The sequence below is a fragment of the Micromonospora parva genome, from assembly GCF_040649675.1.
In the GTDB taxonomy this organism is placed as follows: Bacteria; Actinomycetota; Actinomycetes; order Mycobacteriales; family Micromonosporaceae; genus Micromonospora; species Micromonospora parva.
Window position 1 is genome coordinate 339,011 of record NZ_JBEZFX010000008.1, and the last position, 57,671, is coordinate 396,681.

Annotated in this window: 50 protein-coding genes and 1 riboswitch (2 of these 51 running past the window's edge); of the genes, 29 read left to right on the top strand and 21 right to left on the bottom strand. The window is 72.2% G+C overall.

The genetic code is table 11. The features are described from left to right. A protein-coding gene (locus tag AB0C03_RS21975; RefSeq protein WP_030335783.1) for an inositol-3-phosphate synthase crosses the window boundary here: on the bottom strand, nt 1-166 show its beginning. Its footprint begins 779 nt before the window's first position; 166 of the gene's 945 nt are visible here — the first part of the coding sequence; the start codon lies at nt 164-166; its stop codon lies off the left edge, out of view. Between the two features lie 227 nt (nt 167-393). On the opposite strand from AB0C03_RS21975, the gene AB0C03_RS21980 reads away from it, so the two are divergent. From AB0C03_RS21980 to AB0C03_RS22000, 5 genes are all read left to right on the top strand, one after another. Then, on the top strand, nt 394-2,688 hold the full coding sequence (locus AB0C03_RS21980) for an alpha-1,4-glucan--maltose-1-phosphate maltosyltransferase (RefSeq protein ID WP_030335786.1): 2,295 nt from the start codon (nt 394-396) through the stop codon (nt 2,686-2,688). Then, complete coding sequence (gene glgB, locus AB0C03_RS21985; protein WP_030335788.1) at nt 2,676-4,778, top strand: 1,4-alpha-glucan branching protein GlgB; 2,103 nt, start codon at nt 2,676-2,678, stop codon at nt 4,776-4,778. The genes AB0C03_RS21980 and glgB overlap by 13 nt, the downstream gene beginning before the upstream one ends. Before the next feature lie 70 nt (nt 4,779-4,848). After that, on the top strand, nt 4,849-5,241 hold the full coding sequence (locus tag AB0C03_RS21990; RefSeq protein WP_357638624.1) for a hypothetical protein: 393 nt from the start codon (nt 4,849-4,851) through the stop codon (nt 5,239-5,241). Further along, nucleotides 5,238-5,597: a hypothetical protein gene (locus AB0C03_RS21995; RefSeq protein ID WP_357638626.1), complete on the top strand. Its 360-nt coding sequence runs from the start codon at nt 5,238-5,240 to the stop codon at nt 5,595-5,597. The genes AB0C03_RS21990 and AB0C03_RS21995 overlap by 4 nt, the downstream gene beginning before the upstream one ends. Beyond that, the gene (locus AB0C03_RS22000) at nt 5,594-5,767 is read left to right on the top strand and encodes a hypothetical protein (protein WP_357638628.1); all 174 of its coding nucleotides are present in this window, start codon (nt 5,594-5,596) and stop codon (nt 5,765-5,767) included. Before AB0C03_RS21995 ends, AB0C03_RS22000 begins: the two co-directional genes overlap by 4 nt. A 17-nt stretch (nt 5,768-5,784) precedes the next feature. Here AB0C03_RS22000 and AB0C03_RS22005 read toward each other — a convergent pair whose 3' ends face one another. Next, the gene (locus AB0C03_RS22005; protein ID WP_036412232.1) at nt 5,785-6,825 is read right to left on the bottom strand and encodes an App1 family protein phosphatidate phosphatase; all 1,041 of its coding nucleotides are present in this window, start codon (nt 6,823-6,825) and stop codon (nt 5,785-5,787) included. Between the two features lie 172 nt (nt 6,826-6,997). Here AB0C03_RS22005 and AB0C03_RS22010 point away from each other — a divergent pair, with 172 nt between their 5' ends. The 4 genes from AB0C03_RS22010 (at nt 6,998) to AB0C03_RS22025 (ending at nt 11,415) form a co-directional block, all read left to right on the top strand. Further along, complete coding sequence (locus AB0C03_RS22010) at nt 6,998-8,683, top strand: ArnT family glycosyltransferase (protein ID WP_357638630.1); 1,686 nt, start codon at nt 6,998-7,000, stop codon at nt 8,681-8,683. Nucleotides 8,684-8,747: 64 nt separating this feature from the next. Then, nucleotides 8,748-9,545, top strand: coding sequence for a peroxide stress protein YaaA (yaaA, locus tag AB0C03_RS22015; protein ID WP_030335794.1), 798 nt, complete (start codon nt 8,748-8,750; stop codon nt 9,543-9,545). Nucleotides 9,546-9,652: 107 nt separating this feature from the next. After that, nucleotides 9,653-10,396 carry a hypothetical protein gene (locus tag AB0C03_RS22020; protein WP_357638632.1) on the top strand — a complete coding sequence of 248 codons (744 nt, stop codon included), beginning with the start codon at nt 9,653-9,655 and terminating at the stop codon, nt 10,394-10,396. A 71-nt stretch (nt 10,397-10,467) separates the two neighbouring features. Further along, complete coding sequence (locus AB0C03_RS22025) at nt 10,468-11,415, top strand: TAXI family TRAP transporter solute-binding subunit (protein WP_425339855.1); 948 nt, start codon at nt 10,468-10,470, stop codon at nt 11,413-11,415. Nucleotides 11,416-11,424: 9 nt separating this feature from the next. On the opposite strand, the gene AB0C03_RS22030 is transcribed toward AB0C03_RS22025, so the two are convergent. The 3 genes from AB0C03_RS22030 to AB0C03_RS22040 form a co-directional block, all read right to left on the bottom strand. Beyond that, the gene (locus AB0C03_RS22030) at nt 11,425-12,870 is read right to left on the bottom strand and encodes a sensor histidine kinase (protein ID WP_357638635.1); all 1,446 of its coding nucleotides are present in this window, start codon (nt 12,868-12,870) and stop codon (nt 11,425-11,427) included. Nucleotides 12,871-12,879: 9 nt separating this feature from the next. Continuing rightward, entirely contained in the window at nt 12,880-13,536 is a 657-nt protein-coding gene (locus tag AB0C03_RS22035; RefSeq protein ID WP_030335802.1) for a response regulator transcription factor, read from the bottom strand. Between the two features lie 98 nt (nt 13,537-13,634). Then, on the bottom strand, nt 13,635-13,946 hold the full coding sequence (locus AB0C03_RS22040; protein ID WP_030335804.1) for a hypothetical protein: 312 nt from the start codon (nt 13,944-13,946) through the stop codon (nt 13,635-13,637). 113 nt (nt 13,947-14,059) lie between these two features. Between AB0C03_RS22040 and AB0C03_RS22045 the strand changes: the two genes are divergently transcribed. Beyond that, nucleotides 14,060-14,398: a DUF952 domain-containing protein gene (locus tag AB0C03_RS22045; RefSeq protein ID WP_210857974.1), complete on the top strand. Its 339-nt coding sequence runs from the start codon at nt 14,060-14,062 to the stop codon at nt 14,396-14,398. Between the two features lie 122 nt (nt 14,399-14,520). Here the strand turns inward: AB0C03_RS22045 and AB0C03_RS22050 are convergent, their stop codons facing one another. The 3 genes from AB0C03_RS22050 to AB0C03_RS22060 form a co-directional block, all read right to left on the bottom strand. Further along, complete coding sequence (locus tag AB0C03_RS22050; RefSeq protein WP_357638637.1) at nt 14,521-16,278, bottom strand: CDP-glycerol glycerophosphotransferase family protein; 1,758 nt, start codon at nt 16,276-16,278, stop codon at nt 14,521-14,523. Nucleotides 16,279-16,506: 228 nt separating this feature from the next. Beyond that, the gene (locus AB0C03_RS22055; RefSeq protein ID WP_357638639.1) at nt 16,507-18,621 is read right to left on the bottom strand and encodes a DUF6077 domain-containing protein; all 2,115 of its coding nucleotides are present in this window, start codon (nt 18,619-18,621) and stop codon (nt 16,507-16,509) included. A 125-nt stretch (nt 18,622-18,746) separates the two neighbouring features. Further along, complete coding sequence (locus AB0C03_RS22060) at nt 18,747-19,385, bottom strand: TetR/AcrR family transcriptional regulator (RefSeq protein ID WP_357638641.1); 639 nt, start codon at nt 19,383-19,385, stop codon at nt 18,747-18,749. Between the two features lie 180 nt (nt 19,386-19,565). Between AB0C03_RS22060 and AB0C03_RS22065 the strand changes: the two genes are divergently transcribed. The 4 genes from AB0C03_RS22065 (at nt 19,566) to AB0C03_RS22080 (ending at nt 24,639) form a co-directional block, all read left to right on the top strand. Next, nucleotides 19,566-20,459, top strand: coding sequence for an ABC transporter permease (locus tag AB0C03_RS22065; protein ID WP_210857972.1), 894 nt, complete (start codon nt 19,566-19,568; stop codon nt 20,457-20,459). 34 nt (nt 20,460-20,493) lie between these two features. Beyond that, nucleotides 20,494-21,270 carry an ABC transporter ATP-binding protein gene (locus AB0C03_RS22070; RefSeq protein WP_036412239.1) on the top strand — a complete coding sequence of 259 codons (777 nt, stop codon included), beginning with the start codon at nt 20,494-20,496 and terminating at the stop codon, nt 21,268-21,270. Nucleotides 21,271-21,417: 147 nt separating this feature from the next. Beyond that, nucleotides 21,418-22,935 (top strand): bifunctional cytidylyltransferase/SDR family oxidoreductase, encoded by a 1,518-nt coding sequence (locus tag AB0C03_RS22075; protein ID WP_030335818.1) that lies wholly within the window; start codon nt 21,418-21,420, stop codon nt 22,933-22,935. A 33-nt stretch (nt 22,936-22,968) separates the two neighbouring features. Then, complete coding sequence (locus AB0C03_RS22080) at nt 22,969-24,639, top strand: CDP-glycerol glycerophosphotransferase family protein (protein ID WP_357638644.1); 1,671 nt, start codon at nt 22,969-22,971, stop codon at nt 24,637-24,639. 4 nt (nt 24,640-24,643) lie between these two features. Here the strand turns inward: AB0C03_RS22080 and AB0C03_RS22085 are convergent, their stop codons facing one another. Then, entirely contained in the window at nt 24,644-25,390 is a 747-nt protein-coding gene (locus AB0C03_RS22085) for an alpha/beta fold hydrolase (RefSeq protein ID WP_030335822.1), read from the bottom strand. A gap of 136 nt (nt 25,391-25,526) precedes the next feature. On the opposite strand from AB0C03_RS22085, the gene AB0C03_RS22090 reads away from it, so the two are divergent. Beyond that, nucleotides 25,527-26,564, top strand: coding sequence for a hypothetical protein (locus tag AB0C03_RS22090; RefSeq protein WP_210857969.1), 1,038 nt, complete (start codon nt 25,527-25,529; stop codon nt 26,562-26,564). Nucleotides 26,565-26,637: 73 nt separating this feature from the next. Here AB0C03_RS22090 and AB0C03_RS22095 read toward each other — a convergent pair whose 3' ends face one another. The 4 genes from AB0C03_RS22095 to AB0C03_RS22110 form a co-directional block, all read right to left on the bottom strand. Next, the gene (locus tag AB0C03_RS22095; RefSeq protein ID WP_357638647.1) at nt 26,638-27,486 is read right to left on the bottom strand and encodes a C39 family peptidase; all 849 of its coding nucleotides are present in this window, start codon (nt 27,484-27,486) and stop codon (nt 26,638-26,640) included. A gap of 233 nt (nt 27,487-27,719) precedes the next feature. Continuing rightward, nucleotides 27,720-27,861: riboswitch (cyclic di-AMP (ydaO/yuaA leader) on the bottom strand. 284 nt (nt 27,862-28,145) lie between these two features. Then, on the bottom strand, nt 28,146-28,916 hold the full coding sequence (locus tag AB0C03_RS22100) for a hypothetical protein (protein ID WP_357638649.1): 771 nt from the start codon (nt 28,914-28,916) through the stop codon (nt 28,146-28,148). Between the two features lie 129 nt (nt 28,917-29,045). Continuing rightward, the gene (locus AB0C03_RS22105) at nt 29,046-29,468 is read right to left on the bottom strand and encodes a hypothetical protein (RefSeq protein WP_357638651.1); all 423 of its coding nucleotides are present in this window, start codon (nt 29,466-29,468) and stop codon (nt 29,046-29,048) included. Nucleotides 29,469-29,560: 92 nt separating this feature from the next. Beyond that, nucleotides 29,561-30,790: an acyltransferase family protein gene (locus tag AB0C03_RS22110; RefSeq protein WP_030335834.1), complete on the bottom strand. Its 1,230-nt coding sequence runs from the start codon at nt 30,788-30,790 to the stop codon at nt 29,561-29,563. A gap of 287 nt (nt 30,791-31,077) precedes the next feature. On the opposite strand from AB0C03_RS22110, the gene AB0C03_RS22115 reads away from it, so the two are divergent. Next, nucleotides 31,078-32,238: a glycosyltransferase family 2 protein gene (locus AB0C03_RS22115; protein ID WP_357638653.1), complete on the top strand. Its 1,161-nt coding sequence runs from the start codon at nt 31,078-31,080 to the stop codon at nt 32,236-32,238. A 121-nt stretch (nt 32,239-32,359) separates the two neighbouring features. After that, nucleotides 32,360-33,412 carry a pseudaminic acid synthase gene (pseI, locus tag AB0C03_RS22120; RefSeq protein WP_030335838.1) on the top strand — a complete coding sequence of 351 codons (1,053 nt, stop codon included), beginning with the start codon at nt 32,360-32,362 and terminating at the stop codon, nt 33,410-33,412. 68 nt (nt 33,413-33,480) lie between these two features. On the opposite strand, the gene AB0C03_RS22125 is transcribed toward pseI, so the two are convergent. From AB0C03_RS22125 to AB0C03_RS22140, 4 genes are read right to left on the bottom strand one after another with little or no spacing between them, the layout of a single operon-like run. Continuing rightward, entirely contained in the window at nt 33,481-33,957 is a 477-nt protein-coding gene (locus AB0C03_RS22125; protein WP_245233725.1) for a hypothetical protein, read from the bottom strand. Next, nucleotides 33,941-34,696 (bottom strand): SDR family NAD(P)-dependent oxidoreductase, encoded by a 756-nt coding sequence (locus tag AB0C03_RS22130; RefSeq protein WP_210865489.1) that lies wholly within the window; start codon nt 34,694-34,696, stop codon nt 33,941-33,943. The genes AB0C03_RS22125 and AB0C03_RS22130 overlap by 17 nt, the downstream gene beginning before the upstream one ends. Next, a complete protein-coding gene (locus AB0C03_RS22135; protein WP_210865488.1) occupies nt 34,689-35,954 on the bottom strand; it encodes an AMP-binding protein in 1,266 nt (421 codons plus the stop codon). The genes AB0C03_RS22130 and AB0C03_RS22135 overlap by 8 nt, the downstream gene beginning before the upstream one ends. Next, complete coding sequence (locus tag AB0C03_RS22140; protein ID WP_030335845.1) at nt 35,951-36,202, bottom strand: acyl carrier protein; 252 nt, start codon at nt 36,200-36,202, stop codon at nt 35,951-35,953. The genes AB0C03_RS22135 and AB0C03_RS22140 overlap by 4 nt, the downstream gene beginning before the upstream one ends. A 100-nt stretch (nt 36,203-36,302) precedes the next feature. Here AB0C03_RS22140 and AB0C03_RS22145 point away from each other — a divergent pair, with 100 nt between their 5' ends. Beyond that, a complete protein-coding gene (locus AB0C03_RS22145; protein ID WP_030335847.1) occupies nt 36,303-36,812 on the top strand; it encodes a peptide chain release factor 2 in 510 nt (169 codons plus the stop codon). Nucleotides 36,813-36,914: 102 nt separating this feature from the next. Here AB0C03_RS22145 and AB0C03_RS22150 read toward each other — a convergent pair whose 3' ends face one another. Beyond that, a complete protein-coding gene (locus AB0C03_RS22150; protein ID WP_357638656.1) occupies nt 36,915-38,651 on the bottom strand; it encodes a hypothetical protein in 1,737 nt (578 codons plus the stop codon). A 365-nt stretch (nt 38,652-39,016) separates the two neighbouring features. On the opposite strand from AB0C03_RS22150, the gene pseB reads away from it, so the two are divergent. Genes pseB through AB0C03_RS22185 form a run of 7 tightly spaced genes read left to right on the top strand, consistent with a single transcriptional unit; the run spans nt 39,017 to nt 46,333 of the window. Then, on the top strand, nt 39,017-39,997 hold the full coding sequence (gene pseB / locus AB0C03_RS22155; protein WP_030335851.1) for a UDP-N-acetylglucosamine 4,6-dehydratase (inverting): 981 nt from the start codon (nt 39,017-39,019) through the stop codon (nt 39,995-39,997). Further along, the gene (locus AB0C03_RS22160) at nt 39,997-41,154 is read left to right on the top strand and encodes a DegT/DnrJ/EryC1/StrS family aminotransferase (protein ID WP_030335853.1); all 1,158 of its coding nucleotides are present in this window, start codon (nt 39,997-39,999) and stop codon (nt 41,152-41,154) included. Before pseB ends, AB0C03_RS22160 begins: the two co-directional genes overlap by 1 nt. Nucleotides 41,155-41,164: 10 nt before the next feature. Next, entirely contained in the window at nt 41,165-42,013 is an 849-nt protein-coding gene (locus AB0C03_RS22165) for a hypothetical protein (RefSeq protein WP_357638658.1), read from the top strand. Continuing rightward, on the top strand, nt 42,003-43,829 hold the full coding sequence (locus AB0C03_RS22170) for a class I SAM-dependent methyltransferase (protein ID WP_357638660.1): 1,827 nt from the start codon (nt 42,003-42,005) through the stop codon (nt 43,827-43,829). The genes AB0C03_RS22165 and AB0C03_RS22170 overlap by 11 nt, the downstream gene beginning before the upstream one ends. Then, nucleotides 43,826-44,590: a cytidylyltransferase domain-containing protein gene (locus AB0C03_RS22175; protein WP_280940613.1), complete on the top strand. Its 765-nt coding sequence runs from the start codon at nt 43,826-43,828 to the stop codon at nt 44,588-44,590. The genes AB0C03_RS22170 and AB0C03_RS22175 overlap by 4 nt, the downstream gene beginning before the upstream one ends. Beyond that, nucleotides 44,587-45,642, top strand: a complete 1,056-nt coding sequence (locus AB0C03_RS22180; RefSeq protein ID WP_210865556.1) for a PseG/SpsG family protein — start codon at nt 44,587-44,589, stop codon at nt 45,640-45,642. Before AB0C03_RS22175 ends, AB0C03_RS22180 begins: the two co-directional genes overlap by 4 nt. A 55-nt stretch (nt 45,643-45,697) precedes the next feature. Next, nucleotides 45,698-46,333: an alpha-ketoglutarate-dependent dioxygenase AlkB gene (locus tag AB0C03_RS22185; RefSeq protein WP_357638662.1), complete on the top strand. Its 636-nt coding sequence runs from the start codon at nt 45,698-45,700 to the stop codon at nt 46,331-46,333. 146 nt (nt 46,334-46,479) lie between these two features. Here AB0C03_RS22185 and AB0C03_RS22190 read toward each other — a convergent pair whose 3' ends face one another. Then, the gene (locus AB0C03_RS22190; RefSeq protein ID WP_245233726.1) at nt 46,480-46,818 is read right to left on the bottom strand and encodes a peptidoglycan-binding domain-containing protein; all 339 of its coding nucleotides are present in this window, start codon (nt 46,816-46,818) and stop codon (nt 46,480-46,482) included. 349 nt (nt 46,819-47,167) lie between these two features. On the opposite strand from AB0C03_RS22190, the gene AB0C03_RS22195 reads away from it, so the two are divergent. Further along, nucleotides 47,168-49,981 carry an AfsR/SARP family transcriptional regulator gene (locus AB0C03_RS22195; RefSeq protein WP_357638664.1) on the top strand — a complete coding sequence of 938 codons (2,814 nt, stop codon included), beginning with the start codon at nt 47,168-47,170 and terminating at the stop codon, nt 49,979-49,981. 260 nt (nt 49,982-50,241) lie between these two features. Here the strand turns inward: AB0C03_RS22195 and AB0C03_RS22200 are convergent, their stop codons facing one another. Both AB0C03_RS22200 and AB0C03_RS22205 read right to left on the bottom strand, forming a co-directional pair. After that, the gene (locus tag AB0C03_RS22200; protein WP_210859807.1) at nt 50,242-52,725 is read right to left on the bottom strand and encodes a DNA gyrase/topoisomerase IV subunit A; all 2,484 of its coding nucleotides are present in this window, start codon (nt 52,723-52,725) and stop codon (nt 50,242-50,244) included. 32 nt (nt 52,726-52,757) lie between these two features. After that, nucleotides 52,758-54,815, bottom strand: coding sequence for a DNA gyrase/topoisomerase IV subunit B (locus AB0C03_RS22205; protein ID WP_030335863.1), 2,058 nt, complete (start codon nt 54,813-54,815; stop codon nt 52,758-52,760). Nucleotides 54,816-55,093: 278 nt separating this feature from the next. On the opposite strand from AB0C03_RS22205, the gene AB0C03_RS22210 reads away from it, so the two are divergent. The 3 genes from AB0C03_RS22210 to AB0C03_RS22220 all read left to right on the top strand — a co-directional run. Continuing rightward, on the top strand, nt 55,094-55,780 hold the full coding sequence (locus tag AB0C03_RS22210; RefSeq protein ID WP_357638667.1) for a hypothetical protein: 687 nt from the start codon (nt 55,094-55,096) through the stop codon (nt 55,778-55,780). Between the two features lie 175 nt (nt 55,781-55,955). Beyond that, on the top strand, nt 55,956-57,212 hold the full coding sequence (locus tag AB0C03_RS22215; RefSeq protein WP_357638669.1) for an SGNH/GDSL hydrolase family protein: 1,257 nt from the start codon (nt 55,956-55,958) through the stop codon (nt 57,210-57,212). A 126-nt stretch (nt 57,213-57,338) separates the two neighbouring features. Then, nucleotides 57,339-57,671: the 5' portion of an alpha/beta hydrolase family protein gene (locus tag AB0C03_RS22220; RefSeq protein WP_357638671.1), read on the top strand. The gene runs 531 nt beyond the window's last position; only the first 333 of its 864 coding nucleotides appear in the window; the start codon lies at nt 57,339-57,341; its stop codon lies beyond the right edge, outside the window.

A 57,671-nucleotide genomic window follows, 5' to 3' on the forward strand; every position in this document is an offset into this window, starting at 1 on the left:
TGGCGAAGGCCGCGACGAACTCGATGTCGCCCACCGCGATCCCGTCGACGACCGGCCGGCGGACACCCACCAGGCTGCCGTTGTGGCGGTGCAGCGCGATCCCCTGCACCAGCGCTGACGTGTTGTTGCCGACACCGACGACCGCGACCCTCACCCGTTTGATCATGACCGGAGGCTACGGCACCTCCGGCTCGGTGATCCCGTTCCGCCGCCGTCAAGATCACGCTGGAACCACGATCTGGTGGCATCGCCGAGGCTCCGACACCACTAGAACCAGGATTTTGCGCGATCTTGCGTCCTTCGGATCGTCGCGACACCTTCCGTGCACCGGGTGTGGGACAGAGCGGCACGCTTGGCCGCGCGCGAACGGATCTCGCGCAGTAGGTTGGCGGGGTGACTGGACGGTTCCCGATCGAAGACGTCTCCCCCGTCGTCTCCTGCGGGCGGTACCCGGCAAAGGCGGTCGTCGACGAACCGGTCCCGGTGTCGGCGCGCGCCTACCGGGAGGGGCACGACGCGCTGGGCTGCAACGTGGTGTGGGCCGGCCCCGACGGCGAGCCGCGGCCGTTCACCCGGATGCGCCCCGGCGAGCCGGGTCAGGACCGCTGGCACGCCACCATCTGCCCCGACGCCGTCGGCTCGTGGACCTTCTCCGTCGAGGCGTTCCAGGACCCGTACCTGACCTGGCAGAACGCGGTGACCAAGAAGGTCGCCGCCGGGCAGGGGCCGGAGGACCTGGCCAACGACCTGGCCGAAGGCGCTCGGGTACTCGCCGCCGCCCGCAGCCTCGTCCCGGCCGCCGACCGGCCCCGGGTCGCCGACGCGCTCACGGCGCTGGTCGACACCGACCTGCCGCTGGCGCAGCGGGTCGGGCCGGCTCTGGCCCTGGCCGACCTGCTCTGGGAGCACCCGGTGCGAGAGCTGGTCACCGCCGGTGACGCGTACTCGATCTGGGTTGACCGCAAGCGGGCGCTCTACTCGGCCTGGTACGAGTTCTTCCCCCGCTCCGAAGGGGCGGTGGGTGGCCGGTCCGGCACCTTCGCGACCGCCACCGAACGGCTGCCGGGTGTCGCCGCGATGGGCTTCGACGTGCTCTACCTGCCGCCGATCCACCCGATCGGCCGCATCAACCGCAAGGGCCGCAACAACGCGCTCACCGCCGGTCCGACCGACGTGGGCTCGCCGTGGGCGATCGGCGCCGCCGAGGGCGGCCACGACACGATCCACCCCGACCTGGGTACGCCGGCGGACTTCCGAGCCTTCATCCAGGCGGCTGCCGCACAGGGCCTGGAGGTCGCGATGGACCTGGCGTTGCAGTGCGCGCCCGACCACCCGTGGGTCACCGAGCACCCGGAGTGGTTCACCACCCGGGCCGACGGCAGCATCGCGTACGCGGAGAACCCGCCGAAGAAGTACCAGGACATCTACCCGGTCAACTTCGACAACGACCCCGAGGGCATCCGGGCCGAGGTGCTGCGGGTGGTGCTGCACTGGGTCGGTGAGGGCATCCGGATCTTCCGGGTGGACAACCCGCACACCAAGCCGTTCGACTTCTGGCACTGGCTGATCGCCGAGGTGAAGACTGTCGACCCGGACGTGCTGTTCCTGGCCGAGGCGTTCACCCGGCCGGCGATCATGCACGGCCTCGGCAAGATCGGCTTCACCCAGTCGTACACCTATTTCACCTGGCGCACGACGGCCGCGCAGATGCGGGAGTACTGCGAGGAGCTGATCGAGGCGGCCGACTACATGCGGCCGAACTTCTGGCCGAACACCCCCGACATCCTGCACGAGTCGTTGCAGCACGGCGGCCCGCCGATGTTCAAGATCCGGGCGGTGCTGGCCGCGCTGCTCTCCCCCTCCTGGGGCCTCTACGCCGGTTACGAGCTGTTCGAGCACGTGGCCCGGCCGGGCGCCGAGGAGTACCTGGACAACGAGAAGTACGAGCTGCGCCCCCGCGACTGGGCCGCCGCCGAGGCGCAGGGCCGCTCGCTGGCGCCGTTCCTGACCACCCTCAACCGGGTACGCCGGGACAACCCCGCCCTGCACCAGCTGCGCAACCTGCGGTTCCACGAGATCGACAACCCGGCGCTGCTGTGCTGGTCGAAGCACGACCCGGAGACCGGCAACACGGTCATCGTGATCTGCTCGTTCGACCCGCGCGAGGTGCAGTGGGGCAACACCACCCTCGACATGCCGGCGCTCGGCTTCGACTGGCACGAGCGCTTCACGGTGTACGACGAGCTGACCGGCACCAGCTACGACTGGGGTCAACGCAACGCGGTACGCCTCGACCCGTACCTGCAACCCGCGCACGTGTTGACGGTGCGTCGCCCGACCCCGCCGGTCGCGCCGCCGCTGGCGGGCGCCGAACCGGCGGACCTCACCGTCGCCGACGTGCCGGACGACCTGTCCGGCGGCACCGCCCCGGTGGCCCCGGCCACCGCGCCGTCGCCCCCCGCCACCGCGCCGTCGGCCCCCGCCACCGCCCCGGTGGCCCCGGCCACCGAACCGTCTCCCCCCGCCACCGCGCCATCGGCCCCAACCGCCGCTCCGGGGCCCCCGGCCAGCGTGGCGGCGACGCCGGCCACCCTGGCGTCCCGGGCGGCGGCCCGTGCGGCCGCCACCCGCCCGTCCCGTTCCGCGCCGACCGCTCCCGCCCCGAAGGACGACCGATGGACCAGCTGATCTCCGGCGCGACGCACGACCCGCACGCGTTGCTCGGCGCGCACCCCGCCGACTCGTCGACGACGATCCGCACCATGCGCCGGGGCGCCGGGGACGTGATGCTGCTCGTCGGCGACGAGCGGCACCCGATGAAGCGGGTCCACGACGTGGGCGTCTTCGAGGCGCAGGTCGACGGCGTCGTGCTCGACTACCGGGTGGAGGTCGACGGCACCGCGCACGACGACCCGTACCGCTACCCGCCGACCCTCGGCGACCTGGACCTGCACCTGATCCGCGAGGGCCGGCACGAGCGACTGTGGGAGGCGCTCGGCGCCCGGGTGTTCGACGAGGGCGTGGCGTTCAGCGTCTGGGCGCCCAACGCCCAGGGCGTGCGGGTGGTCGGCGACTTCACCGGCTGGGGGCCGGACGACGGCTGGCCGATGCGCTCGCTCGGCTCCAGCGGGGTGTGGGAGCTGTTCGTCCCCAACGCGCGGGTCGGGGCCCGTTACAAGTACCGGGTGCTCGGCGCCGACGGGCAGTGGCGGGACAAGGCCGACCCCCTCGCCGCGTACGCCGAGGTGCCGCCGGCCACCGCCTCGGTGGTGCACCACTCGACGTACCGGTGGAACGACGCGGACTGGTTGGCCCGGCGGGCCGAACGGCAGCCGCACCAGGAGCCGATGAGCGTCTACGAGGTGCACCTCGGCTCGTGGCGGCCCGGCCTGGGCTACCGCGAGCTGGCCGAGCAGCTCACCGCGTACGTCACCGAGCTGGGCTTCACCCACGTGGAGTTCCTGCCGGTGATGGAGCACCCGTTCGGCGGTTCCTGGGGTTACCAGGTGACCGGCTACTACGCGCCGACCTCCCGGTTCGGCGACCCGGACGACTTCCGGTACCTGGTGGACCAACTGCACGCCGCCGGCATCGGCGTCCTGCTGGACTGGGTGCCCGCGCACTTCCCCAAGGACGAGTGGGCCCTCGCCCGGTTCGACGGCACCCCGCTCTACGAGCACCCCGACCCGCGGCGCGGCGAGCACCCCGACTGGGGCACGTACGTCTTCGACTTCGGCCGCAACGAGGTCCGCAACTTCCTGGTCGCCAACGCGCTCTACTGGTGCGACCAGTTCCACGTCGACGGGCTGCGGGTCGACGCGGTCGCCTCGATGCTCTACCTGGACTACTCCCGCAACCACGGCGAGTGGGCCCCCAACCAGTACGGCGGCCGGGAGAACCTGGAGGCCATCGCCTTCCTTCAGGAGGTCAACGCCACCGTCTACAAGCACCACGCCGGCGTCGTCATGATCGCCGAGGAGTCCACCGCCTGGCCGGGGGTCACCCGACCCACCGCCGAGGGCGGGCTCGGCTTCGGGTTCAAGTGGAACATGGGCTGGATGCACGACACCCTGCTCTACACCTCGAAGGACCCGATCTACCGCCAGCACCACCACCACCAGCTCACCTTCTCCCTGGCGTACGCCTGGAGCGAGAACTACGTGCTGCCGATCAGCCACGACGAGGTGGTGCACGGCAAAGGCTCACTGGCCGGCAAGATGCCCGGCGACACCTGGCAGCGGCTGGCGAACGTGCGGGCGCTGCTGGCGTACATGTGGGCGCACCCCGGCAAGCAACTGCTCTTCATGGGCTCCGAGCTGGCAGACGACCGGGAGTGGAGCGAGGAACGCGGCCTCGACTGGTACCTGCTGCACGACCCGGCCCGCGCCGGCGTGCAACGCCTCGTCGGCGACCTCAACCGGGTCTACCGGGACACCCCGGCGCTCTGGGCCCAGGACACCGAGCCGGCCGGCTTCCGCTGGATCGCCGGTGACGACGTCGCCAACAACACCGTGTCGTTCATCCGGATCGCCCCGGACGGCTCGACGCTGGTCTGCGTGGCGAACTTCTCCGCCCAGCCGCTGCACGACTACCGGATCGGATTGCCGGCCGGTGGCACCTGGACCGAGGTGCTCAACACCGACGCCCACCACTACGGCGGGTCCGGGGTGGGCAACCTGGGTGAGGTGCGGGCCGAGGACGTGCCGTGGCACGGGATGGTCGCGTCAGCGGCCCTCCAGGTGCCGCCGTTGGGTGCGATCTGGCTCCGCCAAAGCTGACAGCCGCCGCTGACGGTAGAAGGGCAGGGCTTACGGCAGGTCGGCGCAGACCTGTACTAGCGTTGACGCTGTGAGCAATCGTCCTGCGATGTACGAGCCGATGACGATGGCACGCTTGGGCGTCCTGCTCGCCGGGGTCGACGACCCCAGGCGGTGGCGTCTGGTGGCGGAGTTCCTGGAGGAGTACAGCTGGGAAGCGTCCGAGCGTCGCGCTGACTTGCTGATCCAGGAGCCAGCTCCGACAGGTGACGATCATTGGGACGTCTTCCTCGCGGCGCTGACGGAGTACCTCGCCGCCCGCGACGGGCGCGGCGCTCCCTCGTGGGTCGAGACGCGGTCGCTACGGCAGTTCTGGTTCCCCTTCAACACTCGCGCCGCCCGCGTCGACGCCGTGGTGCACTCGCCTGCGGCGTTCCGGCGCCGTGGGGTGTTCATCTCCCCACAGGAGTTGAAGGTCGCGTGAGCGCCGACGACCCGCTGCTGGACCGTACTGCCATCGAGGACGCCTTCCGCAGGCTCGGTGACCGGCTGGCAAAGCGAGGTGTGATCGCCGACCTGTACATCTTCGGTGGAGCTGCAATGGCGTTGGCCTACGACGCCCGTCGGGCGACCCGGGACATCGACGCTGTGTTTCAGCCGCACGGCATCGTGCTCGACGAAGCGCGGGCTGTCGCTGATGAGCTCGGGCTGCCGCGGTGGTGGCTGAACGAACAGGCGAGCGTGTACGTCGCCGCTGGCGGAGCCCGGAGGCACCACGAGTCTTCGATCACCCTGGCCTGCGGGTCTCGGCGGCGTCCCCGGAACACCTGCTTGCCATGAAGGTACTCGCGGCACGGCGCCGAGATGCCGAGGACATCCGCTTCCTGGTGGAGCAACTCGGGCTGAACAACCCCGACGAGGTCCTCGGCCTCTGCACCGAGATCTTCCCGGACGAAGAGGTCCCCGGCCGGGCGAGACTTGTCCTCGAAGACGTGTTCGACGGCCGATAGCTCGGCGGGGCTGACGGTCAGACCAGGCCGGCGTCGCGCAGCAGCTGCCACAGGCCGGCGCCGTCCGGGGCGGAGAGCCACTTCTGCCCCACCGGCCCCGACGAGGGGCGGCCGGCCGGGGCGGGCAGGCTACCGGCCAGCACCGACTGGGTCGGGGAGAGTCGGCGGATCGCCACCCCGGCGACGTTCTCCGGGTGGGCGGCGGCGAACTCGCGGTAGATCTCCTGATCGTGCTGGCCGTCGTCGCCGACGAGCAGCCAGCGCACGTCGGGGAACTCCTTGGCCAGCCGGGCCAGGGTGCTGCGCTTGTGTTCCATGCCGCTGCGGAACCAGCGGTCGGCGGTCGGCCCCCAGTCGGTGAGCAGCAGCGGCCCGGCCGGGTAGAGGTGCCGGGACAGGAAGCGGGTCAACGTGGGCGCCACGTTCCACGCGCCGGTGGAGAGGTAGAAGACCGGGGCGCCGGGATGCGCGGTGACCAGCCGTTCGTAGAGCACCGCCATGCCGGGCACGGCGTTGCGCGCGTGCTCGTCGAGCACGAACGTGTTCCAGGCGGCGAGCAGCGGTCGGGGCAGCGCGGTCACCATCACCGTGTCGTCGATGTCGGAGAGGATGCCGAACTTGACGTCCGGGTCGAGGATGCGCACCGGCGCGTCGACCGGTTCGGCGTCCGGGACGCTGAGCCGGACCGTGCCCCAACCGGGCGGCAGGTCGGCCTCGACAAGCGTGTCGACGAAGCCGCTGCGGTCGGCCCGCGTCTCGTGGCACACCCCGCCGGCCTCGATGGTCACCGTGACGTGCTTGGCGGGCAGTGTGGTGAAGCTGCGCCAGCCGCGGACCTTGTCCAGCCGACCCCGCTGGCGGGTGTCCGGACGGCCCAGCAGGACCCGACACATCACCCGCACCCACCCCGGCGCGCCGTAACCGGTGTACGCGACGATGTTGATCCGCCAGCCGGTGCGCCGCAGCCGACGCTCGACGAGCTGGTGCACGGCGTCCTCGATCCGCGCGGCCCGGTGCAGGTTCGGTACGGCCAGCTGGCCGGCGGGAGTGGGTGGCACGCGCCAACCCTGCCACACGTCGGCAGCCACGGCCACGCGAGCCGTCCCCGGCCGCACCGGCCCAGCCAGCCCCGGCCGTACCGGCCCCGCCAACCCTGGCTGCGCCGATCCACCTCGGCGGCCCGGCCGGACGTGAAACACTCCGGTCGGGACGACGACGGGGGCGTTGGTCGTGTCGCATCCAGAGCAGCACCGCGGGCGATGGCGTCCGCGACTCGACCGGCCGGCGCTCGTCGCGCTGCTGTTCGGGGTCGCCGGTGTCGTCTACCGGCTGATTCTGACGCTCTTCACCGTGCCGGTGTCGAACAGCGACGAGGCGACCTTCGGTCTCGCCGCGCTGCACATCGCCCAGGGCCGGGAACGCCCGATCTTTCTCTACGGCCAGCACTACATGGGGGTGTTGGAGTCGTACCTGGCCGCTCCCCTGATGGCGGTGGCCGGGCCGAGCTGGCCGGTGCTGCGGCTGCCGATGCTCGTGCTGTACGCGGTCTTCCTCTATCTGATCCACCGGTTGACCCGCCGGCTCTGCACACCGTGGTTCGCCGCCTTCGTGGTGGGTCTGCTCGCGCTCGGGCCGGAACGGGTGGTGCGCGACCAGCTCACCGTCGTCGGTGGGCGGCCGGAGGTGAAGCCGGCGGTGCTGCTGATGCTGCTGATCACCGTGGGGCTGGCCGTCGGCACGGTTCACCGCCGACGCCTCGCGATCGGGCTGTTCGGGCTGCTCGTCGGGCTGTCGGTCTGGTCGGACTGGCTGATCCTGCCGTACCTCGCGGTGGCCGGGCTGGCCCTGCTCTGGGCGGTACGGCGGGAGCTGCTCGGTTGGTGCGGTCTGCTGCTGGTGGCGGGGGCGGTCGTCGGGGTGGCCCCGATGATCGTCGACAACCTGCGGGCCGGGCCCGGTGAGGACTCGTTGTCGGTGTTCCGGGAGGTCAGCACCAAGACCGGGCCGCAGCCACCGTGGTCCGACCGGATCCGGGGTGGCCTGCTGGAGGGGGTGCCGCTGGCGCACGGGCTCTGCCCGGTGGACGGCTGCGGACGCTGGCAACAGTGGTTCGGCGTGCTGTACCCGGTGCTGCTGGTGGCCGGCACGGCACTCGCGGTGCTCGCGTACCGTCGCGCGGCCGCAACTCCGGGTAGGGAGCGGGTCGAACGCGCCGGTGTCGCGTCCGCGGGTGCAGAGCAAAGGCCCGGAGGGTTGCGTGCAGAGCGGGTCGGGCCGGTCGTGCAGCTCGCGCTGATCGCCGGAGCGGCGTTGACACTGCTGTCGTACGTGCGCAGCCCGCTCGCCGCGACCAGCCCACTGGACAACGCCCGCTACCTGTCGGTGCTGCAACTGTCGCTGCCGGCGGTGCTCTGGCCGCTCTGGGTGGCGGCGCTGACCGCCTGGCGGGGCACCAGCAGCGTGCTGGGCCGGATCGCCGGCGCGCTGTCCGCCGCCGTGTTGGCCGCGCTGACAGTGACCACGCTGGTGATCACCGTGCTCTTCGCGGCCACCGGCACCGCGGCGTCGCGGACCGAGGAGCGCCAGGCCCGGGAGTTGGCCGCCGCGCTGCGCGCCGACGGGCCCCACGAGGTGTACGGGGACTACTGGACCTGCAACCGGTTGATCTTCAACACGGACGAGTCGGTGGTCTGCGGGGTGCTCGACGCCGACCTGTCCCCCGGGCAGAACCGCTACCGGCCGTACTGGCGGCAGGTGGGGCGAGCCGAGCGGCCGGGCTACGTGGTGGAGGCCGGCTCGCCGATGGACCGGCGGCTGCGGAGGCTGCTCGCCGACCGGGGTGACGCCACGCCGGTGCGGGAGGTCGGCGGCTATCGCGTGTACCACCCCGACACCCCGGTGCGGCCCTGGCGGTAGGGGCTGGTCGTACGCTGGCCGGGCCGGCGCGTGGGGCGCCGCGTTTCGCCCGTCGAGGAGACCCATGCTCATCCTGCTGCCGCCCTCGGAGGGGAAGGCCGACGCCGGCACCGGACGGCGCTGGACCCCGGACCGGCTGTCGCTGCCCGAGCTGAACCCGGCCCGCGAGCGGGTGCTGGACGCCCTGGTGGCGCTGAGCGCCGGGCCGGACGAGCAGGCGGCGCGGTCGGCACTCGGCCTCAGCGAGGGTCAACGCGGCGAACTGCGGCGCAACGCCCGACTGCGGGAGGCGGCCACCGCCCCGGTCGAGCGGCTCTACACCGGGGTGCTCTACGAGGCGCTGGACCTGGCCTCCCTGCCGGCCGCGGCGCAACGGGCGGCCCGCCGGTCGATCCTGATCAGCTCCGGCCTGTGGGGCGCGGTACGGCTGGCCGACCGGATCCCGCCGTACCGCTGCCCGATCGGCGCCCGACTGCCCGAGGTCGGCGCGCTGTCGGCGTACTGGCGCAGGGAGCTGACGCCGGCGGTGGACGGGGCTGCCGGGCGGGGCCCGGTGCTGGACCTGCGCTCCGGTGCGTACGCGGCCACCTGGACGCCGCGCGGAGAGCTGGCCGAGCGCACCGTCACCGTGCGGGTTCTGCACGAGCGGGAGGTCGACGGGGTGCCGGTCCGCTCGGTGGTCAGCCACTTCAACAAGGCCACCAAGGGGCGGCTGGTCCGCGACCTCCTCGTCGCCGGCGCCCGGCCGCGTACCGCGGCGGAGCTGGTGGGCACCCTGCGGGAGTTGAAGCACACGGTGTTGGAGCAGGGCACCGCCGCGGGCCGGGTACGGCAGGTGGATGTGGTCGTCACCGACCTGTAGCGGGCACGGCAGCCGCAAGATTTGCTCAAGGCTCGGCCGGAGCGGTTCCGTAACGGCGTGACAGGGGCCACGGTAAGGCGACCCAGACTCCGACAAGGGAGCCTCCGTTGACCCGCGAACCCGCCCTGCTCGACCGGCCCCACCCCTCGACGTCCCCGGCCCCGCTGGGTTGGTTGACACTGGGCGACGCGTTCGAGGCCGCCTGCCTGCAACGGTGCACACCGCCGCCGACCGCCGCCCGACCGAGCGCGGTACGGGCCGAGCACACCCCCGGGGTGGAGTTCAATCGGGAGGACGCCGCGCAGCGCATGCGGCAACTGCTCGCCCGGCTGGACATCCCGGTCACCCACGAGGTTGCCGTCGGCGGCCTGCGCCGCCGCTACGAGTTGCACCGGCTGTGGGTGCCCCGGGAGCACCAGGGCGCGTACACCCGGATGTTGGACGCGGGCTGGTGGCAGGGGCGGCGCGAGCTGCTCGGCGGGCCGCTGCCCGGCGCCTCGCCGGCCCGTCGGCGGTTGGTGACCCGGCTGGCGGAGGCGGCCTGGCGCTCGGCGCTGCTGGCCGCCGGGCGGCACGTCCGCCGGCACATCCTCGGTGTCCGGCTCACCGACCGGGAGTTGGCAGCGGTGCTCATCCGGGGCGCGGCCGTGCTCGACGTGCCGGCCCGGCTCCGCCCCGGCACCGGTTGCTTCCTGGTCAGCGTGGCCGACGGCCCGGACCGGCAGCGGATCCTGCGCAGCGCGGCGTTGGAGCCGGCGCGCGCACCGATGGCGGCACCCGTGACGGCGACAGCACGCGGGATGAACCCGGCGCGTGCTGTCGGTGCGCCGGCGGGTCGCGCCGCCTGCTGATCGGTGCCGGCGTCCGGACGTCGCCCGACCCGGGCTTGCGCGCACCGGCACGACGGCGCACAGTGCACCGCGTGAGTCGTACCTCGTCCAGCCGCACCGGCCTGGCCGCCCTGTGGACGGTGCTGCTGATCGCGAACCTCGCGGTCGCCAGCTGCCGGGACGCCCCGACCCCGCCGACGTCGATCCGGATCGCCACCGGCAGCCCCACCGCTGTCTACTACGCGTTCGGGCAGTCCCTGGCGGCCATCCTCAACCGGGAACTGCCCGACGTCCGGGCGAGCGTGGTGGTCACCGCCGCCTCGGCGGAAAACGTCCAGCTCGTCGGCTCCGGCGGGGCCGAGCTGGGCTTCACCCAGGCCGACGTGCTGCCCACCAGCACGACGGGAAGCCCCGCGGTCGCCGCCGTCGCCCGGGTGTACGACGACCAACTGCACCTGGTCACCACGAGCGGTGGCCCGGTCCGCACTGTCGCCGACCTGCGCGGCCGGCGCGTCTCCGTCGGCGCGCCCGGCTCGGGCACCGAGATCACCGCGACCCGGCTGTTGGAGGTGGCCCGCCTCGGTGGCGGCGAGGTGCGCCGCGAGCGGCTCGGTCTGGACGACTCGGTGAAGGCGCTGCGTTCCGGGCGGATCGACGCGTTCTTCTTCTCCGGAGGCCTGCCGGTGCGGGGCATTGAGGAGTTGGCCGACGCCAGCGCCATCCGGATCGTGGACCTCAGCGAGTGGACCGAGCCGCTGCGCTCGCGCTACGGCCAGGTCTACGTCTCCCGGGACATCCCCCGCTCGGTGTACGGGGTGGACGCGGTGACCACTGTCGCCAACCCGAACTACCTGATCGTCCGGGCCGGGCTGCCGGAACCGTTGGTCCGTGAGGTGACCCGGCTGCTGATGGACCGCCGCGCCGAGCTGGCCGCCGCGCATCCGGCGGCGGGACGGATGAGCCCCCGCTCGGCGATCGTCACCGCGCCGCTGCCGCTGCACCCGGGCGCCGCCGCGTGGTACCGCGCCACCAAACCGTGACGGCCGGGCTCAGCGCGCCGGGCTGGGCCGCAGGTCGGTGGCCGGTTCCTCCTGCGCCGGCTCCTCCTCCGCCGGCTCCACGCTGAGGACCGGCGCCGGGAACCACAGGGCGGCGACCAGCCCCCGCGACTCCCCCGGGCGCATGGTGAGCCGCCCGTCGGACGCGTCGACCAGCACTGCCGCGATGGTCAGGCCCAGCCCTGCGCCGTCCACGTTCTGCGCGTCCGGGGCCCGCCAGAACCGCTCGGTCGCCTGGCCGAGCTGACTCTCGGTCATGCCGGGGCCGGAGTCGCGAACCTCCAGCGCCACCCCGCCGTCGCGGCGGGCCACCGTCACCGTCACCGCCCCACCCGCCCCGCTGAACTTCACCGCGTTGTCGATGAGCGCGTCCAACGCCTGGTCGACGGCGGTCGGCACGGTCTGGGCGTACGCCGGGGCGTCGGTGGTGGCCAGCCGCAACGCGACCGACCGGTGCCGGGCCAGCGGCGCCCACGCGGCCACCCGGGAGGCGGCCACCGCGGCGGCGTCCACGGTGACGCGCTCGTTCTCCTCCCGTTCGGCCCTGGCGAGGGTGAGCAGCGCGTCGAGCACCAACGCGAGCCGGTCGGTCTCCTCCAGGGCCAGCCGGTGCTCGGACCGACCGTCCTCGTCGGTGAGGCTGGGCCCCAGCTCCTCCACCCGTAGCCGCAGCGCGGTGAGCGGGTTGCGCAGTTGGTGGCTGGCGTGCGCGACGAAGGCGCGCTGCCGGTCCATCACGTCGGAGACCACGTCGGCCATGTGGTTGAAGCTGGCCGCGAGGCGGCGCAGCTCCGGCGGCCCCAGCCGGTGCTGCACCCGGGCGCCCCGGTCGCCTTCGGCGATCTCGTGCGTGACCGCGTCCAGTTCGGTGACCGGACGCAGCACCCAACCGGCCAGCCCGAACGCGGTGAGCACACAGGCCAGCACGGCGAGCAGACCGGCCAGCGCGAGCAGCAGCCACCACGCGACGACAGCTCGGCGGATCGGGTCGGCCGGGGTCACGATCACCACCGCGCCGAGCACCTCACCGCCGTCGTTGATCGGTACCGCCACCACCACCGAGTCGGTCGTCCAGGGCCAGACCGACTCGGGGGCGCTGGTCTGCTGCCCGGACAGCGCGACGTCCAGGACCGTGGCGGTGCCCGGGGTGGGCTGCCACCGGGGCGACGAGACCGGGGTGTTCCGGTCCCGGTCGACGATCGCCGCGCTGATCGAGTACAGGTCGTCGTAGCTGGTCAGCTCCGACTCGATCGGGCCGGGCCCGCCGTCGCGCAACGCCGGCCCCGCCAGCGAGGCGAACCGGGTGGCGTCGGCGAGCCGGTCGGCACGGACCCGTTCGGTCTCCCGGCTGGCCATGGTGGCGGCCAACGGGGTCTCCAACGCGATGAGGACGAGGACCATCAGCAGCAGATAGCTGATCACCAGGCGGCGACGCACGTCAGCTCCTCACGCGTCGCGCAGCCGGTAACCGACGCCGCGCACGGTCTCCACCAGGCGGGCGTCGCCGAGCTTGCCGCGCAGCGACCCGACGTGCACCTCGACGGTGTGCCGGTCGGCCCAGGTGGTGCCCCAGGCGTCGAGCAGGATCCGGTCGCGGGGCACCGCCACCCCGGGTTGGCGGGCCAGCGAGAGCAGCACGTCGAACTCCTTGCGGGTCAACGTGACGACCCGCCCGTCGACGGTGACCGTCCGCGCGGCCACGTCGATGCGTACCGGACCGGCCTCGATGAGGTGCCGCTCGGGGGCGGCGTTCGCGGCGCGGCGCAGCACCGCCTCGATCCGGGCCTGCAACTCCACCATCGAGAACGGCTTGACCACGTAGTCGTCCGCGCCGAGGCGCAGACCCAGCACCCGGTCCCGTTCCTCACCCCGGGCGGTCACCGCGATGATGCCGAGTTGACTGCTGCGCCGACGCAGCTCCCGGCACAGGTCGGTGCCGTCCCCGTCGGGCAGGGTCAGGTCGAGCAGCACCAGGTCGCACGGGGCGGCGGAGAGTGCGGCGGCGACGGTGGCCGCGTGCTCGACCTCGTACCCCCGGCGGGTGAGGGCGGAGGACAGCGCAGCGGCCACCCGGCGGTCGTCCTCCACCAGCAGGATTCGCACCCGTGCCCCCGTCCGTCGCAGCGCTTGTTCTGCGAATGGTGGCAGAAGCGCGCGCGGACCGGGAGGCCGCCCGCCCGCGCCGGGCGGCGACCCACGCCCTAAAGGCCGAAGACGTCCTCGGCGGTGGCGTCCCTGACGCCGTCGGTGAATCCGCGGAAACCGGGGTCCTCGTGGCTGGCCGGCACGCTGGTGACGGTGACCCCGCTGGCCTGGGTGACAGCGTCGACCAGCGGCGGGTAGTCGATCTCGGCATCGTCGAAGGCGTCGTCGTCCGCCTCGGCCAGGTTGATCACGTGCTGTACGTCGTCGGACGGAGTGTCCGGGTCCTCGGCCCACTCGCCGCCGGCCCGGTAGCACTCGTCGTACAGTGCCCGCTGGCTGTCGGTCCAGTCATCGTCGTAGCTCTGCATCGCCCATCCCTCCGCGGCCTCTGACCTGAGCATGCCCGGCGGGAGGCGGCGGGCGCGGCGGTACCGGCGAAAACCGGGCGAGCGCGCCGACGGTCGCCCCGTACGCTGCTGTGGTGATCTACAAACTGCTGTCGAGCGCGGAGTGGGACGACGCGCTCGCCGTCGGCGCCTTCGCCGGCTCCGCCGTGGACCGGCAGGACGGTTTCATCCACCTCTCCTCCGGCGACCAGGTGGTGGAGACGGCACGGCGACACTTCGCCGGTGCCACCGGGTTGACCCTGCTCAGCGTCGAGGAGGAGCGACTGGGCGACGCGCTGCGGTGGGAGCCGTCGCGCGGCGGTCAGCTGTTCCCGCACGTGTACGGCTCGCTGCCGGTCACCGCGGTGGTGGCGGCGCGGGCGCTGCCGGTGGACCTTCCGGTCCCCGACGCGGTGGCCGCCCTGCTGGGCTGACCCGAACGTGGGCTAACCCGCACCCACGCCGACCCGCACCCACGCCGACCCGAACCCACGCTGACGCGAACGCGCCCGGTCCGACGGTGTCGGGCCGGGCGCGCTGCCGTACTGGCAACAGCTCAGTGACAGAGCCGGTCGATCTCCTGCTGGAAACGGTCCATCGGGTTCGCCTCGGCGGGGCCGAGCAGGTAGGTCTTCAGCTCCCGGCGGGCCTCGGTCATCGGGTCGTCGCCGGCCCGGGTGACCGTCACGATCTTCTCCAGCTCACCGCAGTCCTTGGAGAGCAGGTACGCGGCCCGAGCCGTCGGGTACTCGCGGCGGAAGTCGTCCTCCGAGAGGCCGGCCGGGTTGGCCACCACGTACGGCCGCTGGCTCTGCACGAAGTCGGACACCACACTGGACACGTCGCTGATCAGCAGGTCGGTCTGGTTGAAGCAGTCGAACAGCGCCGGCGTGCGGCCGGTGACCACCAGGTGCGCGGTGCCGTCCAACGAGGACGCGTCGGCGTCGCCCCCGGCAGTGCGGATCGCGGCGACGATCCGCTCGTGCACCGCCCTCGCCGCCTTGGACCGCGACCCGGTGAGCGGGTGCGGCTTGTAGATCAGGCGCAGCCGTGGGTTCGTGGCCAGCAGCCCCTTGACGATCCGCTCACCCATCAGCACCAGCGAGGTGTGGTACGGGTCGTCGTCGAGCCAACCCTCCCAGGTGGGCGCGTAGAGCACCGTGAACGGCCGGTCCACCGACTCGGCGCCGAAGGTGTGCACACCGGCGAGCTGCGGCCGGCCGATCTCGACGATGTCCGAGTCGAGGACCCCCACACCGGCTCGCGCGTAACGCTCCCGACCGGCGAGGCCGGCGACCCAGACCTCGTCGTACACCTTGCTGTAGGGGTTGACGCTGGCCTGCTTGTCGCTGTCGCCGTGCCCGACGAAGACGTGCTTCGTACCCGGCTCGCGGAGCATGTGGATGTTCGCGCCGACGTTGGCGGCGTAGAGCGCCGCGCGGACGCCGCCGAGGTCGAGGTTCATGAAGTCGACACCGGCCGGTACGCAGATCACCGGCAGCCGGGTGTCGGCCAGCTCCAGGAACGCCTCCCGGCTGCGCATCAGCACCACCGCGCGCTGCTGGAGCGCCTCGGTCGGGGCGAGCCACATGTTGGCCTGGTAGACGTCCTTGGCCGGGCCGGCGAAGTAGAGCGCCACCTCCGGCCGGTAGTTGTCCAGCCACCGCTGGACCGCCGGCAGCAGCGGACCCTGTCCCGCGCCCCGACCCCGCAGCCAGGTCAGCGCGATGATGGCGCCCACCAGACCGGTCGCCACGACCGCCACCGCACCGGCCACGAAGAACGGCGTCGGGTCGTGTTGCACCGCAGCGGCCACACCGGCCGGCACCAGCAGCAGGTTGAGCAGGGGCATCCGGTCACCGGCGACCGCCGCCGCCCAGGCGGGCGGCGTGGGCGCGCTGGACAGTGGACCCAGCTCGATGTTGCGCACCATGGCGGAGATCGGGTTACGACGCTCGATCATGGTGGAGAACGCGCCGGCGAAGACCGACACGACCCACACCGCGGCCGGCAGTACGAGCAGCAGGGTCAGTTCGCCGCCGCTGAGCCGCACCTCGGCGGCGACCAGCAGCACGGCGGCGAGGTCCCGCGTCAACTGCCGGTACGACCAGTGCAGGCCCACCTTCTCCAACAGCAGCTGCGACGGCGGTGACCAGCGGGCGACGGCGAACTCGCCGATGATGGCGGCCAACCCGGCGACGGCGAACAGGCCGACCCAACCGAATACGCCAGCGACGAGCATGACCAGGTAGGCCAGTACCAGTAGCGCACTCTGGGCGGCCACTCCGAGGCGTCCTGTCAACGTGCCGAACAAGCGAGTTCGCTCCCTACGAGATTTCGTTGCGGGCGGTGCCCGTGATGGACCGACGTCACTCCCCCGTCGCGCAGTGGCTCAGTCGCGGCCCGCTGCGTGTGACTGCGACCTTAACGCGAGCGGACAGCTCGGTGTCGCTCGGGTATCCGGCACCATTTCGGGCAAAATTCCGGCCCGGGACGCGCCCGACCCCCGCACGGGGTCGGGCGCGTGGGGTGGGCGCAGCGGTCAGCCGGCCCGCCGGAAGCAGGTCATCCCGCCGGGGCTCGGGCGCTTGGCGAACTCCTGGTAGCCCAGCTTCGGCGCGGTGTCGCGGGCGTACCGGTTGCCGTTGTAGACGCAGATGGTGCCCACGTCCAGGCGGTCCAGGGCCGGCGTCAGCTCCGCCGGCGTCGGGCTGGCGGTGCCGTCGGCGAACTCGGACAGCAACAGTCGGTCCTTGGCGAACTGGGAGTTGAGGTCGTATTCGACGAGGTAGAAGTCACGGGGCAGGACGACCCGGACCTCGCTGGTGACGATCGGCGTCGTCCGCATGATCGTCTTCGGGGCGAGCAGCAGACCCTCCGGGCGGTCCAGACCCTTGATCCAGAACGCGATCGCCTGACGCTGCTGCGGGAGTTTCCAGGTGGGGCGGGGGTGCACCTCGACCCAGCTCTTCGACGACCACATCGGGGTGGCGAACAGCGCGAACGACGCGACCAGCAGCACCGCGATCGCACCGGACGCGGCCCGGCGCAGCGCCCGGCTCGGTGCCGGCACACGCACGGTGCAGAGCAGACCGATCAGCGTCGGCAGGGCGAGCAGCCACGGCACCCGCCACAACACCACCGAGATGCCGCTCAACGCGCTGAGCACCTCCAGCACGCCGGGCACGAACAACACGCTCAACGCCAGGGCGGCGCCGGCGGCGAGCAGCGCGGGCGTGCGGCGGCGGGCGAGCAACGCGCCGCACCACAGCGCGAGACCGCTGATGACCCCGACCACGCCGAACAGCAGGGTCCGCCGGTAGGTGTACGCCGCGTCGAAGAAGGCGTCGTCCGCGCCGGTCGCGGTCATCCCGCCGAGCACCAGGCGGGAGACCACCAGCGAGCCGATCGGGTACGCGAGGGCGGCGACCGCCGCCACGACGGCCGCCTTCCACCGGCCGACCAGCAGCATGGCGAAGCCGGCGGCGCCGACGAGCATCGGCAGGATGATCGCCGCGGTGTTGGTGAGCCCGATCGCGGTGATCGAGAGCGCCACGATGAGCACCAGGCTGCGCCGCGACCGGGTGTCGAACCACTCGGTCAGGTAGAGCCACATCAGCGGGATGACCGCCGAGACGAACATGCCCTTGCCCTCGTGCAGCCGGAGCAGGTGGAACGTGCCCAGTGCGGCATCGTCGCCGGCGACGAGGTACAGGTACGCGATCGCCACGGTGAAGGCGAGCAACACACGGCGCGGGGCCCACCGGTGCGTCAACCGCCACAGCGCCAGCGCGGCGAGCATCGCCATGATCGGCAACAGCACGTACCAGAGGGCCGAACTGGCGTGGATGCCGACGACGTTGGCGAACGCGCCGTCGAAGACCTCGATCGACGGGATGGGCGGCTGCGAGCCCATGGCCGGCAGCACGTTCTCGGAGAAGAGGAAATCGTTGAGCGGGATCAGGTCACGCTCGGCGATCCACACCGACTTGCCGACGTAGTAGACGTCGTCGGGGGTGTTGCGGGCCATGAAGAACGAGGAGATGCCGACCAGTACCGAGACGACCAACGCGTACGCCGACTGCGCCGCGGTGGGCGCCGGGGCGGCCGGGGCGGGCACCGGGCCGCGCAGCCACGCCTGGCGTACCAGCAGGAGCCCGCCGACGGCCGCGAGCAGGCCGGCGACGGCCGGAATCCACCAGGTGAGGTCGATGCTGGTACCGGCCGCACCGGCGGAGACGGAGGCCACCACGGCGGCGACCAGAACGCCGATCAGCAGGCGACGGTCGGTGGCGGGCCGCGCACCGTCGGGCTCCTCCGGAACCGCCGGGGCGCTGTCGGTCGGGGCGCTGTCGGTCCGGGTGCCGGCGCGGCGGCGGGCGCGCAGCACGGCCACCACCGCGAGCACCACACAGGCCACCAGCCAGATCCGGAAGGTCACCGACGGACGCAGGTCCCCCAGGAAGGCCAGGTGGTAGAGCACTGTGAAGAGGGCGAACGCGATCACGGCGCCATCGGTGAGCACCGCCGGGGCGTGGGCCACCAGCGCGCCTACCCGGGACAGCCCCCGAGCGCGGGACGGTCGGGGTGCCTGCCCGCTCCGGGGCGTCGGATCCGGTTCGGCGGGCGCTACGGCGATGCTGTCGACGTTGGCCACGGGCGTCCTTACTCGTCAGACGGATGAGGGGCCTCGGCACGGTGATGGCCGGGTGTCAAGGGGGCAGCGTAGCGGAATCGGGCAGAGCGACCGCTGCTGCCGGCGACCGAGTGTCGGGGTGCTGGTCAGTCAGATCTCGGGGCCGCCCGGGGGCGGGGCAGAACGTTGTCGGCGCCGAGCCCGGCCGCCACGGACTCGACGAGGCTGTCGAGGTAGCCGTCGGTGAGCGGGAGCCGGGCGATGGCGAGCCGCCAGTAGAGCGGCCCCACGATGAGGTCGACGGCGGCGTCCAGGTCGGTGTCGGCGGGCAGCTCACCACGCTGTACGGCCCGGGTGACCAGGCGACCGCCGATCTCCTGCTGCCGGGTGTGCAGCACCTGACGCAGGGTCGCGTCGATGGTGGGGTTGCGGGCGGCCTCGGCCAGCAGGTCCGGGATGATCTGCGACGCCAGCGGGTGCCGCAGCGCGTGCGCCACCACCTGGAACAGCAGCGCGAGGTCACCGCGCAGCGTGCCGGTGTCCAGCGCGGGGAGCTTGCCGTGGGCCGCGGCGGCGACGATCTCCAGCACCAGGTCGAGCTTCGAGCTCCACCGTCGGTAGATCGCCGTCTTGCTGACGCCGGCCCGGCGGGCCACCGCCTCGATGGAGAGCCGGCCGTAGCCGACAGCGGCGAGCTCCTGCATCAGCGCGCGGCGGATCGCCGTGGTGATCTCGTCGCGCAGCACCGCCGCGCCGGCCGGTGCCCGCCTCTTCTCGGTGGTCATCGAGGGCTCTTATCGCAGGTCACGCCGCACAGCGTAGCGCAACGACGGTACGGTTGCGTCCCGACGTGTTTCGGACTACTGTCCTGGCAGCGACGAGGCGGCGCCCCGCGCAAATTTCCCACTAGGATGCGATCGTCGCGAGCAACCCCCGTCTGCACGAAAGATCGGAGCGCCATTTCCATGGCCACCACCGCGCTGGTCGACCCCGCCACGGGCCTGACCCAGGCGCAGCTGGCCGCTCGGCACGGGCTCCGGGTCGCCGGTGAGCGCCCCAGCCTCGTCGAGTACAGCCGCCGACTATGGGCCTACCGGCACTTCATCGCCGCGTACGCCAACGCCAAGCTCGTCGCCTCGTACAGCAACGCCAAGCTGGGTCAGCTCTGGCAGGTGCTCACCCCGCTGACCAACGCGGCGGTCTACTACCTGATCTTCGGGGTGGTGCTGGCGCAGAACGAGATCCCGAACTTCATCGCCTACCTGACCACCGGGCTGTTCATCTTCAACTTCACCCAGAGCGCGGTCCTGGCCGGCACGCAGTCGATCAGCAGCAACCTGGGGCTGATTCGAGCGCTGCACTTCCCCCGCGCCAGCCTGCCGCTGTCCACCACGATCACGCAGTTCCAGCAACTGCTGGCCTCGATGGTGGTGCTCGTCGGCATCGTGCTGGTCACCGGCGAACCGCTCACCTGGGAGTGGCTGCTGCTGGTGCCGGCCCTGCTGCTGCAGGCGGTGTTCAACGCCGGCGTGGTGCTGCTGGTGGCCCGGCTGGGCTCCAAGTCGAGCGACCTGAAGCAGGTCATGCCGTTCATCATGCGGACCTGGATGTACGGCTCCGGTGTGCTCTACAGCGTCAGCCTCTTCGAACGGCTGCCCGGCTGGGCGACGACCCTCGTGCAGTTCAACCCGCTCCTGGTCTACATCGAGCTGGCACGGTACGCGCTGCTTGAGGAGGCACCGCTGCTCAACGAGTCGCTGACCCAGCTCTGGCTGGTCGGCGCCGGTTGGGCGCTGGTGGCCGGCATCGGCGGTTTCTTCTACTTCTGGCGCGGCGAACAGGAGTACGGCCGTGGTTGAGCACTTCAACGCCCACACCGAGGCGAACGCGACGATGACCCGGACGCAGGAACGCATCCCGACAGTGGTCGTGGACGACGCGCACATCATCTACCGGGTGCACCAGGGCGCCGCCGGTGGCACCACGCCGGTGGCCGCGCTGCGCCGGCTGGTCAAGCGCACCCACGCGCCGAACGTCCGGGAGGTGCACGCGGTCAAGGGCATCTCCTTCACCGCGTACCGGGGCGAGGCGATCGGGCTGATCGGCAGCAACGGCTCCGGCAAGTCCACCATCCTGCGGGCCATCGCCGGCCTGCTGCCGGTCAACCGGGGCGCCATCCACACCCAGGGGCAGCCGTCGCTGCTGGGCGTCAACGCCGCCCTGCTCAACGACCTCTCCGGGGAGCGCAACGTCGTTCTCGGATGCCTGGCCATGGGCATGCATCCCGATGACGTGGCCAAGCAGGCCGCGGGGATCATCGACTTCTCCGGGATCAACGAGCGGGGTGACTTCGCCAGCCTGCCGATGCGGACGTACTCGTCCGGCATGGCGGCCCGGCTGCGGTTCTCCATCGCCGCCGCCAAGAAGCACGACGTGCTGCTCATCGACGAGGCGCTCGCCACCGGCGACAAGGGCTTCCGCAAGCGCAGCGAGCAGCGGGTGCGGGAGCTGCGCGAGGGCGCGGGAACGGTGTTCCTGGTCAGCCACCAGCTCTCCTCCGTACGGGACACCTGCGAACGGACGATCTGGCTGGAATCGGGCGTCATCCGGATGGACGGCCCCACCGACGAGGTCATCCGGGCATACGAGGCGTACGCGAACAGCAAGTAGAGTTCCGCGAACGTCCGGCATCGACATGGCACCCCCGAGGACCGCGTCGCCCGCGTTGGGGCGGCGCGGTCCGCGCGTTAAGGTTCATTCCGTCGCCGCTCGGGCGGAACCTTCCGTTAACGCATCCCTGAGAGTGAGGATCCGGCAATGACGCAGGACCAGACCACTGGCCCGGACGCCGAAGCGGAGAACCCGACGCCGTGGCGCCCCTCACGGACAGTGGCGGTGGTTCTCGCCGGAGGCACCGGGACCCGGCTGGGCCTCGGCATCCCGAAGCAGCTGCTGAAGATCGCCGGTAAGCCGATCATCGAGCACACCCTTGCGGTCTTCGAGGCGGCACCGGAGATCGACGAGATCATCGTGCTGATGGCCAGCGGCCACGTCGAGGACGCCCGGCAGATCGTCGAGAAGGCCGGCCTGCGCAAGGTCACCAAGGTGATCGAGGGTGGCGACACCCGCAACGCCACCACCCGGATCGCGCTGGACGCGGTCGGCCCGGCGGACTGCAACATCCTCTTCCACGACGCGGTACGTCCGCTGCTCAGCGGCCGGATCGTGCGCGAGTGCGTCAACGCGCTCTGGAGCTACGCCGCCGTGGACGTGGCCATCCCCTCCGCGGACACGATCATCCAGGTCGACGACAACGACTGCATCACCGACATCCCGACGCGTTCCCGCCTGCGCCGTGGCCAGACCCCGCAGGCGTTCCGTTCCCCCACCATCCGCGAGGCGTACCGGATCGCCGAGGGTGACCCGGCCTTCGCCGCCACCGACGACTGTGGCGTGGTGCTGCGCTACCTGCCCGGCACTCCGATCAAGGTGATCGACGGTTCCGACGAGAACATCAAGGTCACCCACCCGGTCGACGTGCACCTGGCGGACAAGCTCTTCCAGCTCGCCGCCGCGCAGGCACCACGGCTCACCGACCACCGCAGCTACGCCGAGGAGCTGACCGGCCGCACCATCGTGGTGTTCGGCGGCAGCTACGGCATCGGTCACGAGCTGGCCGAGCTGGCCCGCCGCTACGGCGCGCAGGTCTTCCCGTTCAGCCGCTCCACCACCGGCACCCACGTCGAGCGCGCCGAGGACGTCGAGGCCGCGCTGACGACCGCCTTCGAGGCCACCGGCCGGATCGACCACGTGGTGGTCACCGCCGGGATCCTGGAGCGGGGCGCCCTCGCCGAGATGGACGAGGAGACGATGGACCGGGTGCTCCAGGTCAACTTCGTCGGCCCGGTGACCATCGCCCGGCAGTCCCTGCCGTACCTCCAGCAGACCAAGGGTCAGCTGCTGCTCTACACCTCCAGCTCCTACACCCGGGGCCGGGCCCGCTACGCGCTCTACTCGGCCACCAAGGCCGCCCTGGTCAACCTCACCCAGGCGCTCGCCGACGAGTGGGCCGACGTGGGCGTCCGGGTCAACTGCATCAACCCGGAGCGCACCGCCACCCCGATGCGGACCCGGGCCTTCGGCGAGGAGCCGGAGCACACCCTGCTCGCCGCCGAGGCCGTCGCCCAGTCGTCGCTGGACGTGCTGATCTCCGACCTGACCGGTCAGGTCATCGACGTACGCCGGGCGCCCGGTGACGGGCCCACGCCGACCGTGCCGGCCCAGGCCGGGTCGGGTCCTCTCGAGGCACCGGCCGGCGCGACGTCGGCGAACTGACGCCGGCGGCGGCGGAACCACGAACGGAGCGACATGCGCGGCGACCTGGTCCGAAAGCTGGCCGCCCGGTGCCTGACCATCGGGTTGGCCGTGCTGGCCTTTGTCGTGCTGGCACTCACGGGTGCCACCGGCTGGGGGCTGGCACTGGCCGTCGCCGCGCTGGCCGCCACGGCCGCCGAGCAGCGGATCCGGCCCGGCGCCGACCTGGTGGCGGAGACCACGTTGATCGCCGCGGCGATCCTGGTCGGCTACGCCCGGCGGCTGGACGACGGGCTCAACGTCGCACTGGTCGTCACCGGGCTGGTCCTGCTGGGGCTGGTGCTGCTGGTGGGTCCGCTGCGCACCGCCGGCAGTCTGGAGATCCGGGCGGCCAACCTGCCGGTCCGCGCCTGGACGCCGCTGGTCGCCAGCCAGCTCGGCACGGCGCTGCTCGGGCTGCTCGCCGCCCTGGCGCTCGCCGCCGCGCTCGCCCTGCCGGCCGGGGTGGCGCTGGCCGCCAGCCTGCTGGTCGGGGCGGGCGCCGGTGCTGTCGCACTGGACCTGGCCCGGCGACGGTTCCGGCCGCGGGCCGGCGGTGGGCCGGTGGCCGCCGCGCTGCGCCGGCACCGCCCGGAGTTCCTGCTCTACTTCTCCGCACCCCCCGGGTCGGAATACCAGGTCACCATGTGGCTGCCGTACCTGGAACGGATCGGCCGACCGTTCCTGGTCGTGGTGCGCGAACCAGAGTTCCTGGCCCCGATCGCGGCGGCAACCGACGCGCCGGTCGTCTACTGCCCCACCCTGGGGGCGATGGACGAGGCGTTGGTGCCGAGCCTGCGGGTGGCGTTCTACGTCAACCACGGGGCGAAGAACAGCCACTGTGTCCGCTTCACCCAGCTCACCCACGTCCAGCTGCACCACGGCGACAGCGACAAGGCGCCGAGCGCCAACCCGGTGTCGGGGATCTTCGACCGGATCTTCGTGGCCGGGCAGGCGGCGATCGACAGGTACGCCCGCGCCGGGGTGCAGATCCCGGCGGACAAGTTCGTGGTGGTGGGTCGCCCACAGGTCGAGTCGATCGAGGTACGCGCGGAGCCGGCGCGCGGGTTGGCACACCCCACGGTGCTGTACACCCCGACCTGGACCGGGCACCACGCCGACGCCGACTACTGCTCGCTGCCGGTGGCGGAGAGGCTGCTGCAGCGGCTGCTGGAGCGCGGCGCGACGGTGATCCTGCGGGCCCACCCGTACACCGCGCAGAACCCGGCGTCGGCACGTCAGCTGGGCCGCCTCACCGAACTGCTCGTCGTCGACCGGGCGCGCACCGGCCGCCAGCACGTGGTCGGCGCGGCGGCTCGGGAGCTGAGCCTCACCGAGTGCGTCAACTCCTCCGACGCGCTGGTCTCCGACGTGTCCGGCGTGATCTCCGACTTCCTCTACTCCGGGAAGCCGTACGCGGTCACCGACATGGGTGGCGAGGGCGAGCGGTTCGTGGAGCGCTTCCCGTTGGCCGGGTCCGGTTACGTGCTGCGCCGGGACATGTCCAACGTGGACGACGTGCTCACCGCACTGCTGGACACCGACCCGTTGGCCGAGGCCCGCTGGGCCACCCGCCGCCGCTACCTGGGTGACTTCCCCGCCGAGTCGTACGCCGAGGCGTTCCTGGCAGCCGCCCGGCGCGAGCTGGCACCGGCCGAGACGCTCACCGCGTCCACCCCGGCATAGCCGCTCAGCGGTACGGGTCGAGCAGCGCCAGCACGGCCGCCGGGTCCTCCACGTGCGCGTTGTGGCCGAGGCCGGGCAGGGTGGCCACCGGCACGCCGTACTCCTTGAGCTGTTCGTCGGTGACCATCGGATCGTGCTCCCCGCGCGCCAGCACGACCGGCGCGTCGGTCGCCGCCAGCAGCGCGGCCAGGTCGGGCTCGCCGACGGCGAACGCGGTCGGGTCCATGGCGAGGCGCCACCGGCCGTCGACCTGGCGCAGCCCGGCGTCCACCACCGGGTCGTCCGGCGGCACCAGGCCGGCCAGCCCGGAGACCCGCAGGTAGCGGCGCGCCGCCTCGGCGCGGGTCGCGAACCAACTGATCGGGCGGGCGGCGAGGTCGGCGGCGCGGGTCAGCTCGTCGGGTGACCAGACGGCCTTGATGCCCAACCCGACCACGGCGTCCACCGGCGTACCGGCGGCGCGGGCGGCCAGCGCGAGGCCGACCACCCCGCCCAGCGAATGTCCGAGCACGACGAGCCGGTCGCCGGGCGCCAGGCCGCGCGCTATCCGGTCGGCGAACCCCGCGAACGTGTACGACTGAAGCGGTGCCGCCCAGCCGTGGCCGGCGAGGTCCGGTGCCAGCCACCGCCCCGCCCAGCGCTGCTCCAGCAGCGGCGCCCACGGCAACCAGACGTCCCCGGTCGTGCCCATCCCGTGCAGGAGCAGCAGGACCCGCCCGCGACCGGCTTGACCACCCGATTCATCCACCACGGCCGCAGTCTCCCACGGTTCACGGCCTGGTACGAGAGCCGTCATCCACGCCGCCCCCACCAAAGAATGATCCACTGTAGAGTTCCGGGCCGGACGGACAGAGCCACCTGTCGATTCCGTCCCGAGGGGAGCCACTGTGTACAGGATGTACGGGTCGGCGCTGGTCGCGGCACTGGCAGCCGTCACGCTCGGCGTACCGCACCGGGCGTCCGCGACGCCATCGGACGTGGCCGCACCGAACGGCGCAGCGGTCACGGCGGCCGACCGGGTGCTGCGGGTCTACAACAACAACATCGAGAACCTGGTGGTGAACAACTCCGACGGGAGCTGCACCCGGATCTCCGGACCGGACCACCTGACCTCGATCCTGGTCGACGACGCCGGTCGCACGGGCACCAGCGGCGTGGTGGCGCCCGACATCCTGATCGTGCAGCAGGTGCGCGGCACCGGCCAGGCCGAGGCGTACGCCGACCAGCTGTCGGCGAAGTTCGGCTACCCGGCGGGCAGCTACGGGGCGATCGTGGCGTGGGACGACCCGGAGCCGTGGGGCAGCACGCACAAGTGCAGCTCGCAGTCGCTCGGCGACCTGAAGAAGAAGCAGACCAACGCCATCATCTGGAACAAGCGCACGCTCAACCTCGCCAGTGGCGACATCTCGAAGTACTGGAGCGCGGGCTGGCTCAAGCCGGGCACGGCGTACGCGAACGGCGCCGGGTGCACGCTGTACAAGCCGCCGAACAGTGACCCGGACAGCACCGACTACTACAAGTGGAAGCGGACCAGCGCGATCGCGGCGCGCTTCACCATCAAGGCGACCGGCACCAGCGTGTTCGCCGCGACGATGCACCTGCCGCAGGAGAACCGGCAGAACGCCTGCGCCGGTGACGGCGACCGGGGCATCGCCAACAGCGGCATCCACCTCGGTGCGGACGCGACCACGCTGCTGAACGCGTCGACGATCCGCGTGGTGGGCATCGACGCGAACCGCACCGGCATCGCCCCCGGCACGCTCAGCGGCTACGGCATGACCGGGTACGGGTCGGCGGCCACCAACGGTTCCAGCAAGATCGACTACTTGTTCGTCAGGGGCAGTGTGCAGTCGTCCGCCGTCGACCACACCGTGGTCGGGACGAAGTCGAACCACAAGGCGTTGTACGGCTTCATCACCTACTGACCGCACCGCCGAAGACGCCGCGGGCGCCGGCCCCTTGTGGGGGACGACGCCCGCGGTCCTCGGCGTGCCCGGGTCAGGCGGAGTAGCCCCGGCTGGTGATCCAGTTGGCCAGGTCGATGGTGGTGATCCAGTACGACGGGTCGGCCGGGTTCGCCGAGTCGGCGATCCGCACGGTGCGACCGTTGTCCTTGTAGCCCACGACGGCGATGTAGTGCCCGCCGCCGTAGGAGTGCCAGCCGCCGTCGGTGTCGGTGGCGTCCCCGACGACGTTGGCCACCACGCCCCGGCCGTCGGTGATGGCCTTCACCACGTCGGCCTGGAGGCGGTCCATCTGCGCCGGGCTGGGCGCGCTGGGGAACATCCGGGTCCGGTACGGGGAGCCCTTCACCTCGGCGTTGAGCACCCGGGTGGTGTCCTCGGCCGAGTTGGTGCCCATCTCGGTGGTGCCCAGCTCGGCGCCGAGCTCCTCCTGGGTGCGGTCGATGCCGGCGGCGCTGAGCGCGTTGCGGGTGGCCGCCGGGCCGCAGTTGTAGTAGGTGTTCTGCGCCTCGTAGTCGTAGTCGAGCACCTTGGTCGCGGGCGGCTTCGGCGGCGTCGGCTTACGGGTGAGGTCGGGGTTGCTCTTGGCCTTCGCGGCGGGGGACGCGGCGCTGGTGGCCGGCGCGGCGGTGGTCGGCGCGGCGCTGGCCGAGGGGGACGCGTCCCGAACGTCGCCACGGGAGGCGGCGACGTCGCTGCGCATCTCGGCGACGGTGGTCGCGGTGCGCTGGTCGGCCGGGGCGTCGTCGGCGGTGGTGAGCAGGGCACCGCCGGTGGTGGCGATGGCGAGAGCCGCGGCGGAGGCGACAACGATCTGGTACGGGCGCTCGGTGGCGAGGCGGCGGAGCTGACGCTGCAGGGTGTGCTTCACGGGGTCCTCCACGGATCGGGGGGAGAGCGGCACACCGGGGCCGGACCGGTATCCGGGCAGGCGCCAGCGCGCGGACCGTGGTCCGCGGATGGTGAACCGCTCAGGGGAACGCCCGGCGTGGCCGGGCGGGGAAGGCGATGACCCGGGGGGTCAGCTCACCGTCACTGGACGAATGAGCGGGTGCATCGCCGCGCCGTGGAGGCGAGGGAACAACCGAGGGGTGGAAAGGTGCTGCACGAGGATGGGACTCCTTCCGACACCGCCTACCGGGTTAGCTGACGGATTCGGGCGGGAAGATCGCCCTACCGCGGGCCGTGGCTCGCGGATTCACCCCGGACTTACTGATGGGTCCCCGGTTCGTTGATCACGATTAAGCGGGTCGATGCGGCGTCGCGTCTTGCGATCGGTTACCGCATCGGACAGGACGACAGTACTGGCGGCTCCGCGCCCTGCCAAGCCGGGCTCACCTGCGTAAACCTCAATCGGCGAGGCAATTTCTGCGCGTATTGCCGATGATGTGACTCGATGGGACAACCGGTTACGGGCGCGCCTACGGGCGACAACCGGACAGGCGACGAAGAACGCGACCATAATCGCGGGAACAATGGCGCGGCTCGTGCCGGACGTCCGATTTCACAATTGCGTGACCGGCCTCACATCACAGATCGGGCTCAACCCGCCCGGGCCGGTCGCCACCGTGCCACGACGGCCGGGCGCAACGCCCCCGCCACCGTCCGGCGGGCGGCCACCGGGTGTGGGCGCAGCCGGGCCGCCGCCGCGTACGCCTCCTCGGCGAGGGTACGAGCCGACTCGGCGGCCAGCTCCGCGTCACGCCAGGCGGCCCGCTCACGGTCGGCGGCCGCCTGGTAGTCGGCCAGCCGCGCATCCCGGACCACCCGGCTGATCAACACCTCCTGCTCGACGGGGTGGCGTCGGGGATCCCAGCCGTGCCGGTGCCCGAACACGTCACCGAGCTGCACCATGCTCAGGTCACCCCGCCAGTACGCCGCCATCGCCGCCCGGTGCAGATAGCGCTCCCGGGCCGCGTACTCGGCGGGGGTGTGCGGGGTCCGTGGGGTGGGCAGCGCCCCGGCGCCCGCGAAGCGACGCGCGGCGGTGTCCGCCGCGTCGTACCCGGTCCAGGCCCGCTCCATCTGCTCCTGGGCGCTCAGCCAGGCGGCACGTCTCCGCCTGGCTGTCGTCGCCGCGCCGGCCGCGGCGACGGCCACCTCCTCGGCGTAGCGGCGCAGGTCGGCAGCCTCGGCGGCGGCCACCTCCCGGGCGGTGGGCGCTGCCGGGAGCGGGTCGTCGGCGGGCCGGTCCCGTTCGGGGCGGGCGGCCAGCACGGTGAGCAGGCCCAGGGTCAGCAGGACCAGGGTCGACCAGATGGCGGCGGCTCGCGGCACCTCGGTCACGAACTGGTAGAAGACGGCGGTCTCCATGGTCGGCACCTCGGGGAGAGAGCAGTGCGATGGGGCCACACCGGCCGGCGGGCCACGGCGGGCCACCGGTCGGCGGGTGGGAAGCGGGTGGGGCGACAGGCGCGGCGGCGGGACGATCGTCCCGGTGGCTCAGCGCCGGGGTGGGGCCCGGCAGGCCCGACCGCTCGCACTGTCGACGAGGGGCAGCCGGTCGGACTCCGCCGCGCGGACCGGAAGCACGCCGGTCGCGGTGACGCAGTGCTCCTCGGGGAGCGCCCCGGGCGAGTCGACGGCCCAGGCGGGAACGGCCTCCTCGACGGCGTCCGGTGGGATCGCCGCTGCCGGGCGCGCCGCAGCGTGCGCCCCGACGTGCCGACCGGAGGCCGCCAGCGGCCCGGCGGCGACGGAGGCCGACACCACGCTCGACGGTGGCACCGGGCTGGGCGTCGACGCGGCGGCCGTGGCCGGGCCTGCGCCGAGCGCCAGGGCCGCGACGACGGCGAGGCTGGTCAGCACCCGCGTCGCCCAGCGCGCCACCCACCACAGCGGACAGGTGAACGCGACCGGAAGCACGTCCCCACGCTACCGTCACGCCGAGGCGGGCGCACCGACCACGGGCGTGTCGGATCGCGCCGCGCCGACCCGTTTGACCAGGGTGGACGCTGTCAGCGCCGGTCGGCGTACGGTGATCGGCCGTTGGCCAAACCGACCTCGTCGGCGGCCCCCGCGGCCCCGCCCTCGGCGTCGCCGTCACCGGCGGTCGGGGCACCGGCCGCGCGTTGCCGGGGGACGGGCGCCGGCCGGGCCGGACGGCGCGGTGCGAGCCGGCGCATCATCGGGGTCTCGACGAAGCGGTGCAGCAGCCCGGCGAGGATCAGGTTCGCCACCAGGAAGCCGAGCACCACGGCGGGCCCACGCCAGCCCGCGAAGCCGGTCCCCCAGTCCCCGCTCCAGCGCAGCACGCTCGTCATCACCAGCACGTGCACCAGATAGAAGGCGAACGAGACCTCACCGAGCCAGATCAACGGCCGGGAACGCCACGGCGAGCGCCGACCCCGCACGTCCGCGTCAGCGGCAGCGGTGATCACCAACAGGTACGCGACGGCGAGCAACGTGGTCCACAGCTCGGCGCGGATCCACTGCGCGGCCGCCACCCAGGTGACCACGAAGATCGCGCTGGCCACGGCCAGACCCGGCCCGCGCCAGAGCCCTCGGCGCATCAGCTCGGCGGCCACCGCGCCCAACCAGAACTCCAGCGACCGGACCGGCGGGAAGATCTGGGTGAACCACCACCGACTCACCTCCGGCACCAACTCCTGCGCCGGCCACAGCGCGAGGATCAGCAGCGGCAGCGCGACGATCAGCGCCCAGAGCAGCTTCGGCCGGGCCCGGCGCAGCAACGGCAGGGCGAGCGGCAGGCAGAGATAGAAGAAGAACTCGCAGGAGAGCGACCAGCTGACCGTGTTGATGCTGTAGAACCAGCCCGGCCGGGGGTCCCAGGCCTGCAGCAGCAGCAGGTTCTCCAGCGCGGCCGCCGGCAGGACCGGGTCGGCGAACCACCAGGCGACCACCAGCGTCGCCGCCCACAGCACCAGGTGGTTCGGGTAGATCTTGGCGACCCGCCGCCGCCAGAAGGTCCGCCGGGAGTCACCCGGCCGGGCCGACCAGACCAGCACGAAACCACTGAGGATGAAGAAGAACTGCACCCCCGAGAGGCCCAGGGTGAACAGGGCGTCGACCACGGCCTTGTAGTCCGGCTCGGCGATGATCCGCATGGTGCCCGCGTGGAAGCCGAAGACCAGCAGGGCGGCGATCCAGCGCAGCCCGGTCAGCGACGGCAGCCGGGGCAGGGCGGGTGCGGGTGGGGCGGCCGACGTCGCGGCGACGCTCGTCATGCCGGGATCCCGGCGCTCGGCGGGGTCACCAGCACTGTCGTAGCCTCCTCGGCGCGGCGTCGGACGGCGCGACGGCGACGCCCGCGACGGCCCGGCAGGGCCGCACCGAGGCACCCTACCGGGTCACTCCTGGGTGAACCGGACGCGTCCCACCCGCCGTTTTCCGCGCCACGGCACCGCCCGCCAGTCGGCGTTAACCTTCCGCTGCCCGGGAGTTCAGAGACTCCACCATCGGCGGCAACGTCAGGTTCCGGGGCCGGCCACCCGGGTCGTCGAAGGTGGCGGGCGTGGTCAATGAGCCGACGCACGCACCGCTGCTGAGCATCGTCGTGCCCGTGTACGGCGTCGAGGCGTACCTGTACCAGTGCCTTGAGTCGATCCGGGCCGACATCCCGGCGGGCGAGTCGGACGCGGTCGAGCTGATCGCCGTCGACGACGCCTCCCCGGACGGCTGCGGCGACATGCTCCGCGCGTACGCGGCCGGTCGCGACGGCGTCCGCGTCGTGCATCTGAGCAGCAACGTGGGCCTAGGGCTGGCCCGCAACGCGGGGCTCGACGTGGCCAGCGGCCGGTACGTCTGGTTCGTCGACAGCGACGACTGGTTGCCGCCGGGCACCATCGCGGCGGTGCTGGACCGGCTGCGCCAGCACCAGCCCGACGTGCTGATGCTCGACCACCTGCGGGTGCACGAGGACGGCCGGCGGGAGGTCGACGCGAGCAGCCCGCTGCTGCGCGGGATCACCGGCGTCACCCGGCTGGCCGACCAGCCGCGCCTGCTGCGGGTGCAGCACACCGCCTGGAACAAGGTGGTCCGGCGGGGCTTCATGGACGAGTTGGAGCTGCGCTTCTTCCCCGGCTGGTACGAGGACATCCCGTTCAGCCACCCGCTGCTGATCGGGGCCGAGAAGATCTCCGTGCTGGACCGGGTCTGCTACCTCTACCGGCAGGGCCGCCAGGGCGCGATCACCTCCACCCGCAGCGGCCGGCACTTCGACGCCTTCGACCAGTACGAGCGGCTGATGGACTGGGTGGCCCGGAAACACCCGGACGAGCGGTTGCAGGCCGAACTCTTCGAGCTGATGATCAGCCACTACCTGGTGGTGGTGGGCAACGACGGCCGGCTGCACCCGCACCTGCGGCGCGACTTCTTCCACCGGGCCGCCGCGCACTACCGCCGGTACCTGCCCACCGGCGGCTACCCGCTGCCCCCCGGCGCGACGGGACTCAAGCACCGCCTCGTCGGGCGGGGTGACTGGTTGGCGTACTCGGCGCTGCGCCAGGCCCACCGGGTCGCCGGTCGGCTGCGTCGGCCGGGCCCGGTGGCTGCCGACGGCGGTTCGCCAGCCGTCGACGAGGAACCGGGCCGACGGGCGGACAACGCGCCGACACGCAGTGGTGCGCCCACCCCGGAGCGCCGTGACGCGCTGGCCGGCGGCCGGCTGACGTGATCGACCCCACCGCACCCCGAGGCGGCACCCGGCACCGTGGTTTTCCAGGTCGTCCGCCCGCCGGGTGGACGACGACAGCACCACCGCACTCCGGTGCGGGCGTACCTGAGCAGAGGTCGGAATGACGGCGACAATCAAGATCGGACCGCACGCGGTCGGTGCCGGTGAGCGACCGTTCGTGGTCGCCGAGATGTCCGGCAACCACAACGGCGATCTGAATCGGGCGCTGGCCATCGTCGACGCGGTGGCCGACAGCGGGGCGCACGCACTGAAGCTCCAGACGTACCGGCCGGACACCATCACCATCGACGTCGACACGCCGGCGTTCCGGATCTCCAGTGGGCACGAGCTGTGGGGCGGGGAGAACCTGTACCGCCTCTACGAGCGCGCGCACACCCCGTACGAGTGGCACGCCCCGATCTTCGAACGGGCCCGCGAGCGTGGCCTGACCGTCTTCTCGTCACCGTTCGACGCGACCGCTGTGCAGTTGCTGGAGTCGCTGGACGCGCCCGCGTACAAGATCGCCTCGTCGGAGCTGGTCGACCTGCCGCTGATCCGACTGGTGGCCAGCACCGGCAAGCCCATGGTGATCTCGACAGGAATGGCGACGGTCGCCGAGATCGACGCCGCCGTGCGCGCCGCCCGCGCCGGTGGCGCGGCGGGCATCATCCTGCTGGCCTGCACCGCGTCCTATCCGGCGCCGGCGGCCGACAGCAACCTGCGCCGGCTGCCGGTGCTGGCCGGTGCGTTCGACGTGCCGGTGGGGCTCTCCGACCACACGCCCGGCATCGGGGTCGCGGTCGCCTCGGTGGCGCTCGGCGCCTGCTTCATCGAGAAGCACGTGACGCTGGACCGGGCCGACGGTGGCGTGGACTCGGACTTCTCCCTGAACCCAGCGGAGCTTTCGGCCCTGGTCGCCGAGTCCGGCCGCGCGTACGCGGCCCTGGGCGGCACCGCGATCGGCCCGACCCCCGCCGAGCGGGAGGGGCTGCGGTTCCGCCGGTCGCTCTTCGTGGTCGAGGACGTCCGGGCCGGTGACCCGGTGACCGCGCACAACGTCCGCTCGATCCGCCCAGCCGGCGGCCTGCCCCCGGTGGAGATCGACCGGGTCCTCGGCCGCACCTTCACCACCGACGTCCCCCGAGGGACCCCCCTCACCTGGAACCTCATCTAACCCCGCCCCCACCCCCGCGATCTTGCAGTTACTGTCCCGACGAAAGGCGCATCAGCCGCGATTCGGCGTCAGAAAGTGCAAGATCGCGAGGGCGGGAGGGTGGGGGCGAAGCCGACGGTGATGACCAGGTTCTGCGGGCGGAGGGTTCGCCAGAGGGCGGCGCCGTCGGACGGGATGGTCAGGCCGTGTCGGCGCCACCAGAGCGTTATCGGCACGTCGGCCAGCTTGCAGCAGCACTCGGCCCGGGTCCAGCGGGCCCAGAAGTCACCGGTGCCGAAGCGGCGGGCCAGCGCCGGGGGCACCGGGGCGTCCGCCCGCTCCGCGTCGATGGCCACCCGCCAGCCGGGCACCGGTGGGCCGTACCAGCCGACGCACCGTCCATCGTCGACGTGACTACGGGTCACCGCGTCGGCCATCGTGGCCGGTGACCCGATCCGCAGATGCTGCTCGGCGGCGGCGAGCAGCCCCGGCACCGGACGCGGCACGGCGACGTCGCCGTGCCGCGCCGGCCCCAGAACCGGTCGCAGGTCAGACGGAGGCGGCACCGTCCACCACGATGACCTGGCCGTTGATGTTCGTGTGTTCCCGCAGCAGCATCCGCACCACCGGGGTGACCTCCGCCGGTTCGGTCAGGTGACCGGTCGGGGTACGGCGCACGATCTGGTCGAGTTGGGTCGGACCGAGCACCGCGGACATCTCCGAGGCGAAGAAGCCGGGCGCGACGGAGTTGACCAGCATCCGGCCGCCCAGTTCCCGGGCCAGCGAGCGGGTGGCCGCGTCCATGCCGCCCTTGGTGGCCGAGTAGGCGACGAGGCCGGGGAAACCGCGCTGCCCGCAGATCGAGGTGATGTTGACGATCCGCCCGCGCAGCCCCTTGGCGAGCATCCGGCGGATCACCAGCCGGGTCAGCTGCAGCGGGGCCGTCAGGTTGGTCTCGATGATCCGGGCGATGTCGTCGGTGGCGGTGTGCGCGTGCAGGGAGTCCTGCCCCATCGCGGCGTTGTTGACGATGCCGTCGATCGGGCCGAGGTGCTGCTCCACCTCGCGGATGAAGCTCTGCGCGGCCCGCAGGTCGGTGACGTCCACCGCGCCGACGTGCACCCGGTCGGGGTGCTCGGCGGCGAGCTTCTCCAGCTCCGGGGTGAGGGTGCGGGCGAACGCGGCCACCCGTACGCCCGCGTCGAGCAGGTCGGTGACGATGGCCAGGCCCAGGCCACGGGACCCGCCGGAGACGAGAACCACGGAGCTGGGTGGGACGAGCTGGGTGTCGGCGGGCTCAGACATCGCTCTTCAGGGTCTCCTTGACGGGAATGTCGGTCAGGACGCGGATGCGGCGCGGCACCGCGTGCTCGGGAAGCCGGTCGGCGCACCAGCGGACCAGCGCGGCCTCGTCCGGCACACCGCTGGCGGCGGGGGCGAGGACCACCTCGGCGACCACCATCCGCCCGAGCACCGGGGCCCGGCGGCCGGTCACCCGGGCCCAGGCCACCGCCGGATGACCGGCGAGCACGCCGCGGACCATGCCGGCGGAGACCTTGCTGCCACCGACGTTGATCTCGTCGGAGTCCAGTCGGCCGGTGATCAGCACCCGGCCGTCGAGCACCTGCACACGGTCGCCGGTGCGGACCGGGCCGGCGAGACCGGCACCGTGGTACGGGGAGGTGACCACCAGCTCGTCGTCGACGACGGAGAGCGTCGGTCGGCCCGGGGTGTCCCGGTCCAGCCAGTCGACCGGGAACCCGGCCCGCCCGTCGTGCACCACAATGGACGCCCCCACCTCCGAGGACGCGTAGATCCAGGACACCCGGGCCGCCGGGAAGACCTCCCGCAGCTGGTCCAGGATCGCCTGGTCCACCGGCTCACCGCCGAGGGTGATCTGGCGCAGCGGCACCCGGGCCAGCGCCTCGGCGTCGCGGTAGAGGGTGCGCCGCCAGAAGGTCGGGGTGCCCGAGGCCGCGTCGACCCCGTGCGCGGCGGCGACACCGGGCCAGTCGTCCAACTCGTCGGGCTCGACCACCACGAGGTGCTGGCCCGGCTGGGTCAACGACAGGGTGACCACCTGCCACCAGGCGTACGTGCCGGGGGCGTACGGGCACAGCCAGGTCCGGCCGGGCTGGTCGACCCGCACGGTGGTCAGCGTGTCGAGCGTGTGCCCGACCCGCTTCGGACGCCCGGTGGAGCCCGAGGTCAGCAGCCAGAGCCGGCCCGGCTCGGCGGCTCGCGGCCGGGCCGGTGCGCCCGGGTGCACGCCGTCGTCGTCGAGGACGCCGACGGTGAACCCGGCTTCCAGCAGCTCCGTACGCAGCGCCGCGTCGACCCGGCTCGCGGTGCTGAGCAGAAGCTCGGTGCCGTGCACGGCGTGCTGCCGCGCCGCGGTGAGCGCGTGCACCGCCGAGTGGGCGAGCACCGCCGCCGGGTCGGGCAGTGTGGGGGTCGGCAGCGACCGCCAGGTCAGCGCGGCGCCACCGACGACGAGCCGGTTGTCCACACCGGCCGGCTCCGCGGGCGCGGGGGCGCTGTGGCGCGACGTCGCGACGGTCACTGGTGTTGCAACTCGACGAGGAAGTCGAGGACGTCCCCGACGGTGGCGATGCGACGCAGCCCGGGGGCGTCGAAGTTGAGCTCCTCCCCCGTCTCGTCCTCCACCCGCAGCGCCAGCTCGGAGAAGTCGAGCGACCGGAAGCCGATCTCCCGCAACTGGGCGGCGTCGTCGCCCGGCAGCTCCTTGTCCTGGTTTTTCAGCACCTGAGCCATGAGGTCGCGGATCTGCGCGCGACTCAATTCGTTCATGCGCCGCAGTCTACAACCCAATGAATGCGTATCCCATTTCCCGGTAGGCCCGGGTAAGGTGCCGGCACCCGACGTGAACGGCTAGGAAAGCGAGACGCACGTGCTGCGCGAAGCGACGACGGACGACGTTCATCTGATGTTGTCCTGGCGTAATCAGGAAACCAATCGACAGGTCAGCAAGACCAGTCACGAGATCACCGCCGAGGAGCACGCCCGGTGGTGGTCGGCGGTCCGCGAAGACCCGTCCCGACGGGTGCTGGTGTACGTGCGCGACGACCGCCCCTGCGGCGTGGTCACCTTCTTCGACCTGCGGCTGGACGGCCCGCGTACCGGGGCGTGGGGGTTCTATCTCGACGCCGAGGGGCTGGCCGGGCGGGATGAGACGCTGCCCGCCTGGCTGGGGGTCATGCGGGAGGCCGTCGAGTACGCCTTCGACGGCCTGCACCTGGACCGGCTCGACGGCGAGGTGCTCGGCCACAATACCGTCGTACGACAGATGAACCGGCGTTTCCGATTCGTCGAGGGCACCCCGAAACAGGAGCTGACCGACGGCCGGGAAATCACCGTCATCCCGATTTCCCTGGCGCGGGAGGATCGCCGCCAGCGCTGATTGTCGGACACTTTCGCGTAATGGACCGGAATCATTAACCGACAGTGCTTCCGGTGGACATCCGCCGTTCACGGACAGCGGTGTCCACCGGGGCGTGGCGGATCAGACCCGCCGCCACGCCGCCCAGTGCTGCTGCGGGTTGCCGCCGAGCCGGACGAAGCCGTACGCCGTGCCGTCCCAGTCGTCGGCCTGCCCGGGCGCCCAGCGGGCGAAGACCACCTGCGCCACGGCCGGCGGTCGCCCGTCGTCGAACCACCGCACGTCGGTCCAGGTCACCTGGTGGCTGAGGTTGAACCGGAGGATGTACTGCACACCGGTCGAGGCCCACACCCGCTCACCGGGGCGTACGCCGACGTCGGCCACCCGGGGCGTCGGCTGGGTGCGTTCGGCGGTCGGCCGCACGATCCGCTGGTCGATCACCTGCATCGTGACGAGGTTGGCCGCCACGAGGACGCCGAGGATCGGCAGCCGCAGGCGGGGCACCCGGACCGTGGCGACCAGCAGCACGCAGCCGGCGATGCCGACCAGCGAACCGACCACCGGTCGCAGCTCCCGCCAGCCCCCGGTCAACGCCATCAGGTCCGGCGCGCTGAAACCGCCGTACCGCAACCGGTGGCCCTGGCTGGCCACATAGGCGAGTCGAGCGGCGACCAGCGCACCGCCACCGACCAGCAGCGCCACCGCGACGGCCGCCCGGCGCTGCACCACCCGCCACCCGGCGGTGAACAGCACCCCGAGGCCGACCAGCAGCCAGAACGGCGCCAGCATCTGCACGTAGCGGCCGTAGATGGCGTCCAACGGCTTGCCGGTGACTCCGGACAGGATGACCGACGCGCCACCGGCCACCCCGATGGTCACCACCAGCGCCACCCCCATCGTCCAACGGCCCGCGTCGCCGTGCCGGGGGCGCCACAGCTCGCGCACGGCACCGGCCCAGGCCACCCCGGCCATCCCGAACGTGATCACCACGAGGTACCAGAGCTGGGTGGTGACCGCCGCGCTCGTGCGGACCAGCCCCTGGGCGGAGGCGAGCGCCTCGAAGGTGCTGCCGTCGGGGGTGCTGCCGAGCAGGTAGACCCTGCCGCCGAGGTGGCGGATGGCGGCCTCGTTGACGAGCGCCATGGCGAGGACCGGCAGCAGCGCCGCGAGCACCACGGGTGGGCTGATCCGGCGGCGGACGAACAGCAGCAGCACCAGTCCGGCGTGCACGGCCACGATCACCAGGCCACGGGAGTGCAGCAGATGGAACCCACCGACCAGCAGGCCGACGGTGGCGGCGGCGACCGGGCCGGGCCGGGCGACCCAGCGGTGCACGGCGAGCAGCCAGGCCACCACGAGCGGCGCCAGCACCGCGTCGATCATGGCGACGCCCGCGTAGAAGGCGGTTGCGGGCAGGGTCGCCGCCGCGACCGCGCCGAGCAGCGCGTACGACCTGCGCAGCTGGAACAGTCGGCGACCGAACAGGTACGCCAACGGCAGCAGCGTCGAGTTCACCATCGCGTTGATCAGCTGGACGATCCGGTAGCTGTCGGTGAAATCCCGGTCCCCCAGGAACGCCGGCGAGATCAGCATGGGGTAGCCGACCCGACGCAGCAGATCGTTCTCGCTGCTGAAGCCGCCCGGTCCGCCGGCCAGCGCGCGGGCGGTGTTCAGGTAGCTGTCCTCGTCGGTGTGGGCGATCGGCAGCACGATGTGCCGGGACAACCACATCCGCCAGGCCACGCTGAGCACCCACCCGGCCAGCAGCACCAGCGGCACCAGCCACCGCCTGGCGGGCGGACCGCTGGGCGTCTCGGCCACCACCACCGGCCGGTCGATCACGTCACTACCGGGTGCCATCAACGCCTCCAGAATTGCCGGCCGGACCAGGCCCCGCGCCGGCCCGTCAGGCTCGTCGGCTGGCGTCGGTGCCGCACTGGCTGGCCCGCTCGCACCGAGCTGGTGTGGATGTCGGGTGAACGCGGGACCGGGTCGCGCGCACTGCCGCCGGTCGTTCGCGCGGCCACTGTAGCGGTCGGATCCGGCCAGGTCAGCCCACATCCGGGGCGGCCGGAAGTGTTCGCCTGCGCGGTGTCCGGCATTCACAGGAGCAGAGGTTGCGGTTCACCCGCGAGCGCCGGGGAGTTAACCCGCCATGGCTAGCGTGTCACCCCGGTCGGCTGGCCCAGGGCCGCTCGTTCATCCACGAACACGGGAGCACCACATTGAGTGAGTTGAATGGATCGTCCATTCTGATCACCGGGGGAACTGGTTCCTTCGGCAGGACGTTCCTCCGGCACATCCTCAACGAGGCCGACCCCGCCCGCGTGGTGGTGTTCTCCCGCGACGAGCTCAAGCAGTACGAGCTGCGCCAGCAGCTCGGCGACGACCCGCGGCTGCGCTGGTTCATCGGCGACATCCGGGACCGGCACCGCCTCACCCGGGCCATGCACGGTGTGGACCACGTGGTGCACGCCGCCGCGCTCAAGCAGGTGGACACCGCCGAGTACAACCCCTCGGAGTACATCGCGACCAACATCACCGGCTCGCAGCACGTCGTCGACGCGGCGATCGAGGCCGGTGTCAAGAAGGTCATCGCGCTCTCCACCGACAAGGCGTCCAGCCCGATCAACCTGTACGGCGCGACGAAGCTGGTCGGCGACAAGCTCTTCGTCTCGGCCAACCACTACGCCGCCCAGCACCCCACCCGGTTCGCGGTGGTGCGCTACGGCAACGTGGTGGGCAGCCGCGGCTCGGTCGTCCCGCTGTTCCGTCGGCTGGCCGCCGAGGGCAAGAGCCTGCCGATCACCGACAAGCGGATGACCCGCTTCTGGATCACCCTCGACCAGGCCGTGCAGTTCGTCATGGACTCGTTCGACCAGATGCAGGGTGGCGAGCTGTTCGTGCCACGGATCCCGAGCATGCGCATCCTCGACCTGGTCGAGGCCGTGGCCCCGGACGCCACCACGCACGAGATCGGAATCCGGCCGGGCGAGAAGCTGCACGAGGAGATGATCGCGCCCGACGACAGCCGGCGGACGCTGCGCGCCGAGGGGCGGTTCATCGTCCAGCCGACCATCGCCACCTGGGGTTACCAGGCACCGGTCGACTGCGACCCGGTGCCGGACGGCTTCGCCTACCAGTCGGACACCAACGACGAGTGGCTCACCGTCGAGCAGTTGCGCGACATGCTCGGCATCAACTGATGACGGGGATGCTCCCGTACGGCCGGCAGTCGATCAACGAGGACGACATCGCGGCGGTCGCCGACGTGCTGCGCGGCGACTGGCTCACCACCGGCCCGCAGGTCGACGCCTTCGAGGCCGACCTGGCCCGGTGGACCGGCGGGGTCGGCGTCGCCGCCGTCTCCAACGGCACCGCGGCATTGCACGTGGCGTACGCGGCAGCCGGGGTGGGACCGGGCGACGAGGTGGTCGTCCCGCCGATGACGTTCGTGGCGACGGCCAGCAGCGCCGCCGCCCTCGGCGCGAAGATCGTCTTCGCGGACGTCGAGGACGAGACGTTCTGCCTCGACCCGGCGGCGGCCGCCGCCGCTGTCACCTCCCGCACCACTGTCGTCGCGGCGGTCGACTACGCCGGCCACCCCGCCGACTACGACGCGCTGCGCACGTCGGTCAAGGGCAGTGACGCGCTGCTCCTCGCCGACGCGGCGCACTCGATCGGCGGCACGTACCGCGGCCGGCCGGTGGGTTCGCTCGCCGACCTGACCACGTTCTCGTTCTTCCCCACCAAGAACCTGACCACCGCCGAGGGTGGTGCCGTCGCCGCACTGGACCCGCAGGTCCTGAAGCGGGCCCGCCGGTTCCGTGGCGTCGGCGTGGTCCGCGAACGCGACGACCTGCGGTTCCCGGACGAGGGCGGCTGGCACCAGGAGGTCCACGAGTTCGGGCTGAACTACCGGCTGCCCGACGTGCTCTGCGCCCTGGGACGCAGTCAACTGCGTCGCCTCGGCGAGTTCACCGCCCGGCGCAGCGCCCTGGTCGCCCGCTACGACGAGGCGCTGGCCGACCTGGACGGCGTCCTGCTGCCCACCCGCAAACCGTGGGCCGACCCGGCCTGGCACCTCTACCCGATCCGGGTGCTCGACGGTCGCCGCCGCGAGGTGTACGACCGGATGCGGGCCGCCGGCATCGGGGTCCAGGTCAACTACATCCCGGTGCACTGGCACCCGGCCTTCGCCGACCTGGGTTACCGGCGTGGCTCCTGCCCGGTGGCCGAGTCGTTCTACTCCCAACAGCTGTCGCTGCCGCTCTACCCAGGGCTCAGCGACGCCGACCAGGACCGCGTCATCGACGCGCTGACCGCCGCGGTGCGGGTCGGCTCGGTGCGTACCGCCGCCTGATGGGAACCTGATGCACCACGCCAACCACTTCTACGGCCACGCGCACGTGCTGGCCCGCTACGCCGGCCTCGGCGACCGGCACCCACCCCGGATCAACGGGTACGTGCAGCACGGCTGGAACATCGGTGACGGTCTGGCCCCCGGGCACCCGTACGCCGAGCGCACCCCCAGCCTGCTCTGGTCGGAGCAGACCCGTCGCCGCGCCTGGTCCGTGGGGCGACGCAACGTGGTCGTCATCGGCGCGCCGTTCGTCTACCTGCTGGCCCTGCGACGCGAGGACCCACCGGCCGAAGATCGCGAAGGCACCATCTGGTACCCGTTCCACGGCTGGGAGGGGCAGCACGTCAAGGGCGACCACCGCAAACTGATCGCCCTGATCCGGGACACCGAACCCGGCCCGGTGACGGTCTGCCTCTACTGGCACGAGTACCGCATGCGCAACGTGCGCCGGCTCTACGAACGCGCCGGATTCCGGGTGATCTGCCACGGCTACCGGGGGCACTGGTGGAAGGACACCGACCCGGACTTCCTCGACCGACAGCTCACCGAGCTGCGCCGGCACCGCCGGGTCGCCTCCAACCGGCTGACCAGCGCGATCTTCTACGGCATCGCGGCGGGGTGTGAACCAGCCGTCTACGGCGACCCGATGATCCTGTCCAACGAGGACCCCACCTTCGGCGGCACCGCGCGGATCCGGCGGCAGTGGCCGCAGCTGCACGGCAGCACTGTCGACCTGCCCACCGCGGTCGAGATCGCCCGCGCCGAGCTGGGCACCGACCACCGCTGCACGCCGGCCGAACTGCGCGAGCTGCTCGGCTGGGCGAACCTCCAGGAGGAAGAGGAAGACCGTGACGACTGAGACGGCACCCGCCGGCCGGATCACCCTGCCGGGCGGCGAGATGCTGGCCTGGTCCGACCTGCCGCAGGAACGGCTGGCCGACGGCGGGCCGCTCGCCGCGCTGGCCGCCCGGCTGGTGCCGCCCGGCGCCCGGGTCCTGGTGGCCGGTCCACACGACCCGGCGCTGCTCGACCGGCTCGCCCACGCCGAGGTGACCTGCCTGCTGCGCAGCCACCCGGACGCGGTGGCGCTGGCGCACCGGGCGGCCCGCCTGGTGGTGGGCGGCCCGGCCGGACTGCCCGAGGACGAGACGTACGACGTGGTGATCGCGGCCGCCGGACTGGACCCGGTGGAGTCGGTGGAGGGCACCCAGCTCGGCTGGGACGGCGTGCTGGCCCGACTGGTCACCGTGCTGCGACCCGGTGGCGCGTTGCTGCTGCGCCTGGACAACCCGCTGGGCCTGCACCGGTTGGTCGACACCACCCCCTGGTACGCCCGCCGCGACGATGCCGCCTGGGCGATCGGCGGCGTGCTGGACCGCGCCCGCCCGGCCAACCGGGACCAGCTGCGCGAGCGGCTCAGCGTGGCGGGGCTGATGCCGGCCACGTGCTGGGCCGCGTACCCCGATGTCAGCACCCCGACGGCCCTGCTGGACGCCGACCACCTCGACCGGGACGCCGGCTCCGGTCTGTTCGACGCGGTGCTGCACGGTGCCTGCGCCGGGGGTTTCACCAGCGCCACGGTGCTCCAGGACCCGGCCCGGCTGGCGGTGGACGCGTTGCACGCAGGGCGCGCCGCCGACCTCGCGCCGGGTTGGCTGACCCTCGCCCACCGCCCCGCCGACCCGGAGGACCCGAGCACGCCGACCGCCGACCGGGACCTGCCGGTGGCGCTCGTGCAGACCGGCCGTCCCGGGATCGGCGTGCTCGAGGTGCTGCACGGCCCCTCCGGTTGGCGCTGGGGACTCATCCCCACCAGCGACCCGAGGACCCCGGCCGGCGCACCGTTCGCCAGCGGGAAGGCCGCCTACCGGGACGCGGACGCGCTGTCCGGGCCGGTGCCGTCCGGCCGGCTGCTGCGTACCGTGCTGCTCGACGCCGCAGTGCGCCGCGACCTGGGCACGGTGCGCGCGCTGCTGCGGGGGTACGCGGGCTGGCTCACCGACCAGGCCGACGCCGACGGCCGGATCGCCGGCGCGGCGGCGCTGGCCGGCACCGACAACGTCGTGTTCGACGGCGAGCGGTACGCGGTGCTCGACCCCAGCTGGCGGGTCACCGCCGCGCTCCCCGCCGACGTGGTGCTCGCCCGCGCGCTGTGGCGCTTCGCCACGGGCCTGCTCACCGGCGGGTACGCCCATCCATGGCCGTCCACCCTCGACGTGGCGGGCCTGACCGTTGTGCTCGGCGGCCTCGCCGGCCACGACCTCGACCGGGCGACAGTCAGCGAGGCGGTCGAGGCCGAGGCGGCCATCGCCGCGGCCCTGCACGGGCTGGACGCCGCAGGCACTGCCGACCTCGCCACCGAGCTGCACGCCGTCGCCCCGACCGACCCACCCATCGGCGGGCACAGCTACCAGCAGCTGCGTGAGGCGTGGCTGCGCCAGCGCGAGGAACTCACCCGGTTGGCCGCGTTGACCGCGTGGACCGAGGAACTGCTCACCTCACGGGAACGGGCGCTGCGCCGGGCCGAGACCACGATCAGCCTGCTCAGCGGGTCGATCAGCTACCGGGTGGGTCGGCTCGCCATCACCCCGGCCCGGCTGGCCAAACGGGGCGCCCGCGCCGCCAAACGCCGGGCCATCGCGGTGCTCGCCCCCAAGCAGGAGGAGCAGCAGTGACCGGCGTACCGCCGCCCGGGACCGGCACGCCGCCACGGATCGTCGGCATCGTGCAGGCGCGCATGGGTTCGTCCCGGCTGCCCGGCAAGGTGCTCCGCCCGCTCGCCGGACGGTCCGTACTGGGCCGGGTGGTCCGCGCCGCCCAGGACAGCGGTGTCCTCGCCGACCTGGTGGTCGCCACCAGCACCGACACTGTCGACGACGCGGTGGCCGACGAGTGCGCGCGGCTGGACGTGCCGTGCCACCGCGGGCCGGTCGACGACGTGCTGGACCGGTTCGTGGGCGCCCTCGCGGCGCACCCGGGGGACGCCGTCATGCGGTTCACCGCCGACTGCCCGCTGCTCGACCCGGAGATCATCAACCTGGTCGCGTCGGTGTACCGGGCGGTCCCCGGGCTGGACTACGCGAGCACGTCGATCGCCCGGACCCTGCCCCGTGGGCTGGACGTCGAGATCATCCGAGCGGAGACGCTCCGCACCCTGGGCCGGCTCGCCACCGACCACCACCGGGTGCACGTCACCTCGTACGCGTACACCCACCCGGAGCTGTTCCGGGTGCTCGGGGTGACGCTCACCCCGGACCGCTCCGCACTGCGGCTGACCCTCGACACCGAGCAGGACTGGGCGCTGGTCAGCGCGATCATCGACCACTTCGGGGACGTCAGCGTGCCGCTGGCCAAGCTCACCGACTGGCTCGACGGTCAGCCCCGGCTGCGCGCGCTCAACGCCGACGTCCGACAAAAGCAACTGGAGGAGTCCTGAGCACCGTGCGGGTCGGGTTGCGCTGCGACGCCGGCCCCCGGCGCGGTGTCGGCCATCTCGTCCGCTGCCTGGCGCTCGCCGAGGAGTTCCTCGCCCGGGGCGCCGACGTCACGGTGTTCGGCACCGTCGAACGGCTCGACTGGGCCACCGCGGAGCTGGCCGCGCGGGGCATCCCGCTGCTCCCCGGCCCGGACTCGGCGGCCGATCTGGTCGAGGCGGCCCGCCGACACGAACTGGACGTGCTGGTCCTCGACTCCTACGACCTGGACCCGGCCGGCGCGGGCGCGCTGCGCGCCGCCGGTGTGTACACGGTCGCCATCATCGACGGCGACAGCCGGGGCCAGGTCGCCGATCTCTACCTCGACCAGAACTTCGGCGCGGAGCTGCCGGGGCTGCCGGGCCGGCTGCTCGCCGGCAGCGGGTACGCCCTGCTGCGCGACAGCGTGATCAACGCCCGGCCGCCGGTCGCCCCGCCCGCCACGGCGGTCAGCCGCCCCCGGGTGCTGGCCTTCTTCGGCGGCACCGACGCGGTGGGCGCCGCCCCGGTGCTGACCCGGGTGCTGGTGGCCGCCGGTCACCCGATGGACCTCACGGTCATCGTCGGGCGACCCGAGATCGAAGCGGAGATCGAGGACGTCACCCCCGGGCGGGGGCAGATCATCCGACCGGTCCCGCCCACCACCTCGCTGCCGGCCCTGATCACCGGAGCCGACCTGGTGGTCAGCGCCGCCGGCACGTCCACCTGGGAACTCTGCTGCCTGGGCGCCCCCAGCGCCCTGGTCTGCGTGGTCGACAACCAACGTGAGTCGTACACCCGGGTGGTGCGGCACGGCCTGGCCGCCGGCCTCGGCGAACTGCCGGAGCTGACCGCCGGCGGTGTCGCCGGACGCGCCGCCCGCGCCGCGGCGGCGCGGACCCTACACGGGCTGCTCAGCTCGCCGCAGCGGCGGGCGACGCTCACCGCGCGCGCCTGGTCCACGGTCGACGGGCAGGGCCGGGCCCGGGTCGTGGACGCGGTGTTCGACGCGGTGCGTGTCGCCGTGCCGCGCTGACCGCGCCACCGCCACCATTCGCACGGGTGTACGAAACTGCTGCTAGGGTGGCTGCATGACGCAGGCCGCCTACCAGCCGTCGATGCTCGACCTGGCCGACGCCGGGCCCACACTGGGACCACTGCCCGGCCAGATCCGCCGACACCAGCTCAGCCGGGGCGCCTGGGTCGACCACCTCCCCGGCTGGGTGCGCGGCTCCGACTCGGTCCTCGACACCCTGCTCACCGAGGTGCCCTGGCGGGCCGAGCGGCGCACCATGTATGACGCCGAGGTCGACGTGCCCCGGCTGCTCTGCTGGTACGACGGCGCACGGCAACTCCCCCACCCCGTGCTCACCGCCGCGCAGGCCGCGCTGACCAGCCACTACGCGCCCGAGTTGGGCGAGCCCTTCGTCACCGCCGGCATGTGCCTCTACCGCTCCGGGCGCGACAGCGTGGCCTGGCACGGCGACACCATCGGCCGTTCCGCGCACAGCGACACCATCGTCGCGATCGTCTCCTTCGGAGCGCCCCGACCGCTGCTGCTCCGCCCACGCGGCGGCGGTGAGAGCCTCCGCTTCCCGGTGGGCCACGGCGACCTGATCGTCATGGGCGGCTCGTGTCAACGCACCTGGGAGCACGCCATCCCCAAGACCACCCGCCCGGTGGGCCCTCGCGTGAGCGTTCAGTTCCGCCCCCACAACGTCGCCTGACCTTGGCCCCCGGGCGGCAGCCGCCCCACCGCCGCGACGGCGATGAGGCCGGGGGAACCGCAAGGTAGGTCCGGACACCCCCCGCGTCCGGACCTACCTTGCGAGTCGCTGGTCGGCAGCTGCGTCGCAGCCGGCTGATGGGCGGATCAGCAGGCGTACGACTTCGCCCAGCGGTAGTCGGCCTTGGCCTGCATGTCGTGTCCCCAGAACGCCCCGTAGTAGCAGAGCGCCCGCCACGTCTGCGGGCCGACGTATCCGTCGACGGCGATGCCCGCCGCACGCTGGATCTTGATGATCGCGGCCTGCGTCTGGGAGCCGAAGCGACCGTCCCGGGCGACCGGACCCGCCTCGGACCGCGCCGCGTTGGTGATCGAGAGGACGTTCGCGATGCCCTGAATGGCCTTGACGCAGTTGCCGGTTCCGCCGTAGCCGTAGCTGTACTGGCGGCACGGGGCCGTGGCGGCGGAGGCCGGACCTGCTGTCACGACCATTGCTGTGAACGCCAGTGCGACGGCCGTCAGTAGCGCGGCAATCCTGGATTTCATTGAGTGTGATCCAATCTGATGTTCAGGTCGTCGGGATGATGACGAGGGGTCAAACCGGCCACATCGGCCCTCAGGCGGCCGGCCACGCGGTCCCACCCCGGGCACGACGAGACGAGTCGACCGGGGGCAAGGGGTGGACGCTCGTGGATGGGGCGGTGCGGACGGTAGAACGGTACGGTGGGCCCCGTACAACCGCCGCACAACTGGCGTACAGACATCCGCTCGCCCGCGTTGTCCGGGTGTTGTAAACGTGGCAGCACATGGCAGTGCCCACAGGTGAGGTGCCTGGTTGCGTTTCGAACTCCTCGGCCCGTTCCGGGTGTACCACGACGGCCGGTCGGTTCCACTGGGCTCGGTGAAGCAGCGTCTCCTGCTGGCGACCCTGTTGCTGCGCCCGAATGAGGTCGTCGGCACCGACGAGTTGACAGCGATGCTGTGGGGCGACGACGAGCCGCCGTCGGCCGCCGCGAACCTGCGCACCTACGTACGCGGACTACGGCGGTCACTGGGCGGTGGGGCGACCTGGGACGGGATAACCGCCGCGGCCGGCGGCTACCTGCTGCGGGTGGGCCCCGACGAACGGGACCTGGACCTGTTCGACGCCGCCGCGGCGCGGGGTCGTGAGGCGCTCGCCGCTGCCGACCTGGACCGGGCCGAGGCCGAACTCTCCGACGCGCTACGCCTGTGGCGTGGTGCACCACTGTCCGACCTGCCACTGCGCCCACGGCTGGCGCGGCGGGTGGCGCAACTGGAGGAACGCCGGCTGCTCGTCGAGGAGGACCACGCCGAGGCGATGCTGGCCCTCGGCGCGTCGGCCGACGTCGTGCACCGGTTACGCGGCCTGCTCGACAGGCACCCGCTGCGACAGCGGGCGTGGGGCCAGCTGATGGTGGGCCTGTACCGCATCGGAGACGTGGCCGGCGCGCTGGACGCCTACCGGCAGGCCCGACAGAAACTGGCGGAGGAGACCGGCCTCGATCCCGCACCCGAGCTCGTCGCACTGTACGACGACATCCTGCATCACCGCCCGGGACTGACGGCGCAACCACCGACGGGGCCGGACCGGCCGGCGTCGGGCACGGCGGTGGGGCCGCTCCATCAACGTCCCGAGCAACTGCCACGTGCGGTGCCGGAGTTCGTCGGACGCAGCGTCGAGTTGGCGAGCCTCGACAGGCTGCTGAGCGGCGGGGCCGAGTTGCCCACGAGCGTGACCATCTCTGTGGTGTCCGGCATGGCCGGAGTCGGCAAGACCACCCTGGCGTTGCACTGGGCGCACCGGGTGGCCGACCGTTTCCCGGACGGCCAGCTCTATGTGAACCTTCGCGGCTACGACGAAGTCGGCCTGGTGTCCCCGGCCGACGCCCTGTCCGGCTTCCTCGAAGCGCTCGGCGTGCCCCACGCGCGGATACCCTCCGACACGGAGGCGCGGACTGGTCTCTACCGCAGCCTGCTGGCCTCCCGTCGGATGCTCCTGGTGCTCGACAACGCTCGCGACTCCGCCCAGGTGCGCGCCCTGCTGCCCGGCGCGGGCCGCTGCATGGTCGTGGTAACCAGCCGTGACCGACTCGGCGGCCTGGTCGCCAGCGAGTGCGCCACGCCGTTGACACTGGACGTGCTCACGGCGGAGGAGTCGATGAGCCTGCTGGCCAGACGTCTCGGGGACAACCGGCTAGCCTCCGCGTCGGGGGCCGTGGCCGACATCATCGAGGCCGCAGGCCGGCTTCCGCTGGCACTGTCGATCGTCGCGGCGCGTGCCGCGACCCATCCCACGTTTCCGCTCAGCGCGATCGCCGCCGAACTGCACTGGGCCGAGGCACGGCTGGACGCGCTGGCCGACGGCGACGTCCGGCGCGTCTTCTCGTGGTCGTTCCTGGCCCTCGGTGCGGACGCGGCCCGGCTGTTCACCCTGCTGGGGCTGCATCCGGGCCCGGACCTGACCGCCGCCGCGGCCTCGGCGCTCGCCGGCGTGCCGGCCACCGCCGTCACACCGATCCTGCGGGAACTGACCCGGCTCCACCTGCTGACGGAACACACGCCCGGCCGGTTCGCCTTCCACGACCTCCTGCGCGCCTACGCTGCCGAACTCGCGCAGTCGTCGGAACGCGGCGACGAACACGTCGCAGCCCGACAGCGCCTGTACGACCACTACCTGCACGCCGCCTACCCGGCCGCCCTGCTGCTGCAGCCGCAGTGGCCCGCAATCGAGCCGGTGGCCCCGCTTCCCGTACCCGCCAGGCGGCCGGTGACCGATCACGACGGCGCACTCGCCTGGTTCACGGTGGAGCATCGGGTGCTGGTCCGGGTGGTCCGACAGGCCGCCCAGAACGGCTTCGAAGCGTACGCCTGGCAGATCGCGTGGGCGCTGACCACCTTCTCGGCGCCGCGCGGCCTCTGGCAGGACCAACTCGCCATCCAGAGTGTCGCGCTGACGGCCGCGGAGAAGATCGACGACCTCGCCGGACAGGCCGTCGCCAACCGGCTGCTCTCCCGCGCACTGATCCGACTGGGCGACCGCACCACGGCCGAGCACCGGCTCAAGCGCGCGCTTGAGCTGCACGAACGGCTCGGCGACCCGATCGGCCAGGCCCAGACGCTGCACAACTACTGCGAACTCTGCTACCTGGACGGCCGGCTCGACGAGGCGCTCACACACGGTCGCGAGGCGCTGCGGCTCTACCGGCTCGTCGGCAACCACGCGGGCGAAGCCCGGACCCTGAACGCGATCGGTTGGCTGCTCGCCACCACCGGCGATTACGTCCAGGCCATCGCCAGCTGCAGGGAGGCCCTCGACCAGCAACGCCGGACCGACGACCGCAACGGTCAGGCCGCGACGCTGGACAGCCTCGGGTTCGCCTACGACCGCCTCGGTGAACGCGACCGCGCGGTCGACTGCTACGAGCAGGCGATCCACCTCTTTCGCGCCTCCGCGGACCGGTACCACGAGGCGGAAACCCTCATCCGGCTAGGGGACACCCGGGAAGGGATGGGCGACCGGAACGCCGCCGCTGCCGCTTGGCGCCTGGCTGCGCGGATCTACGAGGACGTGCGCGACCCCGCAGCCGAGGAGGTCCGCCGCCGCCTCGAACGTCTCGCCTTGTGCTAGAGGAGGCCGGCTAACTTGCAGAGGACCAGGGAGCCGGCTACCGCGACGTTGAGGCTGTGGCCGTGGCCGACCATCGGGATCTCCACCGCCGCCGACAACAGAGGGCCCCACCATAGCGCTCTTCCGGAGACCCCGCTCCCCATGATCGTGCTCGATCCAGGATCGAGTGGCATCACCGCGTCGGTGATGCCACTACTTCCAGGATCGAGCACGATCTTCGGCGGACCTGGCACGCTCGGGCGACGCCGCAGGTGGGTGGGTCAGTCGCGCTCGATCAGGTGACCCACCACCGTCGGGCCGAGCATCACCGCGAAGCCGCTGCCGTCGCGCCGAGGATCCGCCGCGGGCAGCTCCACCGGGTCGCCGGTGCCGGTCGCGCCGACCGGTCGCGGGCCCACCCAGGCAACGGCCACGTCCGTCTCACCCTTGAGGAAGCGGTGCGCGCGCACGCCGCCGGTCGCCCGACCCTTCGCCGGGTACGCCTTGAACGGCGTCACCTTCACCGTCGCGCCGGTGGAGGTCACCACCATCGGATCGCCATGCCCCGGGTCGTCGGTGCGCACCGCGCCGAAGAACACCACCCGCGCGCCGGCCGGCAGGTTGATGCCAGCCATACCACCGCCCTTGAGGCCCTGCGGGCGGACCAACCCGGCGGGGAAGCGCAGCAGCGACGCCTCCGAGGTGACGAACGTCAACGTCTCGGCGCCGTCGGTCAGCCAGGTCGCACCGACCACCTCGTCACCGTCGCGCAGACCGATCACCTCGAACTCGTCGGAGCGCACCGGCCACTCCGGCGCGCAGATCTTCACCGCGCCCTGCCGGGTGCCCAACGCCAGCCCCGGGGAGCCATCCGCCTGCCCGCCGAGCGGCGCCAGGCCGACGACGGTCTCCCCCGCCGCCAACGGCACCAGCTCGGCCGCCGACATACCACCCCGCAGTGACACCGTGCCCGCCTGCTCGGGCAGCACCGGCAGCGGCAGGACGTCGACCTTGAACGCCCGACCGGCGCTGGTCAACAGCAGCACCCGGCCCCGGGCGGTGGAATGCACGATGGCGCGTACCGTGTCGTGCTTGACCCGGCCATTGCGGCGACGCCCCTCGGCGCTCTCCTCCGACTCGGCAGCGGTCCGGGCGACCAGCCCGGTCGCCGAGAGGATCACCTGGCACGGATCGTCGGCGACCTCCAGCGGGCCGGCCGGCGCGGACGCGGCCAGCACCTCCTTCAGGTCACCGTCGACGAGCGTCGTCCGACGGTCGGTGCCGAACTGCTTGACCACTGACGCCAACTCGTCGGAGACCACCTTGCGGAGCACCCGCTCGTCGTCGAGGATCTTGCTCAGCTCGGCGATCTCGCCGCGCAGCCGTTCCTGCTCGGCCTCCAGCTCGATCCGGTCGAACTTGGTCAGCCGACGCAGCGGGGTGTCCAGAATGTACGTGGCCTGGATGTCGGAGAGGCCGAACCGGCTCATCAGCCCGTCCTTCGCGGCCTGCGCGTCGTCGCTGCCCCGGATCAGCCGGACCACCTCGTCGATGTCCAGCAGCGCGATCAGCAGACCGTCGACCAGGTGCAGCCGCTCCTGACGCTTGCGGCGGCGGTACGAGGTGCGTCGGGTGACCACCTCGTAGCGGTGCGACAGGAAGACCTCCAGCAGCGCCTTGAGACCCAGCGTGCGCGGCTGCCCGTCGACCAGGACCAGGTTGTTGACGCCGAACGACTGCTCCAGCGGGGTCAGCCGGTAGAGGTCGGCGAGCAGCGCCTGCGGGTTGACGCCGACCTTGCACTCGACGACGAGCCGGGTGCCGCTCTCCCGGTCGGTGAGGTCCTTGACGTCGGCGATGCCGGTCAGCCGCTTGGTCTTGGTGACCTCGTTGGTGATCGCGGCGATGACCTTCTCCGCGCCGACGCCGTAGGGCAGCTCGACCACGGTGATCGCCTGGCGGCCCCGGCTGCCCTCGATCGGGCCGATCTCCACCTTGCCGCGCATCCGCACCACGCCGCGCCCGGTCTCGTACGCCCGGCGCACCTCGTCCAGGCCCAGCAGCACCCCGCCGGTGGGCAGGTCGGGGCCAGGGACGAACTCCATGAGTTTGTCCAGAGTGGCGTCCGGGTGGTTGATCAGCCAGCGGGCGGCGGAGACGACCTCCGCCAGGTTGTGCGGGATCATGTTGGTGGCCATCCCGACCGCGATCCCGGACGCGCCGTTGACCAGCAGGTTGGGAAAGGCCGCCGGCAGCACCGTCGGCTGGGTCAGCGACCCGTCGTAGTTGGGCTCGACGTCGACGGTGTCCTCGCCCAGCTCACCGACGAGCAGCATGGCCTCGCGGGACATCCGCGCTTCGGTGTACCGCGATGCTGCCGGGCCGTCGTCAGGGCTGCCGAAGTTGCCGTGCCCGTCGATGAGCGGCACGTTGAGGGAGAAGTCCTGGGCGAGGCGCACCATGGCGTCGTAGATCGCCGTGTCGCCGTGCGGGTGGTACTTACCCATTGTGTCGCCCACGATTCGGGCGGACTTCACGTGCCCACGGTCGGGGCGGTAACCCTGCTCGTACATCGACCAGAGGATGCGCCGGTGCACGGGCTTGAGGCCGTCGCGGGCGTCGGGCAGGGCGCGGGAGTGGATGACCGAGAACGCGTACTCCAGGTAGGAGTCGGAAACCTCGGTGACCAGCGGATTGTCGAAGACCCGCGCGCCGGCCTGGTCGAACGAGGAGAGGTCGACCTTGTTTTCCTTACGGCGTGCCATGACTCAGCTTTCCACTAGAGCGAGACGGATGCTCACGCGTCGATCGCTTCCCGGTCGACCCGGTCGGCGGAGTCGATCAGCCAGTTGCGGCGCGGCTCGACCTTCTCGCCCATCAGCAGTTCGAGGATGCGTTCGGCGGCCTCGACGTCGTCCAGGGTGATCCGGCGGACGGCACGGGTGGCCGGGTTCATCGTGGTGTCCCACAGCTCGTCGGCGTCCATCTCACCGAGACCCTTGAACCGTGGGATGGGGGTGACGATCTGCTTGCCGGCCTTCTCCAGCTTGCGGACCGTCGTCTCCATCTCGGCCTGGGTGTAGGTGTAGACGGTCTGCGGGTTGCGCCCCTTGGTGGTGATCTTGTGCAGGGGCGGCATCGCGGCGTAGAGCCGACCGGCCTCGATCAGCGGCCGCATGTACCGGGCGAACAGGGTGATCAGCAGCGTCCGGATGTGGGCGCCGTCCACGTCGGCGTCGGCCATGATCAGCACACGGCCGTAACGCAGCGCGGAGAGGTCGAAGGTGCGCCCCGAGCCGGCGCCGAGCACCTGCACGATGGCCGCGCACTCGGCATTGTCCAGAACCTGCTGGAGGTTGGCCTTCTGCACGTTGAGGATCTTGCCGCGGATCGGCAGCAGCGCCTGGTATTCCGAGGAGCGGGCCATCCGGCTCGTTCCCAGGGCGCTGTCACCCTCGACGATGAACAACTCGCTGCGGTCGATGCCGGTGGCCCGGCAGTCGACCAGCTTCGGCGGCATGGACGCGCCCTCCAGGGCGGTCTTGCGCCGGGCGGCGTCCTTCTGCTGTTTCTGGGTGAGCCGCACCCGGGCGGCGTCGACGATCTTCTGCAGGACGGTGCGCGCCTCGGCCTTGGTGCGCCGGTCCTCCAGCCAGGCCTTGACGTGCGCGTCGACCAGGGACTGGAGCACCTTGGTGATGCCGGTGGTGGAGAGCTCGTCCTTGGTCTGGGAGGTGAACTGCGGCTCGGGGATCCGCACGTGCACCACGGCCGTCATCCCCTCCAGGACGTCGTCCAGGGTGGGTGGCTCCTCCTTGGCCTTGAGCAGACCGCGGGTGTTGCGGATCGCGTCGGCGAGCGCGCGGACCAGGGCCCGCTCGAAGCCCTTGCGGTGGGTGCCGCCGTGCGCGTTGCGGATGGTGTTGGTGAAACACTCGACGGTGCGCTCGTAACCGGTGCCCCACCGGAACGCCACCTCGACCTCGGCCCGCCGCTGCACGTTGGACTGCATGACGCCGTTGGCGTCGGCGGCGTTCTCCCGGTAGGTGCCCTCGCCGTTGACCAGCAGGATGCCGGAGACCGGCCGGTCGCCGGCCGGGGCGAGGAACTCCACCATGTCGCTGAGCCCGTTGGGGTAGTGGAACCGCTCCTCGGCGGGCGCCTCACCGGTCAGGTCGCGCAGCAGGTAGGTCACGCCGGGGACCAGGAACGCGGTGTTGCGCAGCTTCATCCGGACGGCGTCGACGTCGAGCGCCGCACCGGTCTCGAAGTAGCGGGCGTCGTGCCACCAGCGGATCGAGGTGCCGGTGCGCTGGCCGCGCTTCATGGCGCCGGTCACCTGCAGGCCGGGGCCGGCGGTGAACGGGGCGTCCGGCCCGTCGCCGTCGAAGATGCCCGGGACGCCGTGCCGGAACGACATCGTGTGGATCTTGCCGGCCCGGCGGACGGTCACGTCGAAGCGGCGGGACAGCGCGTTGACCGCCGACGCGCCGACGCCGTGCAGACCGCCGGAGGTCTTGTAGCCGGAGCCGCCGAACTTGCCGCCCGCGTGCAGCCGGGTCAGCACCAGCTCGACGCCGGAGATGCCGGACTTGGCGTGCACGTCGGTGGGGATGCCCCGGCCGTCGTCGTCGACCTGCACGGAGCCGTCGGGGTGCAGGATCACCTCGACGTGGCTGGCGTGGCCGGCGACTCCCTCGTCGGTGGAGTTGTCGAGGATCTCGTTGACGAGGTGACCCACGCCACGGCTGTCGGTGGAACCGATGTACATGCCGGGCCGCTTGCGGACAGCGTCCAGCCCCTCAAGGTGGGTGAGGTCATCGGCCCCGTACAGGGTGTCAGGCTCTGCGGTCAACTGGTCGTACTCCCCGGTCTCGGCGGTGTGCTGCCGGTCACCGGCGACATCAGCCGGCGTGGCGCGCCGCAGCGAGCCTAGCCCGAGGCTAGGACAAGTGTCGGAGGCCCTGTGCGACCCGCCGCGCGGGTCCCTCGGGACGTGAGCCAACGAACAGCCGCCGGGTGATCATGGGGCCACGCAGAGACAGCGCCGCCGGTACGCTCAGCCGTGATCGCGGCCGATGTGCGCGCGGGGTGCGCGCCGGTCCGGGGCGAGGAGATCGGGAGGCGATTGCGGTGACCGAGACGTTTCGCGATGCCCTACGGCGCTCCCTTGGCACCCGGGCCCGGCGGTGGCTGCTGATGGGCACCCTGGTGGCGGGGCTGCTGGCCGCCGTGGCGCTGGTCGCGGCGGTGGCTCCGGCCGACCGGACCTTCGCCGAACTCTCGGGCACCGTCCAGAGCCTGATGTCGGTGGCGACCCCGCTCTTCGGCATCCTGCTGGTCAGCGACCTGCGCCGGGCGCCGGTGCGCCCGGCGATCCTGCCCACCGTGCTCGCGGTGGGGCTGCCGGCGGTCGTCATCGGCGTCATCGGCGTGCTGATCTGCGCCGCGACGCTCGCCCTCACCACGGCCGAGGTCGCCGACGAGCCGTGGCGGAACGCCTGGACGGTAGCGGTGGGCAGTGTGCTGGTGCAGTTCGTCGCCGGGCTGGTGGGCACCGGGCTGGGCCTGTTGGTGCGCTCGGCGGCGGTGGCGTTCCTGGCCACCATCGTCCTGCCGCTGGGGCTGTTCGCGCTGCTGGGCGGGGTGGAGGCCGCGCAGCCGTGGCTCACCCCGTTCGGCAGCGTGCGCAACCTGCTCTCGGGAGAGATGACGGCGCTGCGGTGGGTGCAGTGGCTGTGCGTACTCCTGATCTGGGGTGTCGGTCTGAACGTCGCCGGCGCGGCGGTGCTGAACCGCAGCGGCCGGGTCGCCCGGTAGCGCCGCGCGCCACCACCCCACCACCGCACGCCGGCCTCGACGCGGTACCGCGTCCTGCCTACGCGCGCGTGTCTTTCATCGAACGAATCTGTTACGGGCCATTGACGTCCGTCGTGCAGGGGTGATCTGATCGCGCCCTCAGAGAATCTTTCATCTTTCGATGGATGGGGGCCCCATGCCCAGGTTCCGGCGTACCGCGCTCGCCGCGGGACTCACGATCGCCATGGCCGCGTTGTCGACCGCCGTCGCGCTGCCCGCACCCGCGTCCGCCGCGCTGCCCACCGCCGCAGTGGCGCTCGGAGACAGCTTCATCAGTGGCGAGGGCGCCGGGGCGTACACCCCGGTGGTCGACGTCAACGGCGTCAGCCAGGGCTTCCCCGGCTGGACGGCGGCGAACAACAACGCGTTCTTCTGCCACCGCTCGGCGAACGCCTCGCTCCACCAGGCCAACCTGCCGGGCATCCAGAACCGGTTCAACCTGGCCTGCTCCGGCGGCCAGCCGCACGACATCGCCAACGCCTCCCAGGCGCGGGCCAACGGTCGTACCGTGGCCTCGCAGCTGAGCCAGCTGCGCGCCGTCGCGCAGACCCAGGACATCGACCTGGTGCTGATCGGCCTCGGTTCCAACAACAGCTCGTTCACCTTCGGCAGCGTCGCGGAGAAGTGCGCCAACCGGTTCATCGCCGACGCCTGGACCGGCTGGTGGGAGTTCTGGGCGTACCTGAACGGCCCGGTGGAGCAGAAGCCGTGCAGCGACGCCGACCTGGCCACCGCCGCGCAGCTCAGCGCCGCGACCGCGGAGACCACGGCGGCCGTACGCCAGATCCTCACCACCCTCGACCAGGTGGACGCGGACGGTCAGCACCGGGTGGTGTTCCAGGACTACACGAACCCGCTGCCGCTGGACCTGAACCAGACGTTCCACGAGGAGGACGGCCGGGACGACACCCGGGACAAGTTCCGTGACCTCGGCGCCGAGCGGTACGCGGGCGGGTGCCCGATCCACCGGGCCAGCCTGGCGCCGGGGCACCGCTTCTCCCAGGGCCTGGGCAGCATCGTGAAGTCCACCAGGGACACCCTCGCTGCCGAGTTCCCGGCCGACGACCTGGTGTACCTGAACGTGCAGCAGGCCTTCAACGGTGCCCGGCTCTGCGAGCAGACCGGCAGCCCGACCGGCGCGCTGGCCACTCCGATCCGGCTTCAGGACGGCGCGACCGGCACCTTCGTCACCAGCCTCGCCGGCAAGGACAAGATCGCCATCCAGCGGATCGCGAACACCTGCGTCAGCTACTTCCAGACCTGCCAGGAGTCGTGGCACCCGAACGCCACCGGGCACCAGGTGCTCGGCCAGTGCCTGAGCGGCGCGGCCTCCACCAGCGCCCGCTCGGTGGCCTGCGTGCGCGCCAGCAACGGGGCCATCTCGGTCTCCTGAGCGCAGCGTCGGTCGGAGGGCTCCGCCAGGTGGCGGGGCCCTCCGTCGCGTGCGGCGTCAGCTGCGCCCCGGTCGTCGACGGCCTGCTGCTACCCGCCGGTAACGTCAGGGCCGTAGGCTGGGCCGGTGAACGGGGATCTGGAGTACGCGCAGGAGTTCGTCGACGTCGACGGTGGCCGGCTGGGTGTGCAGGTCTATCCGGAACCGTCCGGAGTGACCGGCGCACCGGTGGTGGTGATCTGGCCCGCGATGGGCGTCCGGGCCCGCTACTACCGGCCCTTCGCCGCCGCGCTGCGCACCGCGGGGCTGGCCGTGGTCGTCGCCGACCTGCGCGGCACCGGGACGAGCACGCCCGCGCCGAGTCGGGCGGACCGGCACGGTTACGCCGAACTGGCCGACGACGTCGGCGCCGTCCTGGCCGCCCTCAAGCCGCGACTGGACGGGCGCACCCGAGTGCTT

Coding starts and splice junctions, on each gene's coding strand:
- glgB (WP_030335788.1), top strand. CDS start 2,676: ATGGACCAGCTGATCTCCGGCGCGACGCACGACCCGCACGCGTTGCTC.
- AB0C03_RS22000 (WP_357638628.1), top strand. CDS start 5,594: ATGAAGGTACTCGCGGCACGGCGCCGAGATGCCGAGGACATCCGCTTC.
- yaaA (WP_030335794.1), top strand. CDS start 8,748: ATGCTCATCCTGCTGCCGCCCTCGGAGGGGAAGGCCGACGCCGGCACC.
- AB0C03_RS22040 (WP_030335804.1), bottom strand. CDS start 13,946: ATGCAGAGCTACGACGATGACTGGACCGACAGCCAGCGGGCACTGTAC.
- AB0C03_RS22060 (WP_357638641.1), bottom strand. CDS start 19,385: ATGACCACCGAGAAGAGGCGGGCACCGGCCGGCGCGGCGGTGCTGCGC.
- AB0C03_RS22065 (WP_210857972.1), top strand. CDS start 19,566: ATGGCCACCACCGCGCTGGTCGACCCCGCCACGGGCCTGACCCAGGCG.
- AB0C03_RS22070 (WP_036412239.1), top strand. CDS start 20,494: ATGACCCGGACGCAGGAACGCATCCCGACAGTGGTCGTGGACGACGCG.
- AB0C03_RS22075 (WP_030335818.1), top strand. CDS start 21,418: ATGACGCAGGACCAGACCACTGGCCCGGACGCCGAAGCGGAGAACCCG.
- AB0C03_RS22080 (WP_357638644.1), top strand. CDS start 22,969: ATGCGCGGCGACCTGGTCCGAAAGCTGGCCGCCCGGTGCCTGACCATC.
- AB0C03_RS22100 (WP_357638649.1), bottom strand. CDS start 28,916: ATGGAGACCGCCGTCTTCTACCAGTTCGTGACCGAGGTGCCGCGAGCC.
- AB0C03_RS22110 (WP_030335834.1), bottom strand. CDS start 30,790: ATGACGAGCGTCGCCGCGACGTCGGCCGCCCCACCCGCACCCGCCCTG.
- pseI (WP_030335838.1), top strand. CDS start 32,360: ATGACGGCGACAATCAAGATCGGACCGCACGCGGTCGGTGCCGGTGAG.
- AB0C03_RS22130 (WP_210865489.1), bottom strand. CDS start 34,696: ATGTCTGAGCCCGCCGACACCCAGCTCGTCCCACCCAGCTCCGTGGTT.
- AB0C03_RS22140 (WP_030335845.1), bottom strand. CDS start 36,202: ATGAACGAATTGAGTCGCGCGCAGATCCGCGACCTCATGGCTCAGGTG.
- AB0C03_RS22150 (WP_357638656.1), bottom strand. CDS start 38,651: ATGGCACCCGGTAGTGACGTGATCGACCGGCCGGTGGTGGTGGCCGAG.
- AB0C03_RS22160 (WP_030335853.1), top strand. CDS start 39,997: ATGACGGGGATGCTCCCGTACGGCCGGCAGTCGATCAACGAGGACGAC.
- AB0C03_RS22165 (WP_357638658.1), top strand. CDS start 41,165: ATGCACCACGCCAACCACTTCTACGGCCACGCGCACGTGCTGGCCCGC.
- AB0C03_RS22185 (WP_357638662.1), top strand. CDS start 45,698: ATGACGCAGGCCGCCTACCAGCCGTCGATGCTCGACCTGGCCGACGCC.
- AB0C03_RS22200 (WP_210859807.1), bottom strand. CDS start 52,725: ATGGCACGCCGTAAGGAAAACAAGGTCGACCTCTCCTCGTTCGACCAG.
- AB0C03_RS22215 (WP_357638669.1), top strand. CDS start 55,956: ATGCCCAGGTTCCGGCGTACCGCGCTCGCCGCGGGACTCACGATCGCC.